General features: G+C 73.7%; 44 protein-coding genes, 3 tRNA genes and 4 pseudogenes (2 of these 51 cut by a window edge). 19 read left to right on the top strand and 32 right to left on the bottom strand.

The features are described 5' to 3' along the window. From ABZ340_RS00800 to ABZ340_RS00780, 5 genes are all read right to left on the bottom strand, one after another. Window positions 1-395 carry the 5' portion of an SDR family oxidoreductase gene (locus tag ABZ340_RS00800; RefSeq protein ID WP_358779558.1) on the bottom strand. 370 nt of this gene lie to the left of the window's left edge, so 395 of the gene's 765 nt are visible here — the first part of the coding sequence; the start codon lies at window positions 393-395; its stop codon lies off the left edge, out of view. A 69-nt stretch (window positions 396-464) separates the two neighbouring features. Then, complete coding sequence (locus tag ABZ340_RS00795; RefSeq protein WP_358779557.1) at window positions 465-1049, bottom strand: TetR/AcrR family transcriptional regulator; 585 nt, start codon at window positions 1047-1049, stop codon at window positions 465-467. Window positions 1050-1194: 145 nt separating this feature from the next. Next, window positions 1195-1545: a nitrite reductase small subunit NirD gene (gene nirD, locus ABZ340_RS00790; RefSeq protein WP_358779556.1), complete on the bottom strand. Its 351-nt coding sequence runs from the start codon at window positions 1543-1545 to the stop codon at window positions 1195-1197. Further along, entirely contained in the window at window positions 1542-4151 is a 2610-nt protein-coding gene (gene nirB, locus ABZ340_RS00785; protein WP_358779555.1) for a nitrite reductase large subunit NirB, read from the bottom strand. Before nirB ends, nirD begins: the two co-directional genes overlap by 4 nt. Then, window positions 4151-5557 (bottom strand): FAD-dependent oxidoreductase, encoded by a 1407-nt coding sequence (locus ABZ340_RS00780; RefSeq protein WP_358779554.1) that lies wholly within the window; start codon window positions 5555-5557, stop codon window positions 4151-4153. The genes nirB and ABZ340_RS00780 overlap by 1 nt, the downstream gene beginning before the upstream one ends. Window positions 5558-5751: 194 nt before the next feature. Here ABZ340_RS00780 and ABZ340_RS00775 point away from each other — a divergent pair, with 194 nt between their 5' ends. From ABZ340_RS00775 to ABZ340_RS00760, 4 genes and pseudogenes are all read left to right on the top strand, one after another. Next, the gene (locus ABZ340_RS00775; protein ID WP_358779553.1) at window positions 5752-6534 is read left to right on the top strand and encodes a TSUP family transporter; all 783 of its coding nucleotides are present in this window, start codon (window positions 5752-5754) and stop codon (window positions 6532-6534) included. Between the two features lie 443 nt (window positions 6535-6977). Further along, entirely contained in the window at window positions 6978-7133 is a 156-nt protein-coding gene (locus ABZ340_RS00770; RefSeq protein WP_358779552.1) for a hypothetical protein, read from the top strand. Continuing rightward, a complete protein-coding gene (locus tag ABZ340_RS00765) occupies window positions 7133-8161 on the top strand; it encodes a DUF6528 family protein (protein ID WP_358779551.1) in 1029 nt (342 codons plus the stop codon). The genes ABZ340_RS00770 and ABZ340_RS00765 overlap by 1 nt, the downstream gene beginning before the upstream one ends. Window positions 8162-8345: 184 nt before the next feature. Further along, window positions 8346-8571, top strand: a pseudogene (locus ABZ340_RS00760) (peptidoglycan-binding protein); the annotation flags it as partial. Window positions 8572-8655: 84 nt separating this feature from the next. On the opposite strand, the gene ABZ340_RS00755 reads toward ABZ340_RS00760, so the two are convergent. After that, window positions 8656-9381, bottom strand: a complete 726-nt coding sequence (locus tag ABZ340_RS00755; RefSeq protein ID WP_358779550.1) for a class F sortase — start codon at window positions 9379-9381, stop codon at window positions 8656-8658. 248 nt (window positions 9382-9629) lie between these two features. Then, window positions 9630-10175, bottom strand: coding sequence for a hypothetical protein (locus ABZ340_RS00750; protein ID WP_358779549.1), 546 nt, complete (start codon window positions 10173-10175; stop codon window positions 9630-9632). Window positions 10176-10477: 302 nt separating this feature from the next. Here ABZ340_RS00750 and ABZ340_RS00745 point away from each other — a divergent pair, with 302 nt between their 5' ends. Continuing rightward, on the top strand, window positions 10478-11092 hold the full coding sequence (locus ABZ340_RS00745; RefSeq protein WP_358779548.1) for an NAD(P)H-dependent oxidoreductase: 615 nt from the start codon (window positions 10478-10480) through the stop codon (window positions 11090-11092). Window positions 11093-11186: 94 nt separating this feature from the next. Here the strand turns inward: ABZ340_RS00745 and ABZ340_RS00740 are convergent, their stop codons facing one another. Continuing rightward, on the bottom strand, window positions 11187-12830 hold the full coding sequence (locus ABZ340_RS00740) for a M4 family metallopeptidase (protein ID WP_358779547.1): 1644 nt from the start codon (window positions 12828-12830) through the stop codon (window positions 11187-11189). A 161-nt stretch (window positions 12831-12991) separates the two neighbouring features. On the opposite strand from ABZ340_RS00740, the gene ABZ340_RS00735 reads away from it, so the two are divergent. Continuing rightward, window positions 12992-13405, top strand: a complete 414-nt coding sequence (locus tag ABZ340_RS00735) for a gamma-glutamylcyclotransferase family protein (protein ID WP_358779642.1) — start codon at window positions 12992-12994, stop codon at window positions 13403-13405. Window positions 13406-13433: 28 nt separating this feature from the next. Here the strand turns inward: ABZ340_RS00735 and ABZ340_RS00730 are convergent, their stop codons facing one another. Together ABZ340_RS00730 and ABZ340_RS00725 are read right to left on the bottom strand one after the other, a co-directional pair. Next, window positions 13434-15896, bottom strand: coding sequence for a molybdopterin oxidoreductase family protein (locus tag ABZ340_RS00730; protein ID WP_358779546.1), 2463 nt, complete (start codon window positions 15894-15896; stop codon window positions 13434-13436). A gap of 102 nt (window positions 15897-15998) precedes the next feature. After that, window positions 15999-16685: an ElyC/SanA/YdcF family protein gene (locus ABZ340_RS00725; RefSeq protein WP_358779545.1), complete on the bottom strand. Its 687-nt coding sequence runs from the start codon at window positions 16683-16685 to the stop codon at window positions 15999-16001. Window positions 16686-16943: 258 nt separating this feature from the next. Here ABZ340_RS00725 and ABZ340_RS00720 point away from each other — a divergent pair, with 258 nt between their 5' ends. The 5 genes and pseudogenes from ABZ340_RS00720 (at window position 16944) to ABZ340_RS00700 (ending at window position 24352) form a co-directional block, all read left to right on the top strand. Beyond that, a complete protein-coding gene (locus tag ABZ340_RS00720; RefSeq protein ID WP_358779544.1) occupies window positions 16944-17807 on the top strand; it encodes a sirohydrochlorin chelatase in 864 nt (287 codons plus the stop codon). Between the two features lie 269 nt (window positions 17808-18076). After that, entirely contained in the window at window positions 18077-19366 is a 1290-nt protein-coding gene (locus tag ABZ340_RS00715; RefSeq protein WP_358779543.1) for a deoxyguanosinetriphosphate triphosphohydrolase, read from the top strand. Window positions 19367-19508: 142 nt separating this feature from the next. Next, window positions 19509-20774 carry an FAD-dependent oxidoreductase gene (locus ABZ340_RS00710; RefSeq protein WP_358779542.1) on the top strand — a complete coding sequence of 422 codons (1266 nt, stop codon included), beginning with the start codon at window positions 19509-19511 and terminating at the stop codon, window positions 20772-20774. Window positions 20775-20895: 121 nt separating this feature from the next. After that, the gene (dnaG, locus tag ABZ340_RS00705) at window positions 20896-22803 is read left to right on the top strand and encodes a DNA primase (RefSeq protein ID WP_358779541.1); all 1908 of its coding nucleotides are present in this window, start codon (window positions 20896-20898) and stop codon (window positions 22801-22803) included. A gap of 141 nt (window positions 22804-22944) precedes the next feature. Then, window positions 22945-24352 (top strand): annotated as a pseudogene (locus tag ABZ340_RS00700) (RNA polymerase sigma factor). Between the two features lie 29 nt (window positions 24353-24381). Here the strand turns inward: ABZ340_RS00700 and ABZ340_RS00695 are convergent. The 5 genes from ABZ340_RS00695 to ABZ340_RS00675 form a co-directional block, all read right to left on the bottom strand. Then, entirely contained in the window at window positions 24382-25881 is a 1500-nt protein-coding gene (locus ABZ340_RS00695) for a substrate-binding domain-containing protein (protein WP_358779540.1), read from the bottom strand. 147 nt (window positions 25882-26028) lie between these two features. Further along, window positions 26029-27957 carry an ABC transporter ATP-binding protein gene (locus ABZ340_RS00690; RefSeq protein ID WP_358779539.1) on the bottom strand — a complete coding sequence of 643 codons (1929 nt, stop codon included), beginning with the start codon at window positions 27955-27957 and terminating at the stop codon, window positions 26029-26031. Next, entirely contained in the window at window positions 27957-29690 is a 1734-nt protein-coding gene (locus ABZ340_RS00685) for an ABC transporter ATP-binding protein (protein ID WP_358779538.1), read from the bottom strand. The genes ABZ340_RS00690 and ABZ340_RS00685 overlap by 1 nt, the downstream gene beginning before the upstream one ends. A gap of 140 nt (window positions 29691-29830) precedes the next feature. Next, the gene (locus tag ABZ340_RS00680) at window positions 29831-31285 is read right to left on the bottom strand and encodes an FGGY family carbohydrate kinase (RefSeq protein ID WP_358779537.1); all 1455 of its coding nucleotides are present in this window, start codon (window positions 31283-31285) and stop codon (window positions 29831-29833) included. Between the two features lie 59 nt (window positions 31286-31344). Then, window positions 31345-31647 (bottom strand): YtxH domain-containing protein, encoded by a 303-nt coding sequence (locus ABZ340_RS00675; RefSeq protein ID WP_358779536.1) that lies wholly within the window; start codon window positions 31645-31647, stop codon window positions 31345-31347. A gap of 183 nt (window positions 31648-31830) precedes the next feature. Here ABZ340_RS00675 and ABZ340_RS00670 point away from each other — a divergent pair. From ABZ340_RS00670 to ABZ340_RS00655, 4 genes are all read left to right on the top strand, one after another. Next, window positions 31831-31903 (top strand) — tRNA-Asn (locus ABZ340_RS00670). 5 nt (window positions 31904-31908) lie between these two features. Further along, window positions 31909-31981 (top strand) — tRNA-Asn (locus ABZ340_RS00665). A gap of 201 nt (window positions 31982-32182) precedes the next feature. After that, window positions 32183-32256 (top strand) — tRNA-Ile (locus ABZ340_RS00660). A gap of 403 nt (window positions 32257-32659) precedes the next feature. Then, window positions 32660-34342, top strand: coding sequence for an SWIM zinc finger family protein (locus ABZ340_RS00655; protein WP_358779535.1), 1683 nt, complete (start codon window positions 32660-32662; stop codon window positions 34340-34342). Window positions 34343-34353: 11 nt separating this feature from the next. Here the strand turns inward: ABZ340_RS00655 and ABZ340_RS00650 are convergent, their stop codons facing one another. The 11 genes and pseudogenes from ABZ340_RS00650 to ABZ340_RS00600 all read right to left on the bottom strand — a co-directional run bounded on the left by ABZ340_RS00650 (window position 34354) and on the right by ABZ340_RS00600 (window position 42748). Then, entirely contained in the window at window positions 34354-34767 is a 414-nt protein-coding gene (locus tag ABZ340_RS00650; RefSeq protein ID WP_358779534.1) for a PIN domain nuclease, read from the bottom strand. Next, a complete protein-coding gene (locus ABZ340_RS00645) occupies window positions 34764-35021 on the bottom strand; it encodes a type II toxin-antitoxin system VapB family antitoxin (RefSeq protein ID WP_132783601.1) in 258 nt (85 codons plus the stop codon). Before ABZ340_RS00645 ends, ABZ340_RS00650 begins: the two co-directional genes overlap by 4 nt. 1274 nt (window positions 35022-36295) lie before the next feature. Then, window positions 36296-36820 (bottom strand): VOC family protein, encoded by a 525-nt coding sequence (locus tag ABZ340_RS00640; protein ID WP_358779533.1) that lies wholly within the window; start codon window positions 36818-36820, stop codon window positions 36296-36298. Window positions 36821-36930: 110 nt separating this feature from the next. After that, window positions 36931-37050 (bottom strand): annotated as a pseudogene (locus ABZ340_RS00635) (IS5/IS1182 family transposase); the annotation flags it as partial. Between the two features lie 510 nt (window positions 37051-37560). Next, on the bottom strand, window positions 37561-37941 hold the full coding sequence (locus tag ABZ340_RS00630; RefSeq protein WP_358779532.1) for a hypothetical protein: 381 nt from the start codon (window positions 37939-37941) through the stop codon (window positions 37561-37563). 536 nt (window positions 37942-38477) lie between these two features. After that, a complete protein-coding gene (locus tag ABZ340_RS00625) occupies window positions 38478-38651 on the bottom strand; it encodes a hypothetical protein (protein WP_358779531.1) in 174 nt (57 codons plus the stop codon). Next, window positions 38648-39526, bottom strand: coding sequence for a cytochrome c oxidase assembly protein (locus ABZ340_RS00620; protein ID WP_358779530.1), 879 nt, complete (start codon window positions 39524-39526; stop codon window positions 38648-38650). Before ABZ340_RS00620 ends, ABZ340_RS00625 begins: the two co-directional genes overlap by 4 nt. Before the next feature lie 12 nt (window positions 39527-39538). Further along, window positions 39539-40009, bottom strand: coding sequence for a DUF2243 domain-containing protein (locus ABZ340_RS00615; RefSeq protein WP_358779529.1), 471 nt, complete (start codon window positions 40007-40009; stop codon window positions 39539-39541). A gap of 13 nt (window positions 40010-40022) precedes the next feature. Continuing rightward, complete coding sequence (locus ABZ340_RS00610; RefSeq protein ID WP_358779528.1) at window positions 40023-40592, bottom strand: hemerythrin domain-containing protein; 570 nt, start codon at window positions 40590-40592, stop codon at window positions 40023-40025. Window position 40593: 1 nt separating this feature from the next. Then, a complete protein-coding gene (locus ABZ340_RS00605; RefSeq protein WP_358779527.1) occupies window positions 40594-41796 on the bottom strand; it encodes a hypothetical protein in 1203 nt (400 codons plus the stop codon). A 229-nt stretch (window positions 41797-42025) separates the two neighbouring features. Then, window positions 42026-42748, bottom strand: a complete 723-nt coding sequence (locus ABZ340_RS00600) for an ANTAR domain-containing protein (RefSeq protein ID WP_358779526.1) — start codon at window positions 42746-42748, stop codon at window positions 42026-42028. Window positions 42749-43149: 401 nt separating this feature from the next. On the opposite strand from ABZ340_RS00600, the gene ABZ340_RS00595 reads away from it, so the two are divergent. Together ABZ340_RS00595 and ABZ340_RS00590 are read left to right on the top strand one after the other, a co-directional pair. After that, window positions 43150-43518, top strand: coding sequence for an STAS domain-containing protein (locus tag ABZ340_RS00595; RefSeq protein ID WP_358779525.1), 369 nt, complete (start codon window positions 43150-43152; stop codon window positions 43516-43518). Beyond that, complete coding sequence (locus tag ABZ340_RS00590) at window positions 43515-44531, top strand: sensor histidine kinase (protein WP_358779524.1); 1017 nt, start codon at window positions 43515-43517, stop codon at window positions 44529-44531. The genes ABZ340_RS00595 and ABZ340_RS00590 overlap by 4 nt, the downstream gene beginning before the upstream one ends. Before the next feature lie 73 nt (window positions 44532-44604). Here ABZ340_RS00590 and ABZ340_RS00585 read toward each other — a convergent pair whose 3' ends face one another. Continuing rightward, window positions 44605-46104, bottom strand: a complete 1500-nt coding sequence (locus ABZ340_RS00585) for a GAF domain-containing protein (protein WP_358779523.1) — start codon at window positions 46102-46104, stop codon at window positions 44605-44607. A gap of 33 nt (window positions 46105-46137) precedes the next feature. Further along, complete coding sequence (locus tag ABZ340_RS00580; RefSeq protein ID WP_358779522.1) at window positions 46138-47175, bottom strand: rod shape-determining protein; 1038 nt, start codon at window positions 47173-47175, stop codon at window positions 46138-46140. A 457-nt stretch (window positions 47176-47632) separates the two neighbouring features. Here ABZ340_RS00580 and ABZ340_RS00575 point away from each other — a divergent pair, with 457 nt between their 5' ends. Continuing rightward, window positions 47633-51292 carry a S8 family serine peptidase gene (locus tag ABZ340_RS00575; RefSeq protein ID WP_358779521.1) on the top strand — a complete coding sequence of 1220 codons (3660 nt, stop codon included), beginning with the start codon at window positions 47633-47635 and terminating at the stop codon, window positions 51290-51292. A 372-nt stretch (window positions 51293-51664) separates the two neighbouring features. Here the strand turns inward: ABZ340_RS00575 and ABZ340_RS00570 are convergent, their stop codons facing one another. From ABZ340_RS00570 to ABZ340_RS00560, 3 genes and pseudogenes are all read right to left on the bottom strand, one after another. Then, window positions 51665-53032: a carboxyl transferase domain-containing protein gene (locus ABZ340_RS00570; RefSeq protein ID WP_358779520.1), complete on the bottom strand. Its 1368-nt coding sequence runs from the start codon at window positions 53030-53032 to the stop codon at window positions 51665-51667. Next, a complete protein-coding gene (locus tag ABZ340_RS00565; protein ID WP_358779519.1) occupies window positions 53025-54596 on the bottom strand; it encodes an acyl-CoA synthetase in 1572 nt (523 codons plus the stop codon). Before ABZ340_RS00565 ends, ABZ340_RS00570 begins: the two co-directional genes overlap by 8 nt. Before the next feature lie 134 nt (window positions 54597-54730). Further along, window positions 54731-56104, bottom strand: a pseudogene (locus tag ABZ340_RS00560) (SLC13 family permease). 195 nt (window positions 56105-56299) lie between these two features. Between ABZ340_RS00560 and ABZ340_RS00555 the strand changes: the two are divergent. Beyond that, entirely contained in the window at window positions 56300-57046 is a 747-nt protein-coding gene (locus ABZ340_RS00555; protein WP_358779518.1) for a FadR/GntR family transcriptional regulator, read from the top strand. Between the two features lie 55 nt (window positions 57047-57101). Here the strand turns inward: ABZ340_RS00555 and ABZ340_RS00550 are convergent, their stop codons facing one another. Next, a protein-coding gene (locus tag ABZ340_RS00550; RefSeq protein ID WP_358779517.1) for a GNAT family N-acetyltransferase crosses the window boundary here: on the bottom strand, window positions 57102-57671 show its 3' end. The gene runs 621 nt beyond the window's last position; only the last 570 of its 1191 coding nucleotides appear in the window; its start codon lies beyond the right edge, outside the window; it ends in the stop codon at window positions 57102-57104.

Here is a 57671-nt window from a genome sequence, read left to right as displayed (position 1 = left end):
CGCATCCGGCGCACCTCGGCCCGCAGGGCGAGGAACACGCCGGTCACGTTGGTGTCGAACATCCGGCGCCAGGCGTCCTCGTCGACGTCCGCGACCGGTCCGCCGCCCTCGAAGACGCCCGCGTTGTTCACCGCCACGTCGAGCGAGCCGAAGCGGTCCACGGCGGTGGCGACGAGCGCCTCCATGTCGTCGGAGCGGCTGACGTCGGCGGTGACGGCGAGCGCCTTGCCGCCCGCCGCCTCGATGAGGGCCACGGTCTCGTCGAGCGGCTCGCGCCGCCGCCCGGCGACGACGACGTTCGCCCCCTCGGCGGCGAGCGCGCGGGCGACGGCCCGGCCGATGCCGGAGCCGGCGCCGGTGACGAGGGCGGTCCTGTCGGTGAAGCGGCTGGTCATGATCTCCCCTATTCTTGACCGAACGGTTCAGTATGAGGGCGCGAAAAACGCCCGTGAGGTGCCGTGGCTTCAGTCGAGCAGCGCCAGGGCCTGCTCCGCCGCGTCCCGCACCCGCGCCGGGTCCGCCGACGCCTTGCCGACGACCCGCAGGCCCTGCATCAGGACCAGCAGCATCCGGGCCAGGGCGAGCGGATCGCGGTCCTCGGGCAGCTCGCCCTGTGCCTGGGCGCGGACCAGGGCCGAGTGCAGCAGCGTCTCGACGCTGTCCCAGCTCTGCTGGACGCGGCGGGCGACGGCCGGGTCGTGCGGTGCCAGTTCGGAGGCCGTGTTGGTGACGAAACAGCCGGACGTGCGGCTCGGCTCGGCCGCCGCCTCGGCGGCGAAGCGCCGCACGGCCCGCCGTACGGCGGGCAGGGCGGGTCCGGGCTGCGACAGCTCCCGCAGCACCTGCGGGCCGTGCGTCTGCTGGTACCGCTCCAGCGCCTTCAGGTACAGCTCGCGCTTGTTGCCGAAGGTCGCGTAGAGGCTGGCGCGCCCGATGCCGAGGTGCTCGACGAGGTCGGACATCGACGTCGCCTCGTAGCCGCGCCGCCAGAACAGCTCCAGGGCTGACTGCAGCGCGGCGTCCGGGTCGAATTCCTTGGTCCTGGCCACGCGGAGCAGCCTAGGGGTATCTGAAACGATCGGTCAATAATTTTCGGTGGTGTCTCGCGATGCGGTGGTGTCTCACAGTGCGGCGGCGTATCGCGGTTCGCTGGTGTCTCGCAGGGAGGCGGCGTCTCGCGGTGCGGCGGCGTCGCTACGAGGCGCGTACCTCGTACGTCGCCACCCGTACCGTCTCGTCGTCCAGGCACTGCCCGGTGGTCAGGTCGAAGCGTTGCTTGAGCAGTGGGGAGGCAACGAACGGGCGGCCCTGGTGGGTGCCGGTCAGGCCGCGGGAGAGGACCGCCGCGCCGGTGAACGGGTCGCGGTTGTCGAGGGCGTAGAGCGTGCCGTTCCGGTCGCGGAACAGGGCCGCCTGGCGGCCGTCGGGCAGCAGGGCCGCCACCCCGCGGCCGGGGAGCAGGGCGCTCAGGTCGCAGGCCGTGAACCAGCCGTCGGCAAGGCGCAGCCGGACCTTGAGATCGGTCGTCTCGGGGGCCAGGGTCATCGCGGGGCGCTTCCTTCCAGGACGTCCTCGGCGGGCCGTACGCCGAGGGACAGCAGCGGCAGGTCGGGCTTGATCTGGTCGCGTTCGGGGACGAAGGAGACCACCGGGTCGGGCGTGTCCGGCGCGTTGACGAAGGACACGAACCGGGCGAGCTTGTCGGGGTCGTTGACGGTCTGGGCCCACTCGTCGCGGTAGTGGGCCACGTGGGCCGCCATCAGGGACTCCAGCTCGTCGCAGATGCCGAGCGAGTCGTGCACGACGACGTCCCGTACGTGGTCCAGGCCGCCGGGGATGCGCTCCAGCCAGGTGGAGGTGCGCTCCAGGCGGTCGGCGGTGCGGATGTAGAACATCAGGAACCGGTCGATCAGGCGGACCAGTTCGGCGTCGGAGAGGTCCTGCGCGAGCAGGTCGGCGTGGCGCGGGGTGGCGCCGCCGTTGCCGCCGACGTACAGGTTCCAGCCGTTGGCCGTGGCGATCACGCCGAAGTCCTTCGACTGGGCCTCGGCGCACTCGCGGGCGCAGCCGGAGACGGCGGACTTCAGCTTGTGCGGCGCCCTCAGGCCCCGGTAGCGCAGCTCCAGGTCGATCGCCATGCGGACGGAGTCCTGGACGCCGTAGCGGCACCAGGTCTGCCCCACGCAGGACTTCACCGTGCGCAGCGCCTTGCCGTAGGCGTGGCCGGACTCGAAGCCGGCGTCGACCAGGCGGGCCCAGATCAGGGGGAGCTGTTCGACGCGGGCGCCGAACATGTCGATGCGCTGGCCGCCGGTGATCTTCGTGTAGAGGCCGAAGTCGCGGGCGATCTCGCCGATCACGATGAGCTTCTCCGGGGCGATCTCGCCGCCGGGGATGCGGGGGACGACCGAGTACGAGCCGTTCTTCTGGAGGTTGGCGAGGAAGTGGTCGTTGGTGTCCTGAAGGGCCGCCTGCTCGCCGTCCAGGACGTAGCCGCTCGCGCCGATCGCGGGGGCGAGGGAGGCGATGATCGAGGCGACGGCCGGCTTGCAGGTCTCGCAGCCCTCGCCGCCGCGGGCGCCCTCGCGGCCGTAGCGGTCCAGCAGCTCCCGGTAGGAGGTCAGGCGCAGGGCGAGGACGATCTCGTACAGCTCCTCGCGGGTCTGCGCGAAGCAGCCGCACAGGCCCTTGTCGACCTCGACGCCGCTCGCCTCCAGCTCGGCGGTGACGAGCTGGCCCAGCACCTTGACGCAGCTGCCGCAGCCCGTGCCCGCCCGGGTGCACTTCTTCACCTCGGGGACGGTGGTGCACGCGTGGTCGGTGACCGCGCCGCGGATGGTGCCCTTGGTGACGTTGTGGCAGGAGCAGACGACCGCCTCGTCGGGGAGGGCGGAGGGGCCGAGCTGGGCCGGGCCGCCGGCGGTGGCGGGCAGGACCAGGGACTCGGGGGAGACGGGCGGGACGGAGCCGGTCAGCGCGCGCAGGGTGCCGTACGCCTCCGCGTCGCCGATCAGGATGCCGCCCAGCAGCGTGCCGTCGCGGCCGACGACCAGCTTCTTGTACAGGCCCGCGCGGGAGTCGGAGTAGACGACGTCGAGGCAGTCCTCGGTGGTGCCGTGGGCGTCGCCGAAGGACGCCACGTCCACGCCGAGGAGTTTGAGCTTGGTGGACAGGTCGGCGCCGGTGAAGGCGGCCTCCTCGGCGGCGATCGTCGCGGCGGCCGTCTCGGCCTGCTCGTAGCCGGGGGCGACCAGGCCGTACACCCGGCCGTCCGCCGCCAGCGCGCACTCGCCGATCGCGAACACGTGCGGGTCGGTGACGCTGCGGCACCGCTCGTCGACGGTGACGCCGCCGCGCTCGCCGACGGCCAGGCCGCAGTCGCGGGCGAGCTGGTCGCGGGGGCGGACACCGGCGGAGAACACCACCATGTCCACGGCCAGTTCGCCGCCGTCGGACAGCTTCATGCCGGTGACCGAGCCGTCCGGGCCGGTCACGACCTCCTGCGTGCCGGTGCCGGTGTGGACGGTCAGGCCCATCTCCTCGATGGTGCGCAGCAGGGCCGCGCCGCCGCCCTCGTCGACCTGCACCGGCATCAGGCGCGGCGCGAACTCCACGATGTGCGTGTCCAGTCCCAGGCCCTTGAGGGCACCGGCGGCCTCCAGGCCGAGGAGTCCGCCGCCGACCACCGCGCCCGTCGCCGCCCGCGTCTTTGCGTACTCCTCGATGGCGAGCAGGTCCTCGATCGTGCGGTAGACGAAGCAGCCGGCGGCGTCCTTGCCCGGGACCGGCGGGACGAAGGGGTAGGAGCCGGTGGCCAGGACGAGGACGTCGTAGCCGACGACCAGGCCCGAGCGGGCCGTCACCTTCCGCGCCTCGCGGTCGACGGCCACCGCCGGGTCGCCGACGTGCAGCTCGATGCCGTGCTCCGCGAGGAAGGCCGGGTCGGCCAGGGAGAGGTCCTCGGGCGTGCGGCCCGAGAAGTACGAGGTGAGCTGTACGCGGTCGTAGGCGGGGCGCGGCTCCTCGCACAGCACGACCACGCGGTGCGTGGCGGTCAGGCCGCGCTCGGCGAGCGCTTCGAGGAAGCGCTGGCCGACCATGCCGTGGCCGACGAGCACGATCGTGGGGGTGCCCCCCGGGGTGGCGGTCATCAGGAGCCTCCGTCGTTGGTGAGCAGGTGGAGCAGGGGGCCGTCGTCGGGGAGCGGTTCCGCTCCCTCCCAGGCGCGGGCGAGCGCGCCCACGGTGCCGAGTTCGCCGACGAGGACCCCGCCGACCAGGCGGTCGTCGCGGACGACGACCTTGCGGTAGGTGCCGCGCGTGGCGTCGGTGAGCTGCACGACGTCGTCGCCGGGGCGGGCGTCGGTCTCGCCGAACGCGGCGAGGTCGAGGAAACCGGCGGGTGCGGTGCCGGTGGGGTCGGCGGTGGTGCCGGTGCCGGTCGGTCCGGAGCCGCCGGGTTCGGTGCCGGCGTACCCGGTGCCGGTCGGTCCGGAGCCGCCGGGTTCGGTGCCGGTGTACCCGGTGCCGGTCGGTCCGGTGCCGGTCGGTCCGGTGCCGGTCGGTCCGTCGGTGGGGCTGCCGGTGCCGGCGTGTCCGGTCAGGGTGAGCCGGGTCAGGGAGCGGGTGCCGGTGTAGCGGGCGGCGGTGTTCCCGGCCAGCAGCTCGGCCAGGACGCCGGCCTGTTCGAGCGCGGGGGCGGCGAGCCCGTACAGCGTGCCCGCGTGCTGGGCGCAGTCGCCGACGGCGTGGATGTGCGGATCGGACGTACGCAGCTCGTCGTCGACGAGGACGCCCTGGCGGACGGCGAGCCCCGCGTCCCGGGCGAGCCCCACGCGCGGGCGGACCCCGCAGGCCAGGACCACCAGGTCGGCGTCGAGGGCGTACCCGTCGGCCAGCTCCACCGAGCGCACCGCCCCGCCCGCGCAGCGCACGTCCCGCACCCGGCACTCGGTGTGCACCTCGACGCCGAGGCCGGACAGATGGCGCCGCACCAGCCGCGAGGCGACCGGGTCGAGCTGGCGTTCCATCAGGCGCTCGGCCTGCTGGGCGAGGACGACCTGCGCGCCCCGCACGGCCAGCGCGCGGGCGGCGGACACCCCGAGGAGCCCGCCGCCGATGACGACCGCCCGCACCCCCGGCCGTACCGCCTTCGACAGGCCCAGGCAGTCGTCCAGGGTGCGGAACGCGTGCACGCCCTCGGGCAGCTCGCGGTCCGGGGTGAACAGGCCCCGCAGCGGCGGCAGCACGGGGTTGGAGCCGGTGGCGAGCACCAGCGTGCCGTAGGCGATCCGGGAGCCGTCGGCGCAGGTGACGGTCCGCGCGGCCCGGTCGATCCCGGTCACCCGGGCGCGGACCGGCTCCGCGGGCGCCGGAAGCGTGATCACCTCGGGGCCGTAGCGTCCGGCCAGCACCTCGGCGAGCAGCACCCGGTTGTAAGGGGGGTGCTCCTCGTCGCCGATCAGCAGCGCGGGCGTGCCGAGCTCACCGAGCCGCCGGGCGAGCGTCACGCCCGCGAGGCCGGCGCCGATCACCACCACACGCGTAGTCGAGGTCATGGCACCGAGCGTGCGGCGCCGGTGTTACCCGGCGGCATCACGTCTGTTTCCCGGGGGGAACGCTGCCCTCAGCGGGGGAGGGGGGTGGGTGTGAGGGGGCGCCGCCGGGTCTCCGGCCGCGCCCCGCGCCCCGAACCTCAGAAGACCCTCAGGCCGATGGACGCTCCCCGCGTCCGCTCCATAGGGTCGCGATCATGCCCGACATATCGCTGACCATGGTGGTCCTCCTGTGTCTCGCGGCCCTCGCGGCCGGCTGGATCGACGCCGTGGTCGGCGGCGGCGGACTCCTGCTGCTGCCGGTCCTCCTCCTCGGCCTGCCCGCGGGCACCCCGGCCGCGCACGCGCTCGGCACCAACAAGGCGGTCGCCATCGTCGGCACCACGGGCGCGGCGGTGACCTACGCGCGCAAGGCCCCGGTGGACGTCCGCACCGCCGTACGGATCGGCCTGGCCGCGCTGGCCGGTTCGTCGGCCGGGGCGTTCTTCGCAGCCGGCATGAGCACGGACGTCCTCAAGCCGGTGATCATGGTGGTACTGCTCGGGGTCGCGGCCTTCGTGATCCTGCGCCCCGCCTTCGGCACGGCCCCCGCGGGCGGCCCGGCCACCCGCCGCCAGATCCTCGCCGCGATCGGCCTGGCCGGCCTCGGCATCGGCTTCTACGACGGTTTCATCGGCCCCGGCACCGGCACGTTCCTCGTCCTGGCGCTCACCGCCCTGCTCCACCTCGACCTGGTCACCGCCTCCGCCACCGCCAAGATCGTCAACTGCTGCACCAACGCGGGCGCGCTCGCGATGTTCGCCTGGCAGGGCGCGGTGCTGTGGCAACTGGCCGCGCTGATGGCCATCTTCAACCTCGCGGGCGGCACGCTGGGCGCCCGCACGGCGCTGAAGAAGGGCAGCCGCTTCGTCCGGATCGTGCTGCTGACGGTCGTGTTCGCGCTGGTGGCGAACCTGGCGTACGAGCAGTGGCTGGCCTAGAGGGCCGCGCTCCGCCCACGGCCCGACCGCGAAGGCGAGGGCGGAGGCCCGGGGCCGGAGACCGGGCCGTGGCGCCGCAGCCTGGCTGCGGCAGGCCCTGTCCTGATGGGGACATGGCCTTTTCGAGCCACCGCCGGACTCTTCTCGCGCCCGGCTCCATGACGAAGACTGTCTCCAGCGGAACAGCGGCCGGACCGGACCGGACCGCGAGCCGGACCGGACCGCGAGCCGGACCGGATCGGAATGCGGACCGGGTCGGAATGCGGACCGGGTCGGAATGCGGACCGGGTCGGAATGCGGACCGGGTCGGATCGGACCGGAATGCGGCCCGGCTCCCGGCCGGTCCCCGCTCCGGTCACTGGACACCCCTCGTTCCGCCTGCCCGAGAACGCCATCGCATGGCATGCCCATGCCATATCCCCTTCCCGGAAAGCGAGCCCTTCGTGAAGACCCTCAGCCCTTCCCGCCCCACCGGTCCTGCGGCCGTCACCGCGCCCCCGGGCGCCGGCGGCGCCCCTGGCCCGTCCGGCTGGGGCGCCTTCGGCGGCTGTGCCGCCGCGCTGTCCGACGGCGGCACGCACACCGGAACCGTCGACTGATGCGCGCTCTCGCCACACCGACCCGCCGCGCCGTCCTGCTCGGGGCCCTCGGGATCGGCGCGACCGCGGCCGTGCACGCCGTGGGCTCCGGCGACGCGGCCGCGGCGGAACTGCCGCCCCTGCTCGTGGGTGACCAGAAGGCGCGCCGGGTGCTTCTGCTCGATTCCGGGACGACCGCGTGGAACCCGTCCACGGACCCCGCCCCGGTCCGCTGGGAGTTCACCCCCGAGGGCGACAGCCGGTACGCCGACCTGAACCCGGGCCGCAGCTGGACGTATGTCAGCGAGGTCAAGTCCCGCACCTGGCAGGGGAAGCCCTACCTCCTCACCACCGCGTCCTTCGGCTTCGCCGCCGTCGTCGAATACCCCGGCAAAAGGCGGCACTGGGCCGCCCAGGTGGCGGACGTGCCCGGTACGGACGATCTCAACCCGCACAGCATCGAGCTGCTCCCCAACGGCAACGTCGCGGTGGCCGTCAGCGGGGGCGACGCCGTCCGCCTGTACGCGGCCTCGCAGTCCCCGGGCTCCACCGCGTTCACCAGCGTCCCGCTCGCCTCCGCCCACGGAGTGCACTGGGACACCGCCTCGGGGCTGCTCTGGGCCGTCGGCGCGCGGCAGCTGGTCGCCTACTCCCTCAGCGGAACGGCGGCCGGGCAGACCCTCGTGCAGTCCTACGCGATCGACCTGCCCGAGCTGCTCCCCGGGAAGACCCCGGGCGGTCACGACCTCAACGCCGTGGCGGGTGAGCCGGACCTGTTCTGGGTCTCGACCACCGCCGGGCTGTTGCAGTACTCCAAGTCCCGCCGGCAGTTCGCGCCGTACCTCACCTCCTCCTGCCCCGGAACGCTCGGGAACGTCAAGGCCGTGAGCAACGTCGGCCGTGCCGTCGCCCTCACCGCCCCAGATGGCGGACTGGAGAAGACCTGGTGGACCCGGTCCGTGCGTGTGGACAACGGTTCCGTGTCCGCCCACACCCTCGGCGGTGGCACCCACGGGGGCATCTACAAGGCCAGATGGTGGCAGCCGTGAGAACCGCGCAGCCGCGGCGGGCGCGGACCGGCGCGTCCCGCTCCGGCGCGAGGGCCTTGGAGAGAGCGCGCAGCGCGCAGCGCTCCGCACGCAAAAGCCACAGCGCGCCGGTACGAGCCGCGGAGCGGTGCGACCACACCCCCGGTGTGCCACCGCACGCGTCGGCCCCGGCAGGCGCACCAGTTCCACGGCCACGGACCGGACGAACCTGCCGGGCAACCTCTGGTACGCACTGTGGGACAAGAAGGACACCACCACCGCGGACTGGCCCTGGGACCCCATGCTGTACACCGACCACAGCCGTGGCCACCAGTACATGGTCAATGGTCAACAGCGAGGAGACGCGCGGCGGATACACCATCACCGTCGACCGCAACGCCTGGGACGCACCGGTCGCCATCGTCGGGTGAGAGGCGTTCCGCGGCCGGCCGGGACGCCCGCCGCGAGGCGGCCGGCGGCGCCGGGGACCCGGCGGTTCCCGCGGTCCGCCGGGCTCAGCGGCTGCCCGTCAGATGGGCGAAGACGACGACGTTCCCCTGGTAGCCGGTGGCGCGTGACCAGCCGCCGCCGCACGTGATCACCCGCAGTTCGGGCCGCCGCGCCGCCCCGTAGACCTTCTCGTCGGGGAAGTCCCGCGCGTCGTACACCTCGACCGCGTCCACGGTGAACACCGCCACGCCGCCGTCGCGCCGGTCCACCTCGATCCGGCTGCCCTTGCGCAGGGCGCCGAGGCGGTAGAACACGGCGGGACCGTCGGCGTTGTCGACGTGCCCGGCGACGATCGCGGTGCCCGTCTCGCCGGGCGTGGTGCCGGCCTCGTACCACCCGGCGAGGTTCTTCTTCCCGGCGGGCGGCACCTCCAGGCTGCCGGTGCGGGTCAGGCCCAGGCCCGTCAGCGGGGCGTCTACGCGGATCGCCGGGATGCGGATGCGGTCGGGCGGGGAGGGCGGCAGCGCCGTCGCGGCCGGGGGTTCGCCGGTCCGTCCGGCACCGGGCCCGCCGGTCGTCCCGGCGCCCGTCTCACCGGCCGTCCCGGTCCCCCCGGTCCCCGCCTCGCCGGTCCCTCCGGTCCCCGCCTCGCCGGTCGTCCCGGTGCCGGCCTGGGCGGCCGACGGCTGCGGGGGCGGGTGGCTCTCGGCGCCGCTGGCCAGCAGCCACGCGCCGGCGCAGAGGGCGGTCGCGGTGACGGCCGCTATGGCGGTGTTGCCGACCCTGCGCATGACGCCCCCTTCTCTTCGGGCTCCCGGGCTCCCGGGCTCCCGGGCTCCGGGCTTCCGGGCTCCGGGCTTCCGGGCCCCGGATCCCCGGGCTCCCGGGCCTCTCGGACCTCCTGGCCTCCTCGTGTTCATCGGGCCGTCGCGGGCCCTTCGGGCCTCGGGCCCCGGACCCCCTCCGGGCCGCGAGGGGCGGTCGGACCCGGAGGGGGAGGGGAGTGCGGTACCGGCGGACGGACAGCGGAGGGTGTCCGTCAGATCCCGTCGCCTCTCGCCCGGCGATGCAGGAGCCAGGTACCGCCCGCGGCGGCGACGGCGAGTGCCGCCACGCCGGCCGCGGTCCGTACGGGGTCGGGGCCCAACGCGCCGCCGACCCCCGTCTTCACGCTTCCCCGGGGATGCACCTGCGCGCCCGGGGACGTCAGCGTGACCACCAGGTCGCCCGTCACCCGCCGGCCGCCCTCGGCGCACGTGGCGGCGATCTCGTACGTCCCCGGCTGCGCGCTCGGCGGCACCCGGAACTCCCCGATCGCCTCGCCGTCGTGCGCGCTCGGCGCCAGCGTGAAGGCGCCGGCGCCCACCGCGCTGGCGTCCCCCGCCGCCGTGCCGCCGTCACCGCACGCCGCCGTGTTCACCGTCGCCCGGCCGCCCGGCACCACCGAAGACGGATACACCTTCAGGTCTCCGCTCCCGCCCCTGCCTCCGCCCCCGCCCTCGTCCCCGTACGCGGGCGCGGCGACCAGGCCCGCGGCGGCGACGGCGAGCGCGGTACCGGTCAGCAGGCGGGCGGTACGTCGCATCGATGCTCCTTGAGCGTCTCGGTGGCCCCTGTCCCTTCGAGGTAAGTGGCACCGGCCCCGGTCCGCTTCCTGAGGGTGCGTCAGAAATGAGGTGAACGGGTGGCGGCCCGGCCCGGCCCATGCCTTGCCCCGGCGCCGTTTCGGCAGGTCACCGGGGCGGGGCGGGTGCCTTGTGGGCGGTCCGCGGAAGAGAACCCGAAGGGCGCAGGGCGCGCGTGTGAACGGGTGACCGGAAATCCGTGACGGCCTGCCCCGGTTCACCACTTGACCTCAACCAAGGTTGAGGTCCGAGGGTGTGAGGCATGAACACCACAAGCACCCTGTCCCCCGAGAACACCGTGACCGCACCGCTCCGCGTGGCCCTGATCGTCGGCAGCAACCGCCACGGCCGCTTCGGCCCCGTCGTCGCCGACTGGCTGCTCGGCCGGCTCCGCGACCGCGAGGACCTGATCCCCGAGGTCGTCGACGTCGCGGAGGTGGACCTGCCCACGACCTTCGCCCCGGCGCCGGAGGCGAGGGCCGCGCTCGCGGAGGTCACTCCGAAGCTGGCCCGCGCCGACGCGTTCGTCGTCCTCACGCCCGAGTACAACCACTCGTTCCCGGCGGGCCTGAAGAACCTCATCGACTGGCACTACACCGAGTGGCGCGCCAAGCCCGTCGCGCTGGTCTCCTACGGCGGTCTGGCCGGTGGTCTGCGCGCCGCGGAGCACCTGCGCCAGGTCTTCGCCGAACTCCACGCCGTCACCATCCGCGACACCGTCTCCTTCCACAACGCGGGCGCGTCCTTCGACGACGACGGCCGCCTCAAGGACCCCTCGGGCCCGGACGCGGCGGCGAAGGTGATGCTCGACCAGCTGGTGTGGTGGGGGACGGCGCTGCGGGAGGCGAAGGAGCGGCGGCCGTACGACGGGGCGTGACCGGCGGGCCGGGGCAGGCGGGCCGGGGCAGGCGGGCCGGGGCAGGCGCCCGTGACGGAGCGCCGGCCCCGGCGGGCGTACTGCCCGGCGTCCACTATCCGACGTTCACCGCGCTCCACGCCGCCGCCACCGCGGCCCGCTCGGCGCTGTCCGCGCCGTACAGGTCCCGGGCGGCGTTCAGCGTCGCCGTCCGGGCGCCCGCGTAGTCGGTGGAGGAGGTCATGTAGACGGTGAGCGCCCGGTACCAGATCCGGCCGAGCCCGTCCCGGCCGATGCCGGTCACCGCCGACCCGTCGCAAGTGGTGGAGGAGTGGCGGACGCCGCCGACGGTCCTGGTGCCGCTGCCCTCGGCGAGCAGGTAGGCGAAGTGGTTGGCGACGCCGGACGAGTAGTGCACGTCGAGGTCGCCCACCGAACCGCTCCAGCAGTCGGCCGACTTGCCGTCCTCGGACGGCCGGTCCATGCGGCGCAGGGCGTCCCGGCCGAAGCCGGGGCGGACGACCTTCTCGCCGATCAGCCAGTCGCCGGGGTCGGCGGAGCTGGCCGCGTGGAACTCCACCAGCGTGCCGAAGATGTCGCTTGTCGCCTCGTTCAGCCCGCCGGACTCCCCGGAGTACGCCAGCGCCGCCGTCGACTGCGTCACCCCGTGTGCCATCTCGTGCCCGGCGACGTCCAGCGACACCAGCGGGCCGAACGTCGTCCCGTCCCCGTCGCCGTACGTCATGCAGAAGCAGCCGTCGTCCCAGAAGGCGTTGTTGTAACCGCTGCCGTAGTGCACCCGGTTGTACGAGCCCTTGCCGTCACCGGCGATGCCGCGGCGCCCGTGGACGTCCTCGAAGTAGTCCCAGGTGACGTCGGTGCCGTACTGCGCGTCCACCGCCGCCGACGCCCGGTCGGCCGCCGTGCCCGTGCCCCAGTGGTTGTCGGCGTCGGTGAACACCGTCGAGGGCGCGCGGCCGAGGCAGATCCCGAGCACGCACAGGTCGGTCCGGCCCGCCGCGTCCCCGGTGTACGTGTTCCCGCGCGTCGGGTCCTCGAGCCGGTACGACGACCCGGCCGCCGTCGTCTCCAGCGGCACCGTGCCGCCGTACAGCGACCGGCCCTCGCCCGACACCGACGCGATCCGCTCCCAGGCGTCGATCCGCGCTCCGGAGCGGGCGTCGGTCAGCACCGTGTGCGCGACCGGGTTGCCCCGGGCGTCCAGCGCCACGGCGTCCGTGCGCCAGGCCAGCTTCGGGGCGCCGTGCAGGGCGTCGACCACCAGCCGGGGCCGGGCCGTCAGCCGGCTCAGCGCCCGGCCCGGGTTGGCCGCCCGCAGGACGCGCGAGGCGAGGTAGGCGGCCTTCGGCGCGGGCAGCGCGGGGGTGACCGACGGCAGGGAGACCGGCGCCTCGGTCGCGCGGTCGGCGCCGCGGTAGCCGCCGCCGGGCGCCAGGTGGACCACGAAGTCGCCGCCGAGGACGGGGAGTCCGCGGTAGGTGCGGTCGTAACGGACGTGCTGGGCGCCGTCCGGGTCGACCACCACGTCCCGGACCACGGTCCGCTGACCGGGCGTCAGCCCCAGGCTCTCCGCGTGGTCCTCCACGGCCGCCGCGGCGTCCGCGATCGCGTCGGCACGGGTGGGCCGGTCCGCCGCGGCGGCAGTGGGGGCGAGGGCGGCGGCGAGGAGGATCGCGGTGGCGGCTGCCGTGCCGGCCAGGGCCGGACGGGAGCCGAGGACGTGCCGTATCCGGCTCATCGGTCTCCTTGGGGAGGGGGCGGCGCTGATGGTGGCTCAGTTTTACGGAGCCATGACATGTCATGTCCATAGCGTTCCTGTGGAGGTCGGGGGAGATCGTGAGGGGGAGGATGGGGAGAGGATGGAGGAGAGGACGGGGGGACAATCGCGTCGTGGAAGCGCTGGAACTCCCGTTCTTCGTCTACGGCACGCTCCGCCCCGGCGGGCCCTGCCACGCGCTGTTCCTGCGCGGCCGCACCCGCGCCGAGGAACCCGCGCGGCTCACGGGCGCGGTGCTGTACGAGGGGCCCGGCTATCCCTACGCCGTGGAGGAGCCCGGCGCCGGCCCGGTCCGCGGCGACCTCGTCACCGCCCGCCCGGAGGAGTACGCCGGGCTGCTCGCGGCCCTGGACCGGCTGGAGGGCTGCACGCCGGGCGACCCGCGCAACCTCTACGACCGCGTCGCCCGCGAGGTGACCCGCGAACGCGACGGCGCGGCCGTACGCGCCTGGGTGTACGTCGCAGCCCCGGCCGTCGCCGCCCGGCTGCGGGCCCGGGGCACGCCGATCGCGGGCGGGGAGTGGCGGCCCGGATGAGCCGCCGGCCCTCCGCCTTCCGCACGGCCTACGGCTCGACCGCCTCCACCCGCACCGCGCACGTCTTGAACTCCGGCATCCGCGAGGTCGGGTCCAGCGCCGGGTTGGTGAGGGTGTTGGCACGGCCCTCGCCCGGCCAGTGGAAGGGCATGAAGACGGTGTCGGGGCGGATGGCCCCGGTGATCCGCGCGGGCGCCACGGCCCGGCCGCGCCGGGACACCACGGCCACCGGGTCGCCCTCGGCCGCGCCCAGCCGGGCCGCCAGCCGCGGGTGCAGCTCCACGAACGGGCCGGGCGCGGCGGCGTTCAGCTCGGCCACCCGCCGGGTCTGGGCGCCGGACTGGTACTGCGCCACCACCCGCCCGGTGGTCAGCAGCAGCGGGTACTCGTCGTCCGGCTCCTCCGCGGCCGGCCGGTGCGCGACGGGCACGAACCGGGCCCGGCCGTCCTCGGTGGCGAACCGGTCGAGGAAGAGCCGGGGCGTACCCGGGTGCACGGCCTCGACGGCGCCCTCGCGGGCCGGATCGTCCGGGGGCGTGTCGAGTCCGGTGTCTTTGCGGGCCGGGGCGTCCAGGACCGCGCCGAGTCCGGTGTCTTTGCGGGCCGGGGCGTCCAGGACCGCGCCGAGTCCGGTGTCTTTGCGGGCCGGATCGTCCGGGGGCGTGTCGAGTCCGGTGTCCTCGCGGCTCGGGTCGTCCGGGGTCACGTCGAGCCCGGCGTCCTCACCGTCGGCCTCCGCGAGCGCCGCGCCGAGTCCGGCGCCCTCGCCCCTGATCCTGCCCCTGCCCCCGTCCCCGTCCTCGCCTCCGTCCCTGTCCTCGCCTCCGTCCCTGTCCCCGCCTCCGTCTCCGGCCCCGTCCCCGTCCCCGTCCGCCGACGGTGCCGCCGGGCACGGCCAGAACACCCCGTTCTCCTCCGCCAGCCTGCGATAGGTGATCCCGGAGTAGTCGGCGGGGCCGCCCGCGCTCGCCCGGCGCAGTTCCTCGAAGACCTCCTCCGGGTCGGCCGGGAAGCCCTTCTCCACGCCGAGGCGGCCGGCCAGTTCGTGCAGCACCTCCAAGTCGCTGCGGACCCCGTCCGGCGGCGTGACGGCCCGCCGTCGCAGCAGCACCCGGCCCTCCAGGCTGGTCGTGGTCCCGGTCTCCTCCGCCCACTGGGTCACCGGCAGTACGACGTCCGCGAGCGCCGCCGTCTCCGACAGGACGACGTCGCACACGGCGAGGAAGTCCAGCGACCGGATCCGCTCCTCCACGTGCGCGGCGCGCGGCGCCGACACCACCGGGTTGGAGCCCATCAGCAGCAGCGCGCGGATGTCGGTGCCGAGGGCGTCGAGCAGCTCGTAGGCGCTGCGGCCCGGCCCCGGCAGGCTGTCCGGGTCCACCCCCCACACCCCGGCCACGTGCCGCCGCGCCGCCGGATCGGTCAGCTTGCGGTAGCCGGGCAACTGGTCGGCCTTCTGCCCGTGTTCGCGCCCGCCCTGCCCGTTGCCCTGCCCGGTCAGGCAGCCGTACCCCGACAGGGGCCGCCCGGCCCGCCCGGTCGCCAGGCACAGGTTGATCCACGCGCCCACCGTGTCCGTGCCCTTGGACTGCTGCTCGGGCCCGCGCGCGGTGAGCACCATGGCCGCCTCCGGCGCGCAGAACAGCCGTACCGCCTCCCGCAGCTGCGGAACGGACACCCCCGTGATCCGCTCCACGTACTCCGGCCAGTGCGCCATCGCCGCCGCCCGCGCCTCCTCCCAGCCCACCGTGCGCTCGCGCACGTACGCCTCGTCCACCCGCCCCTCGGCCACCACCAGGTGCAGCAGGCCCAGCGCCAGCGCCAGGTCGGTCCCCGGCCGGGGCGCCAGGTGCAGATCGGCCTGCTCGGCGGTCTTCGTGCGGCGCGGATCGACGACGATCAGAGTGCCGCCGTTGGCACGGAGCTCGCTGAAGTACCGCAGCGCGGGCGGCATGGTCTCCGCCAGGTTGGACCCGACGAGGATCACGCAGCCCGTCCTCGGGATGTCCTCCAGCGGGAACGGCAGCCCCCGGTCGAGCCCGAACGCCTTCGTGCCGGCCGCCGCCGCCGACGACATGCAGAACCGGCCGTTGTAGTCGATCTGCGAGGTGCCGAGCACCACCCGCGCGAACTTGCCCAGCGCGTACGCCTTCTCGTTGGTCAGCCCGCCCCCGCCGAACACGCCGACCGCGTCCGGCCCGTGCCCGGCACGCGCGCGCGTGAGGCCCGCCGCGACCCGGTCCAGCGCCTCCTCCCAGGAGGCGGGCACCAGCGCGCCGTCCCCGGACCGCACCAGCGGAGAGGTCAGCCGCACCCGCGACGAGAGCACCTGCGGCGCCGTACGCCCCTTGCCGCACAGCGCCCCCCGGTTCACCGGGAAGTCCGCGCGCTCGCTCACCTCCACCGTCCCGTCGGCGGCGGGCGTCAGATTCATCCCGCACTGCAGGGCGCAGTACGGGCAGTGCGTGGGCGTCGGCGCGGAGTTCTGCATGCCGCCAGCGTCCGACGGGCGTGTTACGTGCCCGGACGGCTCCCTGTTACACCACCGGGACGGTGACCTCCCCGCGGCCGGGACCCCGCCGTGAGGCGCCCGTCACCGCTCGCTCTCCAGCGCCCGCGCCACGCCCGGCTCCCGCGGCCCGAGGTAGGTGGGGTCCGGCTCGAACACCGCGTCCAGCAGCGCCTTGCCCGCCGCCAGGACCTCCCGCGCGCCGCCGTAGTACCAGGTGACGTCGTGCCTGTCGTCGACCCCGACGCCGTACGACGCCACCCCCGCCTCCTGGCACAGCGCCACCGCCCGCCGGATGTGGAAGCCCTGGCTGATCGGCACCGCCCGGTCCACGCCGAAGACCTTCTTCGCGCGGACGCAGGAGTCCCAGGTGTCGAAGCCCGCGTAGTCGCCGACGATCCGCTCCGCGGGCACGCCGTGCCGGGTCAGGTAGGCGCGCATCGCGTCCGGCTCGTCGTAGTCGTCGCGGCTGTTGTCGCCGGTGACGAGGACCACCTCGATGCGGCCCGCGCGATACAGCTGTGCCGCCGCGTCCAGACGGCGCGCCAGGTACGGCGACGGCTCGCCCTCCCACAGGCCGGCGCCGAAGACGACGGCGACCTCGGTGCGGGGCACGTCGGCGGTGGTGTGCAGCCGGCCGTCCGTCACCAGGCGCAGCCAGGTCGCCGGGAGCAGCGCCAGCACACAGCAGGCCACGACCGCCTGCACCAGCCGCCGCCGCCCCGCACGGGTGCGCGGCAGCCGCGGCCCGCGCATCCTCCCACGGCGCATGGCACCGCCCCCTCCCCGATCCGCCGTCCGATCGTCACAGACGCCGGGACCGGCGGAACGGTTCGCTCCCCAACACGTGACCTGCCCCACCGCACCCACCACCGCACAGCACTCCATCACCGCACCCGCGCCCCATCACCGCACCGCGCCCCACCCGGTGGCGCCTCACACACCCCCTCGCCCGCCCCGTGAACGGCCGGAAAAGCCCCGACACGCCCGCGCAACGGGGAGGCAACGTCCCACCGCCACCATCGGTGCATGACGGCGCACCCCATGAACCGGACCAGCCACCGCACCAGCCACCGCACCAGCCACCGCACCCGCCGAACCGGCGACCGGACCGACCGGACCGGCACCCACCCCACCCTCCACCCCGCTCCCCACCCCGCCCGTCCCGCGCTGGTCCTCGTCGCGCACGGCAGCCGCGACCCGCGCGCCCTGAGCACCGTCCGCACCCTCCTGGACCGGGTCCGCGACCTGCGCCCCACACTGCCGGTGCACCTGGGCCACATCGAACTGAACGAGCCCCTGCTCCCCGCCACCCTCGCCACCCTCGCCGCCCGCGGTGACACGGACGCGGTCCTGGTGCCGCTGCTGCTCGGCCGTGGTTACCACGTCAAGCGGGACATCCCCGAGATGGCGGCGGCAGCACCGGTACGCGCGCGCGTGGCCGCCCCGCTCGGCCCGCACCCGCTGCTCGTGGAGACCCTGTACGCCCGGCTCGTCGAGGCCGGCTGGCGCGCGCCCGTGGACGAGGCCGAACGCCGGGCGAGCGCCGTCGTGCTGGCCGCGGCCGGCTCCCGGGACCCCGACTCGGCCGCCGACACCCGCCGCACCGCCCGCCTCCTCGCCGAACGCCTCGGCGTCCCCGTGACCCCGGCGTACGCCTCCGCGGCGACCCCCACGGTCCGTACCGCCGTCCGGGCCCTGACCGCCCGGGGCCGCCACCGCACAGCGGTGGCGTCCTACTTCACGGCCCCGGGCCGCTTCGCGACGGAGTGCGCGCGAGCGGCGCCCGGGACGGCGGCGGAACCCCTGGGGGCGCACCCGGCGATGGCGCGCCTGATCCTGCACCGGTACGACCGGGCATGCGAAGCGGACGGCGCGCGCGACGCCGCCTGAGAAAAGCCGGAGACGGAACTCACCGGAGACTGAACGCAACCGGAGACGGAACTCACCGAAGACGGAGCGCAACGGAAACAGAACTCACCGAAGACGGAACTCACCGAAGACGGAACTCACCGAAGGCAGAACTCACCGAAGACGGAACTCACCGAAGGCAGAACTCACCGAAGACGGAACTCGCCGAAGAGGGAACCCGCCCGCCCGGAACCGGAACCCGGCGGACGAGAAGGCACCCGATTGTCACCCCCGCCGCTTACTGTCGGACCATGGCACCCGCACCTCCCGCCGGCTACGACCCCGCGTCAGTGGAGCGCTGGGCCCCCGAGCCCGACAAGCGCCCCGGCCGCACCGCCTTCCAGCGCGACCGCGCCCGCGTGCTGCACTCCGCGGCCCTGCGCCGCCTGGCCGGCAAGACGCAGGTGGTCACCCCGGGCACCAGGGGCCCCGCCTGGGACGCCAGCCCCCGCACCCGCCTGACCCACTCCCTCGAATGCGCCCAGGTCGGCCGGGAGCTCGGCGCCGCCCTCGGCTGCGACCCGGATCTGGTGGAGGCCGCCTGCCTCTCCCACGACCTGGGCCATCCGCCCTTCGGCCACAACGGCGAGGAGGCGCTGAACGAGTTCGCACACGACTGCGGCGGCTTCGAGGGCAACGCCCAGTCGCTGCGCCTGCTCACCCGCATCGAGCCCAAGCGGTTCGTCACCGGCCCGGACGGCGGCGATCCCGTCAGCGTCGGCCTGAACCTCACCCGCGCCGCCCTCGACGCCGCCGCCAAGTACCCCTGGCCCCGCGGCGCCCACCCCACGGATCCGGCCTCGCCGAAGTTCGGCGTCTACGACGACGACCGGCCCGTCTTCGACTGGGTCCGCGAGGGCGCCCCCGCGACCCGCGCCTGCTTCGAGGCGCAGGTCATGGACTGGTCCGACGACGTGGCCTACTCGGTGCACGACGTCGAGGACGGCCTGCACGCCGGCCACATCGACCCCAACTGCCTGCTCGCCGACCCCGAGCGGCAGGCGGTCTTCGAGGTCGCGATCGGCCGGTACGTCCCGGCCGGCACCGACCCGGAGGAGCTCGCCGCCGCCCTCGACCGGCTCCTGGACCAGGAGTGGTGGCCGCACGGCTACGACGGCTCGGCCGTCGCCCAGGCCCGCCTGAAGGACGCCACCAGCCAGCTCATCGGCCGCTTCTGCCTGGCCGCCGAGGGCGCCACGCGCCAGGAGTACGGGGGCGGCCGGCTCACCCGGTACGGCGCCGAACTGGTCGTCCCGCGCGGGACCCGCATGGAGTGCGCGGTCCTCAAGGCGGTCGCCGACCGGTACGTGATGCAGCGCGACGAGCAGACCCGGCTCCGCGCCGACCAGCGGATCGTCGTCGCCGAACTGGCCGAGGCGCTCACCGTCCGCGCCCCCGACGGACTGGACCCCCAGTTCCGCACCCTGTTCGACCGGGCCGGTGACGACCGTGCCCGCAAACGGGTGATCGTCGACCAGATCGCCTCCCTCACCGACACCTCCGCCCGCTCGCTTCACGCCCGTCTGACGGGGCATCCGTGACACTGGCGGGAGCCGAGCGACCCGAGTGACGCGAGCGCCCCCGAACGTGACCGAGCGTGGCCTGATCGGGCCACTCCCTCTTCCCGCATCACGCTCCGTGCGGGACGCTCGCAGGGGCGGCACCTGACGAGGAGGCAGACAAGTGGTGGACGCGGACCAGACATTCGTCATCGTCGGAGGCGGCCTGGCCGGCGCGAAGGCGGCCGAGACGCTCCGCGCGGAGGGCTTCACCGGGCGGGTGATACTGATCTGCGACGAGCGCGACCACCCCTACGAGCGGCCCCCGCTGTCCAAGGGCTACCTGCTCGGCAAGGAGGAACGCGACAGCGTCTTCGTCCACGAGCCCGCCTGGTACGCGCGCCACGACATCGAGCTCCACCTGGAGCAGACCGTCGACGCCATCGACCGCGCCGCGCGCACGGTCCGCTTCGGCGAGGACGGCAGCGTCGTCCGCTACGACAAGCTGCTGCTGGCGACCGGCGCCGAACCCCGCCGTCTCGACGTCCCCGGCACCGGCCTGGCGGGCGTGCACCACCTGCGCCGCCTCGCGCACGCCGAGCGCCTCAGGAGCGCCCTGACCGCGCTGGGCCGGGACAACGGCCACCTGGTGATCGCGGGCGCCGGCTGGATCGGCCTGGAGGTCGCCGCCGCGGCCCGCGAGTACGGCGCCGAGGTCACCGTCATCGAACCCGAGCCGACCCCGCTGCACGGCGTCCTCGGCCCCGAGCTGGGCGAGCTCTTCACCGAGCTGCACCGCGAGCACGGCGTCCGCTTCCACTTCGGCGCCCGGCTCACCGAGATCGTCGGCCAGGACGGCGCGGTCCTGGCCGCCCGCACCGACGACGGCGAGGAGCACCCCGCGCACAGCGTGCTCGCCGCGATCGGCGCCGCCCCGCGCACCGCCCTCGCCGAGGCGGCCGGCCTGGAGATCGCCGGCCCCGAGCACGGCGGCGGCATCGCCGTCGACGAACGGCTGCGCACCTCCGACCCCGACATCCACGCCGCCGGCGACGTCGCCTCCTTCCCGCACGCCCTCTTCGGCACCCGGCTGCGCGTGGAGCACTGGGCCAACGCCCTCAACGGCGGCCCGGCGGCGGCCCGCGCCATGCTCGGCCGGGACGTCGTCCACGACCGCGTGCCCTACTTCTTCTCCGACCAGTACGACCTGGGCATGGAGTACTCGGGCTGGGCGCCCCCGGGCACGTACGACCAGGTGGTGATCCGGGGGGACGCGGGCAAGCGCGAGTTCCTCGCGTTCTGGGTGAAGGAGGGCCGGGTGCTGGCCGGGATGAACGTGAACGTGTGGGACGTCACAGACACCGTCCAGCGGCTGATCCGCTCGCGGGCGCAGGTGGACACGGAGGCCCTGGCGGACCCGCACGTCCCCCTCGACGGCCTGGTCCCGTGAACCGCCGGGACCCGGCCCGGACCGCCCGGAGCCGCCCGCGAGCCCCCGGGAACCGCACGCAAGCCCTCGGGAGCCGTCCGGAGCCGTCGGGAGTGTCGTACCGCCCCCGTAGAATTCACGCGTGGCAGGACGGATCAACGACGAGGACGTGAAGGCGGTACGGGACGCGGTCCCGATCGACGCCGTGGTGTCCGAGTACCTCCAGCTGCGCAACGCGGGCGGCGGCAACCTGAAGGGGCTGTGCCCGTTCCACGACGAGAAGTCGCCGTCCTTCCAGGTCAGCCCGAGCAAGGGCCTCTTCCACTGCTTCGGCTGCCAGGAGGGCGGCGACACCATCACGTTCGTGATGAAGGTCGACCACCTCTCCTTCTCCGAGGCGGTCGAGCGCCTGGCCGCCCAGGCCGGCATCACCCTGCGCTACGAGGAGGGCGGGTACAACCCCGCCCACCAGCGCGGCGAGCGCATCCGCCTGGTCGAGGCGCACAAGATCGCCGCCGAGTGGTACGCGGAACAGCTCGCGACCAGCCCCGAGGCCGAGGCCGGCCGCGTCTTCCTCGCCGAGCGCGGCTTCGACCAGGCCGCCGCCGTCCACTTCGGCGTCGGCTACAGCCCGCAGGGCTGGGACCACCTCACCCGCTACCTGCGCGGCAAGGGCTTCAGCGACAAGGAGCTGGTCCTCTCCGGCCTCTCCCAGGAGGGCCGCCGCGGCCCCATCGACCGGTTCCGGGGCCGCCTGATGTGGCCGATCCGCGACATCGGCGGCGAGGTCGTCGGCTTCGGCGCCCGCAAGCTGTACGAGGCGGACAACGGCCCGAAGTACCTCAACACCCCCGAGACGGCGATCTACAAGAAGTCCCAGGTCCTGTACGGCATCGACCTGGCGAAGAAGGAGATCGCCAAGACCTCCCGCGCGGTCGTCGTCGAGGGCTACACCGACGTCATGGCCTGCCACCTCGCCGGAGTGCGCACCGCCATCGCCACCTGCGGCACCGCCTTCGGCGGCGACCACATCAAGATCCTGCGCCGTCTGCTGATGGACAACGGCTCGGCCCGCGTGATCTTCACCTTCGACGGCGACGCGGCCGGCCAGAAGGCGGCCCTGCGCGCCTTCGAGGACGACCAGAAGTTCGCCGCCGAGACCTACATCGCCATCGCCCCCGACGGCATGGACCCCTGCGACCTGCGCCTGGCCAAGGGCGACGAGGCCGTCGCCGACCTGGTCGAGCCGCGCACGCCGCTGTTCGAGTTCGCCCTGCGCCAGATCGTCTCCCGCTACGACCTCGACACCCCGGCGGGCCGCGCCGCCGCCCTGGACGAGGCCGCCCCCGTCGTCGCCCGCATCAAGAACAGCGGCGCCCAGCACGAGGTCGCCGTCCAGCTCGCGGGCATGCTCGGCATCCTCGACACGCAGTTCGTCGTCAAGCGGGTGGCGCAGCTGGCCCGCTGGGCCCGCGACCGCGGCGGCAAGGGCCCCGCGCCCGCGCCCGCCCCCCGGCAGCAGTACGCCGCCGTCCCCGACCGGCCCGCCCCGCGCGGCCCGGCCCTCAACCTCCGCAACCCCGTCTACGCCACCGAGCGCGAGCTGCTGAAGCTCGCCCTCCAGCGCCCCGAGCTGGTCTCCCCGGCCTTCGACGCGTACGGCGTCGACGAGTTCACCGCCCCGCCCTACGCGGCCGTACGCCAGGCCATCCTGGACGCCGGCGGCGCCGAACCGGGCGTCCGGGACCCGCAGGGCTACCTGGTCCGCGTCCGCGAGGCCGCCCCCGACGACACCGTCCGCGCGATGGTCACCGAACTGGCGGTCGAGGCGATCATGCTGCGCAAGGAGGTCGACGAGACCTACGCCGGCGCTCAGCTCGTCACGGTCCGCCGCCGCGCCGTCGAGCGCCGCATCCGCGACATCCAGAGCCGGCTCACCCGCCTGGGCACCCACGGCGACCCGGCCCAGCTCGCCGCCGTGCAGAACGAGCTGTGGATACTCCAGCAGTACGACCAGGCCCTGCGGGAGCACGGCGCCGCCGCCCTCTGACCAGGGAAACGCCCCTGCGCGTCCCCGGTGCCCGGCCCCGTGACCGGACGGCCCCGGTCACCGCCCGGTCACGGACCGGACGCAAAAAGTCACCGCACGCCCCTCGTGGCGGCGATGTGTCGTACTCCACACTGGGTTCCGGTGCCTGAGTCCTCGGAGCGCGGCCGGCCCGTCCCCGTGGGTCCCCCACCCCCGCGGTTCCCTCGTCGCCGACGGGACGGACAGCGGCGAGGCCGCCGACTCCGCCCCGAAGTACTGCTGCCGTACACCCCCGGCAGCGATCATCCTGGAGGTCGCCCCCGTGCAGACCCGGACCCTCACCCACACCCACGAGATCGGTACCGACGGCACGGAGGAGGACGCCGGTTCCGGCGTCCTCCTCGCGGTCCCCCCGCAGAGCCGTGCCGTGCACCATCCGCAGACGCGGCCGGAGACGGTGCCCGTCCCGGCCGGTCCGCCCGCCGAGGCGATCCAGGCGGCCGGAATCCCCGGGTTCACCGAGGCCGTGGACCCCGTCGAGCCCGCCGAGGCCGCCGAGGCCGCCGAGGCCCTGGAACCCGCCGAGCCCGTCGAGACGGTGGAACCCATTGAGCCCGTCGAGCCCGTCGAGGCGCCCCCCGTCCGTCCCGAGCCCGGTGGGCCGTCGTCGGACCTGTTCCGCCAGTACCTGCGGGAGATCGGCCGCATCCCCCTGCTCACCGCGGCTGAGGAGGTCGAACTGGCCCGCCGCGTGGAAGCCGGCCTGTTCGCCGAGGAGAAGCTGAGCACCACCCCCGACCTGGACAGCCGGCTCGCCGGGGACCTGGACCGGCTGGTCGTCCTGGGCCGGATGGCCAAGCGGCAGCTCATCGAGGCCAACCTGCGGCTCGTCGTCTCCGTCGCCAAGCGGTACGTCGGCCGCGGCCTGACCATGCTCGACCTCGTCCAGGAGGGCAACCTGGGCCTGATCCGGGCCGTCGAGAAGTTCGACTACGCCCGCGGCTACAAGTTCTCCACCTACGCCACCTGGTGGATCCGCCAGGCCATGTCCCGCGCGCTGGCCGACCAGGCCCGCACCATCCGCGTCCCCGTCCACGTCGTGGAGCTCATCAACCGCGTCGTCCGCGTCCAGCGCCGCATGCTCCAGGAACGCGGTCACGAACCGACCCCGGCGGAGGTCGCCGCCCACCTGGACCTGCCGCCCGAGCGCGTCGGCGAGGTCCTCCGCCTCGCCCAGGAACCCGTCTCCCTGCACGCCCCCGTCGGCGAGGAGGACGACGTCGCCCTCGGCGACCTGATCGAGGACGGCGACGCCGCCAGCCCCGTCGAGTCGGCCGCGTTCCTGCTGCTGCGCGAGCACCTGGAGGCGGTCCTGTCCACCCTCGGCGAGCGCGAACGCAAGGTCGTCCAGCTCCGCTACGGTCTCGCCGACGGCCGTCCGCGCACGCTGGAGGAGATAGGGCGCCTCTTCGGCGTGACCCGCGAGCGCATCCGGCAGATCGAGTCCAAGACCCTCAACAAGCTCCGCGACCACGCCTACGCGGACCAGCTGCGGGGCTACCTGGACTGACCGGCTCGGAGCCCCGAACAGAAGGGGCTCTAACCGGCGTCGCACCGCATCCTCTCGTCCCTGGCGCCGGTCAGCTCGCGGCACGGCAGGAAGCCCTGGCCCTCCAGGAGCTTGGACACGCCGCGGCTGCGCAGGAAGTCGAGGAAGTTCCGGGTCAGCCCGGTGGCGTTCTCACGCGTGTAGAGGACCTCGGAGGCCCAGAAGCCGTAGTCGCCGCTGAGGACGTTCTTCTTGGTCGGGTGCGTGCTGTTGATGGGCACGGTCCGCACGTTGGGGAAGAACGGCAGGGCGCCGGCCTCCGCGTAGCCGATGGCGTTCGGGGTGCGGTCGACGAAGTCGAGCAGCTCGATGGTGGACCGCACCGAACACACGCGGGCGACGCGGTCGCGGCACCGGGGGACCCTCTCGGCGGGCTGTCTGCCCGTCACCTTCCGGTCGAAGGTCTCCCGGGTCCCCGACCCGGCGGAGCGGATCACCGCCACCGTCCCGTCGCCGGACGTCCCGGTGAAGATCCGCGCGAGCCGCTCCTGGTCCAGCCCCTCGTCCCACAGATCCTCGTCCATACGGTCCGCCAGGTCCCGGTGGGCCACCACGGCGTAGACGAGCACACCGACGCGGTGCGCGTCCAGACCCGGCCGCTCGATCTCCTCCCCGGCCACGGTGTCCACCATGGCGATCCGCTCGGCGGTCGGACTCGTCCGCAGCCGGGCCAGCCCGTCCCCGCTGCCGGTGGCCCGCAGCACCACGTCCGTGTCCGCGCACTGGTCCTGGTAGGCCTCCTTCACCTGGTGCACCAGCGGGGAGAAGGCGCTGGAGCCCGCCACCTCCAGCGTGCCCTGCGAGCAGGTCGCGTCCAGCGCCAGACTCCGGTTGTTGGCGTACACGCCGGCACCGAGACCGCACGCCGCGACGGCCGTCACGACCAGCGCGGTGGCCCAGCGCCGCCTGGCCCGCCCGGCGGTCCGCTTGATCCGCCCGCCCTTCAGCTTCCCGTCCGAGGTGATGGCGGGTTTCGCCGCGCTCCCGGCGCCGCCCCCGTCGTCCTCCAGCAGTACCAGGAGCCGGAACCGCTCCCGCCGGTTGAGCGTGAACGTCGGCAGGCCGATCGTGTCGCTCGGCCGTGCCGGGGAGATCGGCTGCGGGCGCAGCGCCGCCTCCAGCGAGGCGTTGGTGTCGCGCACCTTGAAGTGCACGACCTTCCTGCCGTGGAAGGTGAAGTGCAGCGGCACGGCGAAGTGCTCCGGTTCGAGCGTCTGCACCCCGGAGTTGCGCACCTCCAGGATGACCAGGCTGCCCTCGCTGATCTGGCGGCCCTGCCAGTGGATCTCCCACATCCCGGGCGGTTGCCGGCTGGTGATGTGCTTGTTGATCGGGCCGTTGTAGATCTCGCTCCAGCTGATCCGCCGCCAGCCCTGGTACCGGTCGAACCCGAACGCGGCGAGGGCCGCGGACAGGGCGCACACCAGGGCGCCCGCCCACATCTGCCCGTCGCTCATCCCGTCGAAGAAGTCGGCGATCGCCTCGAACACCTCAAGTCCCCCCGCTCGAGTGCCGATTCGGAGGAACAGATGTTCGGCGGGGAAGGCTGCGGGGGCATGAGGCCACCTTGTCGGCCACGTGAACGAGGAGGGAACAAGGCGAGGGCCCCCTCGGTCCACGTGGCCGGCGGCCAGGTCCTAGTCCACCTCGGCGACCGCCTGCGCGAACTGCGCCCGGTACAGCCGCGCGTACGCCCCGCCCGCCGCCAGCAGGTCCCGGTGCGTCCCCTGCTCGACGATCGACCCGTTCTCCATGACGAGGATCGTGTCCGCGTCCCGGATGGTCGACAGCCGGTGCGCGATGACGAACGACGTCCGCCCGGCCGCCAGCTTGGCCATCGCCTTCTGGATCAGCACCTCGGTACGGGTGTCGACCGAGCTGGTCGCCTCGTCCAGCACCAGGATCACCGGGTCGGACAGGAACGCCCGCGCGATGGTGACGAGCTGCTTCTCACCGGCGCTGACCCCGCTGCCCTCCCCGTCGATCACGGTGTCGTAGCCGTCGGGCAGCGTCCGGATGAACCGGTCGGCGTGCGCGGCCCGCGCCGCCTCCTCGATCTCCCCGCGCGTGACCTCGCGGGCGGCGCCGTACGCGATGTTCTCCGCGATGGTGCCGCCGAACAGCCAGGTGTCCTGGAGCACCATGCCGATCCCGGCACGCAGCTCGTCCCGCGACATCCTCGCGATGTCGACGCCGTCGAGCAGGATCCGCCCGCCGGTCACCTCGTAGAACCGCATCAGCAGGTTCACCAGGGTCGTCTTGCCGGCCCCCGTCGGCCCGACGATGGCGACCGTGTGCCCCGGCTCCACCTTCAGCGACAGGTCCTCGATCAGCGGCTTGTCGGGGTCGTAGCGGAACGACACGTGTTCCAGCTCCACCCGCCCGCGCAGCCGCTCGGGCTTCTGCGCCGGCACCGCGTCCGGCTCCTGCTCCTCGGCGTCCAGCAGCTCGAAGACCCGCTCGGCGGAGGCGACGCCCGACTGCACCAGGTTCGCCATCGACGCGACCTGCGTCAGCGGCATCGAGAACTGCCGCGAGTACTGGATGAAGGCCTGCACGTCACCGATGGACAGGGCACCCGAGGCGACCCGCAGCCCGCCGACGACGGCGACCAGCACGTAGTTCAGGTTGGACACGAACATCATCAGCGGCTGCATGATCCCGCTGTTGAACTGCGCCCTGAACCCGGCCTCGTACAGCGCCTCGTTCTGCTCGGCGAACTGCCGCGCCGACTCCTCCTGCCGCCCGAACACCTTCACCAGGGTGTGCCCGGTGTACATCTCCTCGATGTGCGCGTTCAGCTTGCCCGTGGAGCGCCACTGCTGCACGAACTGCGGCTGCGACCGCTTGCCGATCCAGGTGGCCACCGCGAACGACAGCGGCACGGTCACCAGCGCCACCAGCGCCAGGATCCAGGAGACGTAGAACATCATCACCAGCACGCCGACGATGGTCAGCACCGAGTTGATGAGCTGCCCCATCGACTGCTGGAGCGTCTGCCCGATGTTGTCGATGTCGTTGGTGGCACGGGAGAGCACCTCGCCGCGCTGCCGCTTGTCGAAGTACGACAGCGGCAGCCGCGACAGCTTCGTCTGCACGTCCTCGCGCATCCGGTACACCGTCCGGTTGACCGCCCGGTTCACCAGCCGCGTCGCCACCGCCATCAGCAGGCCGGCGACGAGGAAGGTGCCCAGCGCGAGCAGCAGCACGTTCCCCACGGCGGTGAAGTCGATGCCCTCGCCCGGCGTGAAGTCGGTGCCGCGCAGCATGTCGGCGACGTCCCCGTCACCGCGCTCCCGCATGGCGTCCAGGACCTGCTCCTTGGTGGCCCCGGACGGCATGTCCCGCCCGATGATCCCCGCGAAGACCAGGTCGGTGGCCCGGCCGAGGATCTTCGGCCCGATCACGCTCAGGCCGACGCTGAGGACCACGCACAGCAGCAGGGCCCAGATCGTCGCCCGCTCCGGCCGGAACCGGGCGAGGAGCCGTTTGCCCGACCCCTTGAAGTCCATCGAGCGCTGGTCGGGTCCGCCCCCGGCCATCATCCGCCCCGCAGCCCCGGCCATCAGGCAGCCTCCGCTTCCGTGAGCTGGGAGAGCACGATCTCCCGGTAGGTGTCGTTGCCGGCCATCAGTTCCTCGTGCCGGCCCGTGCCGACCACCCGGCCCTCGTCCAGGACGACGATCCGGTCGGCGTCCCGGATGGTCGCCACCCGCTGGGCGACGATCACCACGGTCGCCTCGGCGGTCTCGTGGGCCAGCGCCGCGCGCAGGGCCGCGTCGGTGGCGTAGTCGAGCGCGGAGAAGGAGTCGTCGAAGAGGTAGATCTCCGGCCGCTGCACCAGGGTGCGGGCGATGGCCAGCCGCTGCCGCTGGCCGCCGGACACGTTCGTCCCGCCCTGCGCGACCGGCGCGTCCAGCCCGCCCTCCAGCCGCTCCACGAACTCCTTCGCCTGCGCCACCTCCAGCGCGTGCCACAGCTCCTCGTCCGTGGCGTCCGGGTTGCCGTAGCGCAGATTGGTCGCGACCGTCCCCGCGAACAGGTACGGCTTCTGCGGCACCAGCCCGACGGTCCGCGCCAGCAGCCGCGGATCGAGGGTCCGTACGTCCACCCCGTCGACGAGCACCTCCCCCTCGGTGGCGTCGAACAGCCGCGGGACCAGCCCGAGCAGCGTGGACTTGCCGCTGCCGGTCGAGCCGATGACGGCGGTGGTCTCACCGGGCCGCGCCACCAGGTCGACGTTCCTGAGCACCGGCTCCTCCGCCCCCGGGTAACGGAACCCGGCGCCCCGGATCTCCAGATGCCCGTGCCGCCGCAGCCGTGTGACCGGCGCCACCGGCGGCACCACGCTCGACGACGTCTGAAGGACCTCCTGGATGCGCTCGGCGCACACCTCCGCGCGCGGCACCATCATGAACATGAAGGTGGCCATCATCACGGACATCACGATCTGCATCAGATAGGCGAGGAACGCCGTCAGGTCACCGATCTGCATGCCCCCGCCGGCGATCCGGTGGGCGCCGAACCACACCACCGCGATCGACGACAGGTTCACCACCGTCATCACCACGGGGAACATCAGCGCCAGCAGGTTGCCGGAGCCCAGCGCCACCTCGGTCAGGTCGGCGTTGGCCTTCCGGAACCGCCGCTCTTCGTACGCGTCGCGGACGAAGGCGCGGATGACCCGGTTGCCGGTGATCTGCTCGCGCAGCACCCGGTTCACCGTGTCCAGGCGCTCCTGCATGGCCCGGAACAGCGGGCGCAGCCGCCGCACGATCAGCGTCACGCAGATGCCGAGCACCGGCACGACCGCGACCAGCACCCCGGACAGCGGCACGTCCAGGCCGAGCGCCATCACGATGCCGCCGACGCACATGATCGGCGCCGACACCATCAGCGTGAACGTCATCAGGGCCAGCATCTGGACCTGCTGGACGTCGTTGGTGGTCCGGGTGATGAGCGACGGGGCGCCGAAGTGACCGACCTCACGGGCGGAGAAGGACTGCACCCGGTCGAAGACGGCGGCCCGCACGTCCCGGCCCAGCGCCGACGCGGTGCGCGCGCCGTAGTGGACGGCACCGATGTTGCACACCACCTGCGCCAGCGAGATGCCGATCATCAGGGCGCCGTGGCCCAGGATGTAGCCGGTGTCGCCGTGCACGACACCGTTGTCGATGATGTCCGCGTTCAGGGTCGGCAGGTAGAGGGTGGCGCAGGTCTGCAGGAACTGCAGCGCCACCAGCAGGGCGATGGGTTTCTTGTAGGGCCTGAGATAGGTCCGCAGCAGTCGTATGAGCACGCTCGGTCTCTCGGAGTCGGCGGGAGGGGCGGTTGGTTGCCCGTGGCCCCCATCGTCGAACACTCCACCCGCGTTACCTCAACCGAATTAACCCAACAGGACCCCGCCCCGGCCCCGCGGACGGCCCCCTACGGGCCCTCCTACGGCCGGAACGCCCCCGGATGGGTCTGCTCCCGCACCGTCACGAACTGCTGCCGCACCGCCTGACCCACCGCCAGCTCCTCACCCGGCTCCAGCACCTGCGCGACCGCCCCCTGCCACGCCGGCGGGGTGTGCGGATCGAGGGTGCCCTGCTGCACCCCGAGGGCCCAGGCCGCCTGCCGCGCGGCGCCGATCGCGGCGTAGTCCGCGGGCTGCGGCACGACGACCTGCGCCCCGAACAGCGACGGCGCCGCCGCCTGCACGGCGGGCAGTTCGGCCGCCGGCCCCAGCAGGAAGATGCGCCGCACCTCCACGCCCCGGCCGCGCAGCACGTCCAGCGCGTCGGCGAGCCCGCACAGCATCCCCTCGAACGCGGCCCGCGCCAGGTGCTCCGGCTTCATCGACTCCCGCCGCAGCCCCGCCAGCGTCCCCGCGGTGTGGGGGAGGGCGGGCGTCCGCTCACCTTCCAGATAGGGCAGCAGCACCAGCCCGTGCGCCCCCGGCGTCGACTTCATCGCCAGCTCGGACAGGCTCTCCAGATCCGGCACCCCGAGCAGCTCGGCGGTCCCGCGCAGGGCCCGTACGGCGTTCAGCGTGGTGACGACCGGCAGGTGCATGCCGGTCGCGTCCGCCAGCGCGGTGATCATCCCGGACTGGTCGGCGAGCGGCTCGGCGTGCACGGCCATCACGGACCCGGACGCCCCGAGGGAGACCACCGCGTCCCCGAGCCCGATCCCGAGCCCGAAGGCGGCGGCCATCGTCTCCCCGGTCCCGGCGGAGATCAGCAGCCCCTCCGGCGTCGTACCGGCCGCGTCGGCCGGGCCGATCACCTCCGGCAGCACCGCCTGGTGCCCGAGCGCCAGCTCCACCAGGTCCGGCCGGTAGGCGCCGGACGCCGCCGACCAGTACCCGGTCCCGGAGGCCCCGCCGCGGTCCGTGGTCCTGCGCACCGGCCGCCCCAGCAGCTGCCACACCAGCCAGTCGTGGGCCTGGAGCAGGACGGCGGTGCGCGCGGCGGCCTCCGGCTCGCTCCGCGCCAGCCAGCGCAGCTTGGTCACGGCGTGCGCGGCCTGCGGCACACAGCCCACGGCCTGCGCCCACGCCTCGCGCCCCCCGAGCGCGTCGACCAGATCGGCCGCCGCCACCTGCGCACGCTTGTCCCCGCCGGTCATCGCCGGCCGCACGGTGTTGCCCTGCGCGTCCAGCGGCACGACCGCGTTCGCCTGCGCCGACACGCCGATGGCCTGCACGCCCTCCAGCAGCCCGCCGGCCGCCGCCTCGCCCAAGGACAGCAGCCACGCCTGCGGGTCGACGTCGGAGGGACGGCCCCCGCCCTCGGGGCCCTCCACCGGGTGCGGCGCGTATCCCTGCCGGAGTACGGCCCCCGTCTCCGTGTCACAGACGACGATACGAGTGAAATCGGGCGAACTGTCCAACCCGGCGACTATCCCCATGCCCAAAATTCTGCCGCACGGCGCGCGGGCGCCGTGCGGCAGGCGGGGTCCGGGTGCCCCTAGGTGTTGCTGGTGCCCCAGTCGTCCCCGCCGGAGCCGTTGCTGCGCTCCCGCAGGGACCGCACCCGCTGGGCGACGGAGTCGGGCATGCGGTCGCCGACCCTGTCGCTCACCACGTGGTACGCCTTGTCCGCGAACTGGCGGCCCTGCTGGGCGGCCGACTCGGCGGTGTTGCGCACGGCGGGGTTCTGGGAGACCCGCCGCGCGGACTTCTTCAGCTGCTCGTAGCGCTCGCGTCCGGCCCTCGTGCCCAGCACGTAACCCACAGCGAGTCCGACGACGAACGTGAGCCGGTAACGCATGGCGGTCACCCTTCCTTGCCCTGGTCCCTTGCCCTGGTCTGTGCAGCGGTCTTCGGTGCGGCGATCGGTGCCGGCGGGTACCGATTGGCGGAGCACCCCCCTGCTTGCGCTAATGTATGTGTCGCAGCGAGCGCCCGCCCCCTGGCGAATACCCAGGCAAGTGCGTTCGATGCAACGAGGCATTCCTCCGTAGCTCAATTGGCAGAGCAGCCGGCTGTTAACCGGCAGGTTACTGGTTCGAGTCCAGTCGGGGGAGCTCGGTCCTCCGTAGCTCAATTGGCAGAGCAGCCGGCTGTTAACCGGCAGGTTACTGGTTCGAGTCCAGTCGGGGGAGCATGCTGAACGAGGACCCTCCGGGGTCCTTTTTCATGTCCGGCTCCATGACCGGCCCCATGCCCCGGGAACCACGCGGCGCGCCGCGGAGTCCTCAAGGTCATGAAGGTGCCGCGGGAAGCCGACCAGCCGAGGCAGGAGATCGTATGAGCGGCTATGCTGCGGCAGACGGCGCGCACACATGTACGCGACACGCCGCTATGGGGCGGTAGCTCAGCCGGTTAGAGCAGCGGACTCATAATCCGTCGGCCGTGGGTTCGAGTCCCACCCGCCCCACCGGGCACCACAGGTGCAGAAGCGTTTCTATCTGCGGAAACGCAGGAAGGAGGGCCGCCACGCCAGCGTGGCGGCCCTCCTTCACTCCCTAAGACCAAGATCCAGGGGACACACAGGGGACACGGTGCGGGCGACATACGAGTCATAGGCGAAATCGGCCGCATCACCTGATCGGTGCCGTGGGGGGAAAGTGTCGCGCGAGGCCTCGGCTCTCTGTCGCCTCTTCCGCACGCCGGGGCGCCGCAGCTCTTGGCGCGGCGTATCGCTGATCTGGAGCGAGGGCTCGACAGCGGCTACCCGTCTGACCCGCGAAACGGGAACACACAGGCGAGATCGAGGCCGGGGCCGAACGGGGGCAGGGGAACGCATTCCGCACCTGCCGCCTCGCGGTTGAATGGCGGGCGTGGCACGGAAAGCGGTGGGGTTCGACGAGGACGATCTGCGGGCGCTTGCGGGGGCTCGGTCGTTCGAGAGGGGACTGGGGTACCTGGACGCGGTGAGCGGTCTGGAGGTGGGGGACGGCTCGGTCACCGCAGTGGTGCACGGTACGGATGTCTACGAGGTGGAGCTCACCCTCGGCGGGGACGACGGGCTCTCGGGACGGTGCGACTGCCCTTACGGGCAGGAGGGCAACTTCTGCAAGCACTGTGTGGCCGTGGGGTTGACCGTGCTGCGGCGGGCGAAGACGATCCCGCACCAGCGGGCAGTGGCACAGGCGCGCGCCTCCGGGCTGGAAGCGTGGCTCACGGCGCTGTCACGTGACGAACTCCTGGCGCTGGTGCGGGAGCAGATCGCCGAGGACCGACGGCTGCGCAGGCGACTGGAGCTGTGGGCCGCCGCCGCTCACTCCGACCTCGATACGCTCCGGGACCGGATCATGACCCTGATCGATCCGCGCCCCTTCGCCCGCTACGGATATGTCGAGTACGCCGATGCCCCCGGGTATGCGCGGCAGGTGGCAGAGGCGGCGGCCGCACTGCGCGCCCTGAGCGCCGACGGGCGAGCGGCGCTCGCGGTCGACCTGGCCGAGGAGGCGATCCGGCTGCTGGGGGAGGCCTATCGGGAGATCGACGACTCCGACGGCGTGGTCGGGGAGGCCGCGGCCGCGGTGGCCGCGGCCCATCTGGAAGCATGCGGAGCCGCGCGCACCGACCCGGAGCGGCTGGCCGAGTGGCTGGTCGACCACGTACTCGGCGACGACAGTGAGGTGACGGATCTGGATCCGCTCGACTACGCCGAGGTGCTGGGGCCGGGTGGGCTGGCCCGCATGCGGCAGCTGGCGACCGAGGCGCGGCGGCGCAGCCCGTCCGGCTGGGCGGAGCGGTATCTGATGGAACGTCTGGTCAAGGCGGAGGGTGACGTCGACGCGCTGGTCGCCCTGTATGCACAGGACCTCGACCCGTCCGGTGCCACGTATCTGCACATCGCTGAGGAGCTGGAATCGGCGGGCCGCGCGGACGAGGCGCTGGCCTGGGCGGAGCGCGGACTGCGGGACTGCGCCGCCGAGACGCACATCGATGGCCGCCTGGCCGACTACGTGTGCGCCCGGTACGTGAAGGCGGAGCGGTCGGCGGACGTGGTCGGGGTGCGCCGGGCCCGGTTCCGTGTCGAGCGGTCCCTGGCCGCCTACCGGCAGCTGCGCGCTGCCGCCCGGGCGGCGGAGTGCTGGGAGGACGAGCGAGCATCCGCGCTGGCCGCCCTGGAAGAGGACGCCCGCCGTGAGCGCGGCGGTTGGTACGGCGGGACCGTTCTGATCGGCACACTGCTCGACGACGGCGACCTGGACGCCGCCTGGCGGGAGGCGGCCGGCCGGGCCGACGACCAGCAGTGGGAGCGACTCGCCGACCTGTCGCGCGGGACGCGTCCGTCCGAGGCGCTCGCGGTATACCTGCGGCTGGTCGAGCAGCTGAAGGAGCCGACCGGCGACCGCGCATACGAGCACCTGGCACGGCTGTTGCTGGGTGCTCGCGACTGCCATCGCGCGCTGGGGACCGAGGAGGCGTTCACCGCGTATCTCACCGGCCTGCGGACGGAACTGAAGCGCAGGCGGAAGCTGATGAGCATCCTCGACCGCTACGGGCTGTGAATGGAGTGCGATCAGTCCTTGAGATCGATCATCTGTACTGGCTGTCCGGTCGCACGGGCGATCGTTTCGAAGTCGCGGTCGTAGTGGAGCAGCGTCAGCCCCGCCTCCTCCGCCGCAGCGGCGACCAGCAGGTCGACGGGGCCTGCACTGCGATGCTCGCCCTTGACGGTGAGCAGTTCCTGGACGACGCGTGCGCGTCGGTAGATGCCGTCGGGCATGGGGCACCAGGTGTAGTGGGCGTTCAGCGTGCGCTTCACACGTTCCCGGTCCGCCGCCGAGCGTGCGGAATAGAGGACTTCCAGTTCGGTGATGTCGCACAGGGCGACGAGCCCCGCGCCGATCCTGTCGTCCCACTCGGCCGTCGTCCGGCCGAGGAGGACGCGGGCGACGGCGGAGGTGTCGATCAGGTAGTCGGCGACGGTCACTCATCCGCTCCTGCATCGCGAACACCGTCCGGCCCGCCGGTGGGCCGGTACTTGCTCTTGTGGAGGAGGACATCCATGTCGAGGGCGCCCTCCGCGACCAGTTCGCGGGCTTCTCCGAGAGCGCGCAGTCGCCGGTAGCGGGCGGTGACCTCCCGAAGGGCGGTGTTGATGGTGTCGCGCTTGGTCGTGGTGCCGAGTTCCTTGGCAGCGGCCTCCAGTGCCTCGTCGTCGAGATCGATCACGGTGCGGCTCATGGGCGCCTCCATGTGTATACGCGGCTATATATCAATATACATGATCCACTATGTTCGACGGTGGGTGTTGCCCGTTACGAGGGGCCTGGCAGCAGCCCGGCGCAAGGAATGTCGACCGGGGCTGCCGCAGCCGAGTGGCGTCGCGAGGCATGGGTCGCGGCCGGGCTCCTCAAGGACGCCCCCTCCTCCATCGTCTCGCTCTCGGCCCGCACCCACGCTCTCGACTGGTCGACGGACGCAGGCGAACCCGTGGTCCTGATCCTGCGTCAGCTCACTCGGTGCCCGCCGCGCACGGCACCCGCCGTGGTCCCTCGGCGTGCGCATCGAGGAGGATGCGGTACTCGGCGACCTGTTGGCCGACCTCGGCCGGTGAGCGGGGGCGGTGACGGTGCCGTGGCCATCTCACCGCGTGTCCAGCGCCGCGGCAGGGCCTCGCCGGCGGAGGTGGTGGGGACGCCTATGGCCATTCCGTTGGACCACCAGGGGACGCACAGGGGACGGAAGGGCACGGAAGGATCAGGAAGGCCGGCGCAGAGCCAGAACGACGGATGGCATCTGACCTGCGGTTATAGGAAAGACGAGGCAAGAGCCGGGACGGATCGGAAGATCCGAAAGGGACTCATAATCCGTCGGCCGTGGGTTCGAGTCCCACCCGCCCCACTCACGCCCTCACGGGCAAAATCGTTCTGACCTGCGTCGGAGCGATCGGCGTCAGATCCCGCCACCGGGTTTGTGGCCGATCTTCCCCGCGAGGTGGTCACGGAGTGGTCACGCGCGCCCGAAGATCGCTCGGACGGAGTCTTCCGGGCCCGGGGTGAGCGCCGCTGTCCGCTCCGCGCCCTCGCGGGCCCCGCCGGGCAGCGGGTGCGCGTACGCCTTCGATGTGATCTGAATCCCGGAGTGCCCGAGCGTCTTCGACACGGTCCCCAGCCGTATGCCACCGGCGAGCAGGAGCGGCGCGTACCCGTGCCGAGGGCCGTACGGCCACAGTCGTTCCCCGGCTCGATCACGCGGCCCTTGCCGGTCTTCGTCTTCGGCTCCCCGAAGCTCACGCTCAGGTGCCCGGCCTCGCGGTACGGGCACGGTGCCGCTGCCTGCTTCCGCTTGCCGTCCGCGCCGCGGCCCACGTCGGCGACGTGCTGCCAAGTGCCCTGACTCTTCCGGCAGTTTTCGCGGTTGCCCTTGGTGCCGTGTGGTGCCGGGCACTTGCACCGCTTGTGCGTCGAGCCCTTCACGGGGCTTCGTCCCTCTCGTCGTTCGCCTCCCGGAAAGGCTCAGTGGGCCGGGTGCCGCGGGGCACTCGCCACCCCTGAAGCCCGGCCGCTCAGCGCGGCATCCAGCGTCTCCTGGGCCATGCGCATCGCCTCGGCGTACTTCGGCTCGAAGATACGTTCCCAGGCTTGGTCCGGTGCGACGTCCTCGACCCGGCTCATCACCCACCAGATGTTGCCGAACGGATCCCGCACCCGGCCACCGCGATCCCCCCACGCGCTGTCAGCGACCTCGGTGATCACTTGCGCCCCGTGCGCAACAGCAGCGGCCATGGCGGCGTCCGCGTCCGGGACGTAGACCCGCAGCAGCGAGGGCATCACCGGCCAGTCGGGCCGTCGGTCGAAGGCCAGCACCACCGTGTCGCCGACACGGATCTCACCGTGGCCGACGGTGCCGTCCTCGACCGGCACCCGTGCGAGTTCCTCGCCGTCGAACGCGGCGGTGATGAAGTCGAGCAGCGCACCGGTGTCGTCGGTGACCACCCACGGCGCAACGCTGGTGTAACCCTCGGGTGCAGTGTGCCTCATCGGTCTCGTCCCCTCGTGTGGTCCTTCACGATGTGACGACCCTAGGGCCCGGTTAGGACAACTACGGACCTAGATGACGCACGAGACCGGCACCATCCTCAGACCGTGTCCTACGTGGCGAGGCGGACGAGTCGCCTGTAGCGGCAGAGGGCGGCGGCGAGGCCGGGAAAGGCCGGGCGGTCGCGGGGATCTCGCTCGCAGCGAGGGCTGAGGCGGCGGTAGCCGGACAGCGGCTGTGCGCGGACCGTCTGCGCGGAGAGGCCGTCGCCGGTCTTCCGGCCCGTCTTCTCCGGGGCGGCGAGGGCGGGTGAGGGCTTGATACCGGTTCCGGCGTTCTCATCCGCGGCCTTCGGGGTGGTGTCCAGGGTGACGGACGTGCCGGTGGCCAGCACGCGCAGGGTGGTGCGGGCCGCCCGGACGGCGTGGGCCTTGTCCGGGGTGATCGGGCTCGTCCTGCCGTCCGCCCACGTCGTGGCGACCGCGGCGTGGCCGGGGCTGGACATGCGGGCGCCCTTGGGCGGGTGGCCCGGGTTGGCGACGGTCCTGGGGGCGTCGGCTTCGCGGTCGACGAAGGTGATGCCGCCGTCGGCGTCGGCCGTGATCCGGGACGGCGCACGGCGGGTCGCCGCCAGTTCCTTCTCGCCGCCGCCGTCGGGCGGCCCGCGGCCCGTCGCTGCGGCGGGAGGGGGATCACAGGATCACAGGGTGGACTCCGGCCCCCCTTCCCACGTCACCGGAGGTCAGGCGATGCCGACCTTGTAGAGGCTGCAGCTCTCCGTGTAGATCCGGTAACCGTCGTACTCGCCCACGCAGGCCCTGACGTCCACCCGCGTGCCTTCGGGGACCTCGAGGTCGATGGTGCGCGTGGTCCCCTGGCCGTTGGGGTTCCAGTACGTCTTCAGGCCGTCGCCGTAGTTGATCTGGGCCACGGCGGAGTGCCCGTCCGCGGAGTCGTCCGTGATGCGCAGGACCTCGCCGTAGGCCTGGAACTCCGCCGTGGCGCCGTTCCCGTAGGCGACGCAGTCCTGGCCGGCGAAGGCCACCCCGGAGCTGCACAGTCCGATGGCGGCGGCCGCAGGGACGACGAGCGAACGCAGCAGTTTGCGCATGGTGTACCTCATAACTGGAAAGTCGCAATGAAGCAGACGGCGTGCATACCACCGGACTTCACAGGTGTCTGCGGCGGCCGCGTCTTGACGTTAGGTGCAATCCGGCCGTGCTGTAAAGATTTTTCCGAGTTCCTGTACTCCCTCAATTCCGTGTGCCCGTTTGGTGATTGGGGCGGGCGATGGCCGGTCGGCGGGAGCGGAGAACCGGAACCTCCCCAGTGGTGTGTGGCTTGGTGGTTCGTCACCAAGTGGGAGGACTTGGGTGATTGGGTGGCGAGTCCGGCACGCCATTACTGTTTACTCGTCAACCAAAGATGCGGCAATGGCTTCCGGTGTGAATTTGCTGTGTGCAAGTAAATGTCGGGGTCGGCGTGATGCGGTATTACGGGGCGGGGCTTGAGCGGCGTTTCCGGGGTGCAGTCGGAAATTGCGGTGAAAAGGCGGAGGCGGGGGCGGTCCCGCCGTGCGGAAAGCCGTGGTGGGCCGTCACGTGATCGTGACGGCCCACCCGCCGTCCCGCGCAAGCGCGAGGTGGGTCCGTGGGCGGTTCAGGAGCCGGAGCCGTGTTCCCGGCGTTCCCGGTCTTCCTCCCGCGTCCGGCGGTCGTCGCCGCGGTCGCCCTCCGCCTGGGACGGGGTCGGGTGCGCCGGGGACCGGCGCTCGGTCGTCCGCTGCTCGTCGTCGCGGTCGCCCTCGGCCTGGGACGGGGTGTGCTCGGTCATCGTGGTGCCTCCTGGTGACGGGGTCGTTCGTCGGACGGCCGGAGGGGACGGGCGGCCCGCTCCGGCGGTGCGGCAGCGAGTACCCCGCCGGGGCGGTGGGCATGACCGGGGTCCTGGGCGTGACGCCGGCCGGCCGGGGAGCGGCGGGCCAGGGCGCGGCCCTGTGCGCGGTACCAGTGGGCGGCCAGGGTGACGGCGAGGGCGATCTCCACCGCGTCGCCGCCGTAGTACATGAGCCGGGACGCCCGGTGCAGGTCGGCCGGTGCGTACGCCGTGCCCGGCGGGCCCGCCGTCCACAGGGTCTTGGCGAGGACGGCGTGGGCCGCGGCGGCGGCCAGGAGGGTGGCGGCGCGCAGGGCGAGGCTTGGCCGGTGCCGTACCGGGTCGAGGGCGAGGACCGCGAACGTGAAGAGCCACCCGGCCGCGAACAGGTGGACGTACAGCCAGGGGCTGTGGTGCAGCTGCGGGGGCAGGGGAGCGCGGTAGAGCAGCCACAGGCCGCCGATGTCGAGCGTCGCGGCGACGGGCGGGAAGGCGAGGAACGCGGCGGGCGGGGAGCGGAGCACCGCGAGCAGCGCGCGGCGGCCGGGGACGGGGAGCGCGCGCAGGGCCAGCGTGACCGGGCGGGCCAGGACCGCCGGCACGGGCGCGATCATGCCGGCCGCCAGATGCGCCGCCATGTGCCCGGTGAACGGCATCGGCCACGCCTCCCACGGCACGGCCGCCCCGGCCGCGAACACCGCGCCGGACAGCCAGCAGCACGCCTCCCGCCACCACGGCCAGGCATCCCCGCGGCGGCGGAGCCGGACGGCCGCGGCCGAGTAGGCGGCACAGGTGAGGAGGGCCGAGAGGAGCAGGGGACCGGTCGCCGTCATGCGGGCCCTTCCTCAGGGGCGGGGGAGTGGGTGCCGGCCGGTGCCGCGGGGGAGGGCGGAGCGGCGGGCGCGGCGCCACAGGAGCAGGCCCGTGAGGAGGAGCAGGACGGCGACCGCGTTCCACGCCCAGTCGTAGGGGGTGACGTCCACGCCGTAGCGGATCTGGTGGACGCGCAGCAGCTTGTGGTCGACGACGCCGTCGAAGAGCTGGAAGCCGCCGGCGCCCAGGCAGACCCCGGCCCACCAGGCCGGGCGCCGCGGGCCGCCCCGGCGCCGCAGGTCGGCGTAGACGAACAGGCCCGCCACCGTCGCCAGCCAGCTCCCGGCGTGCAGCAGGCCGTCGGAGACCAGGCCCGCGCCGGGGGTGGAGCGGTCGTAGAAATGGTGCCAGTGGAGCAGCTGGTGGAAGACGGCCTCGTCGACGAAGGCGGCGAGGCCGATGCCCAGCAGTGCTCCACCGGCGACCGAACGGCGGTACGTCACCCGGGTCCCGTCCTCACCCGTCCTTGCCCATGGCCTTGCGCACCGCGTCCCGGGTGCGGTCCATGACCGAGGCGAGCGGGCCCAGGGCCATGTTCTTGGCCGCGGACTCGGTGCCGGGGTGCGGGTGGGTCGGGGCCGTCGCCTCCGCCGCGCGCAGGGCCGTGGCCATGGAGGCCAGGCGGGCCTTGTCGGCGCTGCGGCGGATGTGGTTGAACTCGTAGCGCTCCTCGGCGCGGGCGTGGGACATCACGTCCAGCCGCAGGGCCAGCAGGGCGGGCAGGAACTTCGGGTCGTCGGGGTCCATGCCGTCCAGCCGGGACAGGACCTCCTTCGCCTCCCGCTCCTCCGCCAGCCGCTCCTCGACGATCTTCTCGCCGTCCGGCACGGACGTGCGGGTGAAGGGGTGGACGACCTCCTCCTCGGCCGTCTCGTGCACGGCGAGGAGCTGGACCAGGCGGCGGAAGGCGGCCCGGCGTTCGTCGCCGGTGGTCTTCTCCACCTCGTCGAAGAGGTTGCGGATGTCGCCGTGCTGGCGCATGAGCAGGGCGACGACGTCGGCGTCGTCGGCGGTGATACCGGCCATGTCAGCTCTTCTCCCGGAGGGCGGCGTCGGGGTGCGGGCCGTCGGTCTCGACGCGGTACTCGCGGCCGAACATCTCCTGGTGCTGGGCCATCACCTGCTCGCTCGGCGGCTCCTCGCCGCCGTGGATCTGCTCCTGCATCCGCTCGAACCGCTCGTGCGCGTCCCGGACGTAGCCGGTGCCGAGGGTCGTCAGGTCGATCTGGGTGTCCAGCAGGTTGCGGACGAACTGCTTGTTCTCCTCGAAGGTGAGGACGTTCGGCAGCTCGGGGGCGAGGATCGGGGCCGGCTCGCGGCCGTCGTGGCGGCGCATCAGGTCGCAGGCGATGCGCAGGTGCTCCAGCTCCATGTTGAGGTGGAGCTCCCAGACCGCCTTCACCTTCGGGTCGGACTCCTGCTCCATGAAGGAGTGGTACAGGTAGCACTCGTTGTACTCGTGGTTGACGAGCTGCTCCCACCACGTCTCGCCCGGGTCGACCAGCGACTCGTAGTGCGTGACGTGCTCCTCCTCGATGAGCCCGATCTCCTGGTAGAGCCGGCGGGCGATCGGCTCCATGTACTGGGGGCCGACGTTCATGTAGAAGTTCATGGTCTGCTGCTCGGCCGACATGATGGTCAGCGCGTGCAGCTTGGAGAGCGGGTTCGCCGTCGTGCGGTCGTAGGGCTCGCGCACGTTGTCCACCGGGTCGCGGTGGTGGTACTTGGTGGGCCTGCCCGGCATCACCTCGGTCAGGCCGTCGACGATCGACTCCGCCTTGCGGTGCTCGATCATCTCGTACAGGTTGGCGTACCGGTACAGGTGGTCGAAGTCCTCCAGGACGCCGAACTCGTAGGCCTGCTTCAGGTACGGGTCCGGCTCGTGGCGCGCGACCCAGCCGGTGAGGTCCACCGCCACCTGCTCGTAGGCGATGGTGGTCTCCAGCACGGAGTTGAGGCCGGGCAGCAGCCAGTTGACGGCCTTCTGCTGCTGCTGCTCGATGTAGCGGACCTGCGCGAGCTGCCGTTTGACCTCCGGGTCGGGGCAGTGGCGGGCGAACTGGTGGCTGAAGAGGATGGCCTCGACCTCGATGCCGTTCATCGTGATGATGCGGCACTTGGTGTACGGGTCGCCGTGGTCGGGGTCGACCGGTTCGACGTCCAGTTCGCGCCAGTTGCGCAGCTGGCGGTCCAGGGGGATGCCTTGGTGTTCGAGGGGGTTGAAGCCCATGGGGAATCTCCTCGGCGGCGGTGTGCCGGTAAGCGCGGTCGGGCCCCCCGACCGGCCGCCGCCGAGTACCCATCGCAATCCCGCACAAACGGTGCGCAGTCTTCCCGTACGGACGGTGCGCGGCCTTCTCGTACGGACGGGCGTGCGGCTTTCCCGTACGGACAGGCGCGCGGCCTTCCCGCATGGACGGTGCGCGGTCCAGAGCCCCGGACGGGTGGTTTCCGTGGGCTCAGCGGCCCAGTCGGGCGAGCGCGGCGCGCAGGGCCGTGCGCACCGCGCCGGGCAGGGGCGGGCCGCCGTTCCCGGCGCTGGAGGTGATCGCCGCGGCGACGGCGCGCAGCTTGGTGTTGGACAGCTGGGACGTCTCGCGCAGGAGGTGCCAGGCCTCGTCGGAGGTGCAGCCGTGGGTGGCCATGAGGATGCCGCGGGCCTGGTCGATGACCGGGCGGGAGGCGAGGGCGTGGCGGAGCTGCTCCACCTCCTCCTGGAGGTCGTGCAGCCGCTCCGAGCGTTCCAGCGCCACCGCGGAGCGGGCCGGGACCGGGGCCGGGGCCGGGCGGGGGGAGGGGACGGGGCCGGGCCGCGGGGCCGGTGGCCGGTGGGCCGCGGAGCGCAGGGGATCGGTGGTGTCCAGGCCGGCCAGTTCGAGAATGCGGCGCGGCTGGCCGTTCCAGTTCGCCGTCGTCACCGTCACCGCGTGCCGGTGGCCGTGGTCGTGGAGCACGTCCAGGAACTGGAGCCCGGCCGTGTCCATGAAGGTCACGCCCGTCATGTCCAGATCGACCCGTCCGGTGCCGGCCGGCAGCCCGGCCAGGGTCTCGGTCAGGGTGTCCGCGCAGCCGTGGACGAGCTCGCCCCGCGGGGCGAGCAGAGCCCGGCCCGCGTCCACGCGGGCCTCGATCATCAGGGTGGTCAGCCTCCCCGCCAGACGCGGTGGTGTCGCTGTGGTCATGTCACCGCCTTGTCGGTCCTCGTCGGTCCTCGTCGGACCCTGTCGGTCCTCGTCGGACCCTGTCGGTCCTCGTCGGACCCTGTCGGTCCTCGTCGGACCCTGTCGGTCCTCGTCGGACCCTGTCGGTCTTCGCCGTTCTCGTCGGTCTTCCTCGGACCCCGTAGGTCCTCGTTGGACCCCGTAGGTCCTCGTTGGACCCCGTAGGTCCTCGCCGGACCTTTCCGATGTCCCTCGGCCCCCGTCGGAGGTGCGCCTGCCCTACGGGCGGCGGGGTACACCCCGGCGAGGGGAATGCCCGGACCATGGGTGGGTAAAGGCCCCGTTCCGGGCGGAAACGGCTGCCGGGGAGAACGGCGGGTGTGATCGGCTGCCGAACGGGTAGGGGCGTCTGGTCGGGGAGCATGGGAGAGTTCAGGGTGGGCACTCAGCACGAGGCGCCGTCCGGGGCCGTCGGAGCGGCACCGGGCCTGACGGTGTCCCCGTTGACCGGACGCGCGGGCGTACGGGCGGCGGGCGAGGTGGGCCTGTCGACGCGTGACACATGGGAACACGCGCTGGAACAGGCGGTGCGTGAGGGTGAGGACGTGTACTACCTGGAGCTGTCCGGCGTGACGTTCGTCGACGTCGCCGGCGTCGGCGCGCTCGTGGCGGCGGCCCAGCGGCTCCCGGCCGGCGGACGCCTCGTCCTGCACCGGCCGCCGCCTGTCGTGCAACGGGTGCTGGAGTTGTTCTGGCCCGACCAGTCGGCGATCGAGGTGTCGATGTCATGAGTGCCGCGGCCGAACCCTCCGAGTCCTTCGAGCCCGCGGGGTCCTCCGCGGCTCCCGGTCCCGCCTCGCTCTCCGGCGCCCCGGAACCCGCCGAGCCCTTCGTCCACCCCGCCCTGTTCTACCGGGACGACGAGGAGTACCTCCGGGGCACCGTCCCCTTCCTGCGCGAGGGGCTGGCCGCCGGGGAACCCGTGGCGGTCTCCGTCCCCGGCGAGCGGCTCGCCCTGATCCGCGACGCGCTGGGCGACGCCGCCGACGGCGTGCGCATGCTGGACATGCGCGAGGCCGGACGCAACCCCGGCCGGATCATCCCCGGCGTGCTGCGCGCCTTCGCCGACGCCCAGCCGGCCGGCCGACGGGTGCGGATCATCGGCGAGCCGATCTGGGCCGGCCGCACGGACACCGAGTACCCGGCCTGCGTCCAGCACGAGGCGCTGATCAACGCCGCCTTCCAGGGCCGTACGGTGTCCATCCTCTGTCCGTACGACGAGAGCCGTCTCGACGAGCGCGTCCTCGCCGACGCCCACGCCACCCACCCCGTCGTCATCCCCGCCGGGCCCGGCGGGGAACGGAGCAGTGACGCGTACGCCCCCGACGACGTCGTCGCCCGCTACAACCGGCCGCTGCCGCCGCCCCCGGACACCGCGCTGTCCTTCGCCTTCGTCGCCGACTCCCTCTCCCAGGCCCGCCACGTGGCCACCGGCGAGGGCGCGCGGCTGGGCCTCACCGGCGTCCGGCTGGACGATCTGGCCCTCGTCACGGCCGAACTGGTGACCAACAGCGTGGTGCACGGCGGCGGCGAGGGCCTGCTGCGGGTGTGGCCCGAGGACGGGTACGTGGTGTGCGAGGTGCGCGACAAGGGCCGCCTCGCCGACCCGCTGGCCGGGCGCCGCCCCGCGGCCCGCGACCAGCGCGGCGGACGCGGCCTGCTGCTGGTCAACCTCGTCTCGGACCTCGTCCGCATGCACACCGGCCCGGACGGCACGACCGTACGGTGCTGGTTCGCGCGGTGAGGGGACGGGCGGCCGCCGGTTCGGGGACGGCCGCCTCCCGCCGCGCCTCTCACAGCGCCTCTCACCGTGTCTCTCACAGCGGGGACTCCCAGGTCACCGTGGTGCCGTAGCCGCCGTCAGGGGCCTGCCCGCCGTCCGCCTCGCCGTCCGCCTCTCCGTCCGTCCCGTCGTCGCGCACCGTCAGCCGTACCGCGTCCCGCCCGTCCGGGAGGGTGGCGGTCGCGTCGACCGCGACCTCGACCCGCCCGGCCCCGTGGCGCCGGCACGCGGCCGTCAGGGCGTGGCGCAGGGCGGTGAGCAGCCGGTCCGCGACCGGGCCGGGTACGCGGCTGTCGACGGCGCCGGTGAAACGCGTGGACGGCGGGAAGCCGAGGAGCGCGGCGGCGGCGGCCGTCTCGCGCAGCACCCGGTCCCGGAGGGTGACCGGCGGGGCGGGGCGCACGCCGGCGTCGCCGGTCCGCGGATGCCGCTGCAGCGCGAGGATGGCCGTACGGACCTCCTGGACCGTCGACCGCAGCTCGTCCACCGCCCGGTCCAGGAGCTCCCGGACGTCGTCGCCGGCGCCGTGGCGGCGCTGCGTGGACTCCAGCATCAGCCCGGTGGCGAACAGCCGTTGGACGACCAGGTCGTGCAGGTCGCGGGCGATGCGGTCGCGGTCCTCGTAGACGGCGAGGCGTTCCCGGCCGCGCCGGGCGTCGGCGAGGACGAGCGCGAGGGCGGCCTGGGAGGCGAACGTCACCGCCGGCAGGCGTTCGACGTCGCTGTACGGGCGGTCGCCGCGCCGGCGGGGCAGGGCGAGCGTGCCGATCAGGTGCCCGCTCGCCCGCAGCGGCAGGAGCATGCCGGGCCCGAACCGGTGCCGCACCGGAGTCGTCATCCGCGGATCGGTCGCCGCGTCGTCCACGAACACCGGCTCACCGGCGAGGAGCTGGTCCAGCACCGGACTGCCCGGCGCGATCGCCGCACCGACCAGGGCGCCCGGGCCGCCCGGTTCGCCGGGCGCCGAGGCGGTCACGATCTCCATGCCGCCCTCCTCCGTCGGCTGGAGGATCACGCCCGCGGCGGCGCCCGCGAGCAGCCGGGCCCGTTCGGCGACCGTCGTCAGCGCGTCGTCGGCGGCCTCCCCGGTGAGCAGCGCGGTCGTGACGGCCGCCGCGCCCTCGATCCACCGCTCCCGCTGCCGGGCCGTCTCGTACAGCCGGGCGTTGCCGATCGCGATGCCGGCCTGGGCCGCCAGGACCCGCACCGCCTGCTCGTCCCCGGCGGTGAACGGGGCGCCGTCGGGCCGCCCCGCCAGGTGCAGCGCGCCGAACTCCTCGCCCTCCACGCGGACGGGCACCCGCAGCCGGTACGGCGCCTCCGGCACGCCGGGCGGGCCGGGCGGGCCGGTGGCCGGGGAGCGGATGCCGGTGAGGTCCTCCTGACCGGTGCTCAGCTCGGCGTGGGCGGCGCCGGTCAGTTCGACGGCGCCGTCCACGAGGCGCTGCAGGGTGCTGCGCGGATCGAGGCCGGTACCGACGTCGAGGACGGCTTCGAGCAGCCGCGCGAGGCGGGAGCGGGGGGCGTCGGTCATGCCGCGCGGCCGTGCCGTCCGGTCACCGCGCGCTCAGCCGGCCAGCGGGTCCAGCGCCAGCGGCTCGATCCCGCCCTCCAGCATGGTGCCCAGGCCCTGGACGGCGCAGATGTCCGGGCGTTCCGCGATGTGCACCGGCATGCCGGTCGCCTGACGCAGCATCTGGTCGAAGCCGGGGAGCAGGGCGCTGCCGCCGACCATCATGATCCCCCGGTCGACGAGGTCGGCGACCAGGTCGGGCGGGCAGTCCCGCAGCACCTTGCCGATGCCGTCGAGCACGGCCGTCAGCGGCGTCTGGATGGCGTTGCGGACGGCGGCGGTGTCGACCTGCACGCTGCGGGCGAGGCCGGTCGCCACGTCCCGGCCGTGGATCTCGGTGGAGGCCGGCCCGTCCGGGGTGAGCCCGTTGCCGGACAGGGCCAGTTGCAGCGGCCGTACCGACTGGCTGGGCAGCATCAGCTCGTGCTCGTGGCGCAGGTGCTGCACGATCGCGTTGTCGACGGCCTCACCGCCGACCGGGATGCGCTCGGCGGCCACGATGGAGCCGAGGGAGAGCACGGCCACCTGGGTGGCGTGCGCCCCGCACACCATGATCATGGTGGCCTCGGGCTGCTCCACGGGCAGCCCGCAGCCCACGGCCGCGGCGATGAGGGTTTCCACCAGTTCCACCCGGCGGGCGCCGAGCCCGACCAGGGTCTCGATCGCGGCGCGCCGGGCCAGCGGGTCGGCGTCGTGCGGGGTGCAGACGGCGGCGCGCAGCCGGGGCTTGCGGCGCAGGGAGCGGCGCACCTTGTCACCGAGCAGGTGGCGCAGCATGCGCTGGGCCAGCTCGATGTCGACGACCGTGCCGCCGGAGACCGGCCGGACGACCCGGATGTAGCCGGGGGTGCGGCCCGTCATCTTCTCCGCGAGCTCGCCGACCGCGATCAGCGCCCCGGTGCGGGTGTTGACGGCGGCGGCCGACGGCTGGTCGACGACGAGGCCGGCACCCTTCACGTACACCCGTGTCCTCGCCGCTCCCAGATCGACGGCGAAGTGGCAGCGGCGCAGCTGCTCCAGACTGGCGGTCATGGCGAATCCTCCCGAGAGCGCAGACCGTGGGACCGCCCGGTGGGCGGTCTCCCTGGCATCGTGCGGGGGTGAGGGGGAGGGCGCCTTCTGGAGGGGGCCGGGTGGGGCGCCGCTGAATGGGGGGTGTCCGGATCCGGGGCGGGGTGCGCGAGGGGCCGTTCGGGCCGTTCGGGCTGTCAGGACCGTCCGGGCCGTCAGGACCGTCCGGGCCATCCAGATTGTTCGGACTTCCCGGACTGTCAGGATTGTTCGGGCTGTTCGGACCATCCGGTGAGATCCGGACGGGCGGGTGCGCCGGTGTGCGCGGCCGGGCGCCGGCGGTGTCCGGTCTGCCACCGGCCGTCCGCCGATGCCCTGGCGGAAACCCGCCAGGGCGCCAACCCGCCAGCTCCCGTCAACTCCCCTGCAACGCGAGCCCCCTGAGACTCTTCGCAGCACACGACGAAGAGAGGCGTGGATGAGCAGAGGACCAGTCGGGCGCAGAGCGGCCCTCCTGTCGGCCGGGCTGCTGGCCGCCCTGCTGCCGGTGACCCCGGCGGCGGCGCGGGAGGCACCCGCCGGCACGAGCGAAGCCACCGGCACGAGCGGAACGAGCGGCACCACCGGCACGAGCGGCACCCCGGCCGCCGCGCACACCGTCACCCTGGTCACCGGTGACCGGGTCACCGTCACCGACCTCGGCGGCGGGAAGAAGACGGTCACGGTCGAGCGGCCCGAGGGGGCCACCGGAGCCGTCCGCACCCGGACGGCCGGCGGCGACATCAGCGTCGTACCGGACGAGGCGCTGCCCTACCTGCGGGCCGGGACCCTGGACGAGCGGCTCTTCGACGTCGGTGAGCTGGTGGAGCAGGGGCTCGCCGACTCCCGTACCGGCGAGCTGCCGCTGATCGTGACGTACGACAAGGGGGCGCCGGCGCTCACCCCGCGCGGGGCCGAGCGGACGCGGGCGCTGCCCAGCGTGCGCGGGGCCGCCGTGCGGGCGGACAAGGGGCGGGAGTTCTGGCGGGCGTTCACCCGGCAGGACGGCATCGACGGGGTGTGGCTGGACGGGCGGGTCACCGCCGAGATGGCCGAGAGCAACGCCCAGATCGGGACGGAGCACGCCTGGGAGGCCGGGCTGACCGGCAAGGGCGTCACCGTCGCCGTGCTGGACACCGGCGTCGACGCGGACCACCCCGACCTGGCCGGGCGCGTGGCGGTGAGCAGGAGCTTCATCGAGGGCGAGGAGGTGGCCGACCGCAACGGCCACGGCACCCACGTCGCCTCCACGGTCGGCGGCAGCGGCGCCGCCTCCGGCGGCACGGAGCGGGGCGTCGCGCCCGGCGCCACGCTCGCCGTCGGCAAGGTGCTCGGCGACCGGGGCTCGGGCAGCGAGTCGCAGATCATCGCCGGCATGGAGTGGGCCGCGCGGGAGGTCGGCGCCGACATCGTCTCCATGAGCCTCGGCTCGCAGGAGGCCAGCGACGGCACCGACCCGATGGCGCGGGCCGTGGACACGCTCTCCCGCGAGACGGGCGCGCTGTTCGTCGTCGCCGCCGGGAACACCGGCGCCCCCTCCTCCATCGGCTCGCCCGGCGCCGCCGACGCCGCCCTGACCGTCGGCGCGGTCGACTCCGCCGACGAGGCGGCCTACTTCACCAGCGCCGGGCCCCGCCTCGGCGACAACGCCCTCAAGCCGGACCTGTCCGCGCCGGGTGTCGGCATCCTCGCCGCCCGCTCCCGCCTCAGCCCCGGCAGCGGCGACTACACCGCCATGAGCGGTACGTCGATGGCGACCCCGCACGTCGCCGGGGTGGCCGCCCTGCTCGCCGAGAAGCACCCCGACTGGAGCGGCGCGCAGCTGAAGGACGCGCTGATGTCGACGTCGAAGCCGCTGGACGCCTCCGCCTACACCCTGGGCGCCGGCCGGGTCGCCGTGCCCGAGGCGATCGGCGCGGAGGTCACCGCCACCGGCAGCGCCGACCTCGGCTTCTTCTCCTGGCCGTACGAGGCGAACGAGCCGGTCACCCGCACCGTCACCTACACCAACCACTCCGCCCGGGACGTGGAGCTGGACCTGGCGGTGCGGGGCGTCCCCGACGGGGTCGCCACGCTCGCCGACACCACCCTCACCGTCCCCGCGCACGGCACCGCCTCCACGACGGTGACCGGGGACGGCACCAAGGCCCAGGTGGGGAAGACCAGCGGGCACGTCGTCGCCTCCGCGGGCGGCACACCCGTCGCGCGCACCGCCGTCGGGCTGGTGAAGGAGGAGGAGCGCTACACGCTCACCGTCCACGTCAAGGACCGGGACGGCGCGCACACCGCCGCCGACCTGACCGTGCAGCAGCTCACCGCGGGCGCCGACCCCCTCCCGGCGTACGTCGGCGGCTCCGGCACCCTGAAGCTGCGGCTGAAGCCGGGCACGTACAGCGTGACCTCCTTCCTCGACGTGCGCGGCAGCCACGGCCCCGACTCGCTCGGCCTCGGCTTCCTCGCCGCGCCCGAGATCGTCCTCGACCGTGACCGGGAGGTGACCCTCGACGGGCGCCGGCTGCGCGAGGTCGGGGCCGACGTGGGCCGCCGCACCGAGACCCGGCAGCTGCTGATGGAGTACGTCCGGACGGCGGACGGCGCCGACCTGACCGGCGCCGTGCAGGTGCCCCTGACGTACGACAGCGTCTTCGCCGCGCCGACGCCGAAGGTCACCCGGGGCGCCTTCGAGTACCGCACCGTGTGGCGGCTCGGCAAGCCGCTGCTGGAGGTCGAGGGCGTGCGGGACGCCCTCGTCCAGCCGGGCGGGACCCTGGCCGAGGGCCGCACCCGGCTGCCGCTGGCCGACGTCGGCGACGGCCCGGTGACCGGGGTGCGCGGCAAGGCGGTGCTGGCCCGGCTCACCGAGGGGACCGAGCCCGCCGACCTGGCCCGGGCCGCGCAGGAGGCGGGCGCGGCGGCGCTGTTCGTCACCGACGACCGCCCCGGCCGCCTGACCGCCTGGTGGGGCACGGACGACAACACCGGCCGCCCGTTCCCGATCGCCACCGTCGACGCCGCCGACGCGGACCGGCTGCGGCGGGCCGGCCGGGTGGACATGACCGGCACCCCCGACACGCCGTACGTGTACGACCTGTCCGAGGGACACCCGGGCGCGGTGCCCGACCGGGACCTGACGTACCGTCCGGGCGCGCGCGACCTCGCCGTGCTGCACACGAAGTACCACGCGGCGAAGCCGCTGAACGGCAGCGAGTTCCGCTACTCGCTCACGGGCGCCTTCCCCGTCGGCATCGGCTTCCAGGAGCGGCTCCCCCTCTCGGCCGAGCGCACCGAGTACGTCTCCACCGGGCCCGGCCAGCTCTGGCACGAGTCGGTCACGGCCGCCGACGGCGCACTGGAGCAGCGCAGCGGGCGGGTCCGCTACCAGGGCGGAACCGAGCGGGAGCTGAACTGGTTCAAGCCCGTGTGGCACCCCTGGCTGGGCACCGGACTGGGCTGGGGGCAGCAGCGGATGGGCAACCGGCTGCGGTTCAACACGCCGGGCTGGGGCGACTCCGGCCCCGACCACACCGGCTTCGGCGACGTGTACAGCGACGACAGCGGCCTGTCCCAGACCACGGCCGTCCACCTGGACGGCGCCCTCGTCGACCGGCGCACGGGTTCGGCGGCGTACGTGTGGGACGCGCCCGCCGGCGAGCACACCTACACGGTCGTCACCGACACCGCGCTCGACGCCGGGCGCTGGGGACGGGCGGCCACGGGGCACGCCGAGTGGACGTTCCGGTCGGCGACCGCACCGGAGGACCACTGGACCTTCCTGCCCCTGATCAACCTCGCCTTCGACGTCGAGACCGACCTCGCGGGCCGGGTGCCGGGCGGGCGGAAGGTGCCGGTCGGGCTCGGCGCGCAGTACGTGCAGGGCGCCCCGGACACCGGGAAGCTGGGCGGCGGGACGCTGGAGGTGTCGTACGACGGCGGCACCACCTGGCGGAAGGTCGCGCTGACCGGCGGCGACGGGGCCTCCTGGCGGGGCACGCTGACCGTGCCGCGCGGCGCGGACTCCGTCTCGCTGCGGGCCTCGGCGCGCGACGACCGGGGCGGCTCGGTGACGCAGGAGCTCATCGGGGCCGTGGGCGTGCGCTGACCACCGCGCCGGACACCGCCGGACACGGTGCCGGGTGGTACGCCGGACACGGTGCCGGGTGGTGCGCCGGACACGGTGCCGGGTGGTGCGCCGGACACGGTGCCGGGCGGTGCGCCGGACACCGCGCCGGACATGCGGACGGCGCCGCCTCCCTGGGACGGGGAGACGGCGCCGCCGTGTGCGCGGAGCGGGACGTCAGACCAGCCAGCCGATGAAGTGGACGAGGCCGGCGAGGACGTCGGTGAGAAGATTCATGATCGTGCTACTCCTTGCGGTGGTGCATGTGAATGTGGGACCTGCGCGTCAACTACGGTCTGCAGCCCGTCGCTTGCGCACCGTAAGTATCCTGCGCATCACGCGTCTCATGCACCCTCACGGGTGACGATCACCTGTTCCAGGGAACAGGTGATCGCCTGTTCGGATCACCCCCAGGTCCGCCAAGTCCCGTGGCGTCAGCCGCAGTTGGTCCGCCGTCGCCGCCGCCTCCTCCGGCGGGCGCTTGAGGATCGCCGCCGCGAGCTCGGGCGCGATGACGGAGAAGTAACTGTCGGGCGTGGCCCAGGTGTTGCCGGGCGCCGCGAGCGCCAGCGCGCCGCCCGACCCGCCCTCGCCGATCACCAGCGTGGTGACCGGCGTCCGGGCGGACGCCACCGCGGCGAACAGGTCCGCGATCGCCGGGCCCACCCCCGCCCGCTCCGCCGCCGCGTCGTTGGCCGCGCCCGGGGTGTCCACCAGGGTCAGCACCGGGATGCCGAGCCGGTCCGCGAGCCGGATCAGCCGGGCGGCGGTGCGGTATCCGGCGGGCCGGGTCGCCGTGCCGGTCTGGGCGGCGTAGGCGACCGTCCGCCCGCCGTGCGTGCCGAAACCGCACAGCATCCCCTCCGGGTCGGCGCCCCCGCACCGGTCGCCGGTGATCGCGACCCGTTCGGTGAAGTAGGCGTCCAGGTAGGCGTGCGCGCGCGGGCGTTCGGGGGCGCGGGCCCGCCGTACGGCCTCCCAGCCGCCGGCGGGCGGGGCGGTGGCGCCGAGCGGCCCGGGCACGGGCGCCGGGGTGCCCGACGGCGCCGTCAGCAGCCGCAGCCACCGCGCCAGCGTGCCGCGCAGTTCCCCGGGCCGTACGACGGCGTCCGCCGACCCCACCGCCACCTGCGCCTCGGCCGTGTACGCCGCCGGGTCGGCGTGGGCCGGCCGGACCCGGGACCCGGCGAAACCGACCTGGGCGCCGGGCAGCGCCAGCACCACGTCGGCGCCCGCGCCCAGGGTGGCCCAGCCCCCGCCGGTCGCCGGGTCCCGCACCACCGCGATCTGCGGCAGCCCGGCCTCCCGGGTGAGCACCGACTGCCGCGCCACCCGCTGCAACTGGGTCAGGGCGAGCATGCCCTCCTGCATCCGGCTCCCGCCGGTGGCGACCAGCGGCACGACCGGCAGACGGTGCGCGCGGGCGTAGGCGTACGCCGCCTGGAGCCGGTCGCCGGTGCGCTGCCCCAGCGAGCCGCCGAGGAACCCGAACTCGAACGCCATCAGCACCGCCCGGGTGCCACCGGGGCCGCCGACGGTCCCGGTGCCGCAGACCACCGACTCCCGCTCGCCGGTGCGGGCGGCGGCACGGGCCCGCGCGGCGCCGTACCCCGGCCAGCCCAGCGGCCCGTCGGGCCCGTCCTCCCGCTCCTCGCAGGGCAGTTCGGCGAAGTCGTCGGCGACCAGGGCGAGGACCTCCCGCGCGGACAGCCGCTCAGCCACGGCTCTGCCCCTGCCCCTGCCCCTGGCCCTGGCCCTGTTCCCCGCCCTGCCTCTGCCCCTGCCCCTGTTCCTGCCCCTGGCTCTGCTCCTGCCCCTGGCTCTGCTCCTGCCCCTGGCCCTGTTCCTGCCCCAGCGCCCGCTTCATGATCTTCCCCATGTCGTTGCGCGGCAGGGCGCCGAGATGGCGGACGGCCCGGGGCCGCTTGTGCGGTGCGAGCCGCCGGGCGACATGGTCCGCCAGCTCCTCCAGCCCCGGCGGGTCCTGCGGGTCGGCGGGCACCACCCACGCCACGATCCGCTCCCCGAGATCGGCGTCCGGCTCCCCGGTGACGGCGGCCTCCCGCACCCCGGGATGTTCGAGCAGCGCGTTCTCGATCTCCCCGGCCCCGATCTTGTACCCGCCGCTCTTGATCAGGTCGGTGGCCTTGCGGCCGACGATGCGGACGTAGCCGTCGGGGTCGCGCACCGCCATGTCGCCGGTGCGGAAGAAGCCGTCGGCGGTGAAGGCGGCGGCGGTGGCGTCCGGGCGGTTGAGGTACTCGGTGAAGAGGTTGGCGCCGCGCACCTGGATCTCCCCGACGGTCTCCCCGTCGTACGCGGCGATCTCCGTCCCGTCCTCCTCCACCAGCCGCAGCTCGACGCCCGGCAGCGGCACCCCGACCGTCCCCGCCCGTGCCTCGCCGTCGGCGCGGACGCTGGTGTTCATCAGCGTCTCCGTCATGCCGTACCGCTCGATCACCCGCCGCCCGGTCGCGGCGGCGATCCGCTCGTGGTCGTGCACGGGCAGCGCGGCGGAACCGGAGACCAGCAGCCGGGCCCCGGCGAGGGCCTTCACCAGCTCCGGCTCGTCCGGCAGGGCCTCGGCGATGCGGTGGTACATCGTCGGCACGCCGAAGAGCATGGTGGCGCCGGCGTTCAGCTCCCGCGCCACGCCCTCGGTGGTGAACCGCCCGAGGTGCCGCACCGAGCCGCCGCGCCGCAGCGGGCCGAGGACGCCCAGCACCAGGCCGTGCACGTGGAACAGCGGCAGTCCGTGGACCAGGACGTCGTCCCCGGTCCACCGCCAGGCGTCGGCGAGCGCGTCCAGCGTCGCGGCGACGGCCCGGCGGGGGATGACCGCGCCCTTGGGCGGGCCGGTGGTGCCGGAGGTGTAGACGACCAGCGCGGGGTCGCCCTCCCCGGCCCGGTCCTCGGGGACGGGGCCGCCGGCGCGCACGTCGACGTCGAGGCGGGCCGGTTCCGAGACGGGGGAGGGGAGTTCGGCGCCCGGCGCGGCCAGCACCAGCGCCGGCGCGCTGTCGGACAGGATGTGCGCCAGCTCCTTCTCCCCGGACCTGGGGTTGAGCGGCACCGCGGGCACCCCGGCCAGCAGCGCCGCCACGACTGCGACGGCCGTCTCCAGCGTCGGCGTCGCCCAGACGGCCACCCGGCCGCCGCCCGTCAGCCGGCCGGCGGTGGCACCCGCCGCGGCGGCCAGTTCCGCGTACGTCAGAGAGCGCTCGCCGAACCGCAGGGCGGTCCGGCCGGCCGGAGCGTCGGTCAGGGCCGGGAAGAGAGAGGACACGCGTCGTACTCCTTGGTCGTCGCCTGTGGACGGTTGCTCGTCGCCTGTGGACGGTTGCTCGTCGCCTGTGGAGGGTTGCTTGTCGTCTGCGGTCGATGGGTTGTCACCTGTGGACGAGGCCGGTCGGACAGGGCCTAGCCGAGACCGGGCACGACCAGCACCAGCCAGGCCAGCGCCGGTACGGCCGCCACCACGATCCCTCCGTACACCATCAGCTGCCGGAAGAAACGCTCGCGGTCGACGTCGGGTGCCGCGGCCAGCACCAGCGCCCCGTTGGTCGAGAACGGGCTGACGTCCACCACCGTCGCCGACACCGCGAGCGCCGCCACCATGCCGGCGGCCCCGATCTCGCCCCGCGCGAGGAACGGCACGGCCAGCGGGATCAGCGCGCCCATGATCCCCACGGAGGAGGCGAACGCCGACACGAGCGCGCCGATGTAGCACAGCAGCACCGCCGCCAGCAGCGGGACGCCGATGCCGCCGACGCCCTCGCCGGCCCAGGTGATGGTGCCCGTCTCCTGGAGGACACCGACGTAGGTGAGGACACCGCAGATCAGCAGCACCGTGGACCAGGCGATCTCGCCGACCGCCCGGCGGCTGTCGTCCGGCCAGACGGTGCTCAGCACGACGGCGAGGCTGACGGCGGTCAGGCCCGCGTCCAGATCGAGGCCGAGGACGGCGACGACGAGGGCGGCCAGGGCGGTGAGGGTGGCGATCCGGGCCGGGGTGAGCCGGGCGGGCGCGGTACCGCCGGTGCCGTCGCCCCCGGTGCGTCCCGGCGCGCCCTCCCCGTCCCCGTCCGTCTTCACCGCCTCCTCCGCCCCGGCCTCCCCGTCCCCGTCCGTCTTCACCGCCTCCTCCGCCCCGGCCTCCCCGTCCCCGTCCGCCTCCACGGCCCCCCGCGCCCACAGCTTCCGCCCCCCGAACAGGACGAACACCACGCCCGCGATGACGAGATTGGCGGCCAGCGAGGCGAGGAACAGCCCGATCTCACTGCCCGGCAGGTTCTCCCGCTCGACGATGCCGTTGACGATCGAGCCGTAGATGCTGATGGGTGAGAAGCCGCCGGCCTACGCGCCGTGCACCACCATCGTGCCCATCAGCAGCGGGCTGATCCCGTACCGGCCGGCGAAGCTCAGCGCGACCGGCGCGACGATCGCCACCGCGGCCGGGCTGACCGCGCCGATCGCGGTGAGCGCCCCGGTGAGCGCGAACATCACCCACGGGATCAGCGCCACCCGCCCCCGCACCAGCCGCACCGCCGCGTGCACCAGCCAGTCGGTGGTCCCGTTGGCCCGCGCGATCGCGAACAGGTAGGTGACGCCGACCAGGACGACGAACAGATCGCCGGGAAAGCCGGCGAAGATGCCGTCCGCGTCGAGGCCCGCGACGAGCGTGCCGACCCCGAAGGCGGCGGCGAAGGCGAGGGCGCCCATGTTGACGGACCGGGTGGTGGCGATGACGAACACCACGGCGAGGACGAGGATCGAGACGAGTTCGGGGGACATGCGGGCTCCCGACGACGGACCGGAATGGCCGAGTGGCTGAGCCAATCGGGCGGTACGGCTGGCCGGGCCAGCGTGGGCTCACCGCCCGGCTCCGTCAAGGGGTCACGCAGAGATTGGTTCAGCCACTCGGCCACCGCGCGCCCGGTGTTACGCTCCCCGGCAACAGGACGAGAAACGGGACGAAAGGGGGGAGCCGTGTCCGACGCCCTGCGCCCCATGGCCAGACAGCGCCTGTACGAACAGGTGCTGGAGAGGCTGCGCCAGTACGTCGCCGAGGGCGGCCTGCGCGCCGGCGACCGGCTCCCGGCCGAACGGGACCTGGCCCAGCGCCTCGGCGTGAGCCGGGCCTCGGTGAAGCAGGCCATCGTGGTCCTGGAGGTCCAGGGCCTGGTGGAGACACGGCACGGCGGCGGCACGTACCTGGTCCGCGACAGCCTCGACGCCGAACCCGTCGAGGCGATGGTGGAACGCCGCCGGCGTCTCCCGGACGTCCTGGAGGCCCGCGAGGCGCTGGAGACGAAACTCGCCGAACTGGCCGCCGAGCGCCGCACGGACGAGGACCTGGCCGCGATGGGCTCCGCGCTCGCCCTGATGGCCGAGGAGATCGAGCGGGGCGGTCACGGCGCCGAGGGCGACCGCCTCTTCCACGCGGCGGTGACGGCGGCGGCGCACAGCGGCCTGCTCGCGGAGTTCATGCGCTCCATCGCCCACCAGATCGCCGAGAGCCGCACCGAGTCCCTCCGCCAGCCCGGCCGCCCCGCCCGCTCCCTCGCCCAGCACCGGGCCATCCTGGACGCCGTCGCCGCCCGCGACCCCCGCCGGGCGGCCACCGCCATGCGCCGCCACGTCCGCACGGTCGCCAAGGTCCGCCTGCTGGACTGGGACCCGGAGGAAGACGGCGGGTCCCAGGGGGACCGGCCCGAAGGCTCGTTCCCATCCTGACCGCATGCCAGGCCCCCGGCCATCGGCGCTCATGCCATGACCGCCGGGTGGCCGCCTACGGAAGGACGCCGCGGGGGCCGTCGCGGCCCTCCCCGTCCCCGGCCGGCCCGTCCGCCGTCTCCCGCTCGTACAGGCGGTGGGTGAGGGTGTGGATTCCACCGAGGGCCTCGGCGTGGCGGCGGGAGGCGTGGTTGTCCTCCAGCACCCAGGAGTACGAGATCTCGGTGTGGCCGAGGCGGAAGGCGGCCCGCTGGGCCTGGGTGAGCAGGGCGGTGGCGAGGCCGCGTGAGCGGTGCTCCTTCAGGACGCCCATGGCGGTGAAACGGACGCGGTCGACGCGGCGGCTCGCCCGGGCGACGCGGATCAGGCCGAGCGGCAGCCCGAAGGTGGTGAGGCGGCCATGGGCGGCGTGGAGGGCCTGGTGGGCGTCGGGGAGGCAGAGGAGGAAGGCGACGGGCTCGCCGTGCATTTCGGCGATCTGGAGGAGGCCGGGGCGCAGGAGCGGTTTCAGCCGGTGTGCCAGGTAGTCGAATTCGGCGTCGCCGAGCGGAACCGATCCGTAGCTTTCCTCGAAGGTGGCGTTGTAGATGTCGCGGACCGTCTCCAGATCGGACCGGGCCCTTTT

This window comes from Streptomyces sp. NPDC006134 (assembly GCF_040628835.1).
Lineage (GTDB): Bacteria > Actinomycetota > Actinomycetes > Streptomycetales > Streptomycetaceae > Streptomyces.
The sequence above is the reverse complement of the archived record's forward strand: the minus strand, read 5'-3'. Positions and strand labels throughout refer to the sequence as shown.

Coding starts and splice junctions, on each gene's coding strand:
- nirD (WP_358779556.1), bottom strand. CDS start 1,545: ATGACCCTGGCCCCCGAGACGACCGATCTCAAGGTCCGGCTGCGCCTT.
- nirB (WP_358779555.1), bottom strand. CDS start 4,151: ATGACCGCCACCCCGGGGGGCACCCCCACGATCGTGCTCGTCGGCCAC.
- ABZ340_RS00780 (WP_358779554.1), bottom strand. CDS start 5,557: ATGACCTCGACTACGCGTGTGGTGGTGATCGGCGCCGGCCTCGCGGGC.
- ABZ340_RS00775 (WP_358779553.1), top strand. CDS start 5,752: ATGCCCGACATATCGCTGACCATGGTGGTCCTCCTGTGTCTCGCGGCC.
- ABZ340_RS00765 (WP_358779551.1), top strand. CDS start 7,133: ATGCGCGCTCTCGCCACACCGACCCGCCGCGCCGTCCTGCTCGGGGCC.
- ABZ340_RS00755 (WP_358779550.1), bottom strand. CDS start 9,381: ATGCGCAGGGTCGGCAACACCGCCATAGCGGCCGTCACCGCGACCGCC.
- ABZ340_RS00750 (WP_358779549.1), bottom strand. CDS start 10,175: ATGCGACGTACCGCCCGCCTGCTGACCGGTACCGCGCTCGCCGTCGCC.
- ABZ340_RS00745 (WP_358779548.1), top strand. CDS start 10,478: ATGAACACCACAAGCACCCTGTCCCCCGAGAACACCGTGACCGCACCG.
- ABZ340_RS00740 (WP_358779547.1), bottom strand. CDS start 12,830: ATGAGCCGGATACGGCACGTCCTCGGCTCCCGTCCGGCCCTGGCCGGC.
- ABZ340_RS00730 (WP_358779546.1), bottom strand. CDS start 15,896: ATGCAGAACTCCGCGCCGACGCCCACGCACTGCCCGTACTGCGCCCTG.
- ABZ340_RS00725 (WP_358779545.1), bottom strand. CDS start 16,685: ATGCGCCGTGGGAGGATGCGCGGGCCGCGGCTGCCGCGCACCCGTGCG.
- ABZ340_RS00720 (WP_358779544.1), top strand. CDS start 16,944: ATGACGGCGCACCCCATGAACCGGACCAGCCACCGCACCAGCCACCGC.
- ABZ340_RS00715 (WP_358779543.1), top strand. CDS start 18,077: ATGGCACCCGCACCTCCCGCCGGCTACGACCCCGCGTCAGTGGAGCGC.
- ABZ340_RS00690 (WP_358779539.1), bottom strand. CDS start 27,957: ATGGCCGGGGCTGCGGGGCGGATGATGGCCGGGGGCGGACCCGACCAG.
- ABZ340_RS00680 (WP_358779537.1), bottom strand. CDS start 31,285: ATGGGGATAGTCGCCGGGTTGGACAGTTCGCCCGATTTCACTCGTATC.
- ABZ340_RS00675 (WP_358779536.1), bottom strand. CDS start 31,647: ATGCGTTACCGGCTCACGTTCGTCGTCGGACTCGCTGTGGGTTACGTG.
- ABZ340_RS00645 (WP_132783601.1), bottom strand. CDS start 35,021: ATGAGCCGCACCGTGATCGATCTCGACGACGAGGCACTGGAGGCCGCT.
- ABZ340_RS00640 (WP_358779533.1), bottom strand. CDS start 36,820: ATGAGGCACACTGCACCCGAGGGTTACACCAGCGTTGCGCCGTGGGTG.
- ABZ340_RS00630 (WP_358779532.1), bottom strand. CDS start 37,941: ATGAGGTACACCATGCGCAAACTGCTGCGTTCGCTCGTCGTCCCTGCG.
- ABZ340_RS00625 (WP_358779531.1), bottom strand. CDS start 38,651: ATGACCGAGCACACCCCGTCCCAGGCCGAGGGCGACCGCGACGACGAG.
- ABZ340_RS00620 (WP_358779530.1), bottom strand. CDS start 39,526: ATGACGGCGACCGGTCCCCTGCTCCTCTCGGCCCTCCTCACCTGTGCC.
- ABZ340_RS00610 (WP_358779528.1), bottom strand. CDS start 40,592: ATGGCCGGTATCACCGCCGACGACGCCGACGTCGTCGCCCTGCTCATG.
- ABZ340_RS00605 (WP_358779527.1), bottom strand. CDS start 41,796: ATGGGCTTCAACCCCCTCGAACACCAAGGCATCCCCCTGGACCGCCAG.
- ABZ340_RS00600 (WP_358779526.1), bottom strand. CDS start 42,748: ATGACCACAGCGACACCACCGCGTCTGGCGGGGAGGCTGACCACCCTG.
- ABZ340_RS00595 (WP_358779525.1), top strand. CDS start 43,150: ATGGGAGAGTTCAGGGTGGGCACTCAGCACGAGGCGCCGTCCGGGGCC.
- ABZ340_RS00590 (WP_358779524.1), top strand. CDS start 43,515: ATGAGTGCCGCGGCCGAACCCTCCGAGTCCTTCGAGCCCGCGGGGTCC.
- ABZ340_RS00585 (WP_358779523.1), bottom strand. CDS start 46,104: ATGACCGACGCCCCCCGCTCCCGCCTCGCGCGGCTGCTCGAAGCCGTC.
- ABZ340_RS00580 (WP_358779522.1), bottom strand. CDS start 47,175: ATGACCGCCAGTCTGGAGCAGCTGCGCCGCTGCCACTTCGCCGTCGAT.
- ABZ340_RS00575 (WP_358779521.1), top strand. CDS start 47,633: ATGAGCAGAGGACCAGTCGGGCGCAGAGCGGCCCTCCTGTCGGCCGGG.